Source organism: Micromonospora sp. NPDC049679, from assembly GCF_040659735.1.
GTDB lineage: Bacteria > Actinomycetota > Actinomycetes > Mycobacteriales > Micromonosporaceae > Micromonospora_I.
Map to the genome: position 1 here is coordinate 56,605 of NZ_JBFANZ010000022.1, position 50,499 is coordinate 107,103.

Consider the following 50,499-nt stretch of genomic DNA (forward strand, 5'->3'; position numbering starts at 1 on the left):
TACAGCGGGCGGGGTTGCGCCACAGCGACGGCCGCCGCGCCGACGCCTGGGCCGGTTCGCTGCTCCCCGGCGATCTGGTCGACGGGGAGCGGCGACCGGCGCCGCCGGGTTCGGTGCAGGCCCGGCGGGCGGCGGTGTTCGGACACGAGCAGCCGGTGCTCTTCGCGAGCACCCGGCACGGCGAGATCCGGCTGCGCGCTCCCGAGGAGCGGGACGTCGACGCGGTGGTCACCGCCTGCCAGGACCCGGAGACGCTGCGCTGGACGACGGTCCCCGACCCGTACGGTCGCGGGGACGCGGAATTCTTCGTCGGGCCGCACACCCGGGGACGGTGGGAGCGCGGAGACGGCGCGGTCTTCGCGGTGGCGGACTCCACCGACCGGTACGTGGGCTCGATGGAACTGCGGATCTCCCTCGGCGACCCGGCGGTGGCCGACGTCGGCTTCATGGTGACGCCGGCGGCACGCGGTCTCGGGTACGCCCCGGCCGCCCTCGCCGCGCTCTGCGCGTTTGGCTTCACCAGTCTCGGACTGGCCCGTATCGAGTGGCGCGCCAACGTGGGCAACACCGCTTCCCGACGGGTGGCCGAGAAGGCGGGCTTCGTGATGGAGGGCACCACGCGCGGCGGGGTCGCGCACCGCGACGAGCGGATCGACGCGTGGGTTGCCGCCCTGCTGCCCCGGGACGCGATAAATCCTGGGCCGCGATAGATCCTTCAGCCGGGATGAATCCCGGGGCGCGATAGCTCCGGCACCCCGCTGAGCCACGGACCGGCCAGGCCCGGCGTCGCCTGCTGCGGGCCTGGCACGGTCGCGGCTCTCAAGGGCAGAATTCCTCCCGGTACGGCGGTCAGCGGGGTGACGCGCCGCCCGGCAGGTCGGAATCACAGCGTTGGTAGCGGGTACCGGAAAGGGCGGGCCTACGCCGTCGGAGCCGCTGCGCGGCCGGCTGCCGCCCCGCCCCGGTCACGGATGTCCGCCCACGCTCGCGCCGGAGGGCGCGCCGGGGCCGGACCCTGCCCAACCCGTCCGTTTCACAAGGCGAGGGAGATGATCCCGTAGTCGTAGCCCTTACGTCGGTAGACGACGCTGGCGCGGCCGGTCTCCTTGTCGTGGAACAGATAGAAGTCGTGACCGACGAGCTCCATCTGGAACAACGCGTCGTCGACGGTCATCGGCTCTGCCGGGTGTTCCTTCTCCCGGACGATGTGCCATGGCTGGTCCTCATGCTGTTCGAGCACGCCGTGCTCAAGCACGGCGACAGAGCCACCGTCACTGCTCGCGGCCACGTTCTCCGGCACCAGCGCCGGCTCGTCGAAGCCGACGGTCGGGAGGCCGGCCGTCGCCTCGGCGACGGAGACGGGCGCGTGCCGTCCGCGGTGGATGCGGCGCCGGTCGGCGGCGCGGCGCAGCCGGGTGTCCAATTTGTTGATCGCGGTGTCGAGTGCGGCGTAGAAGTCCTTCGCGCACGCCTCAGCGCGGATGACGGGCCCGCGGGAGACACAGGTGATCTCGACGCGCTGGCAATGGTCGGACTGACGCGGATTGCGCTCGTGAAAAAGTTCGACGTCCACGCGGATGATCTTGTGGTCGTAACGCTCTATCTTGGTGAGTTTCTCGGCGACATGAACTCTGTAGTGGTCGGGCACCTCAACGTTGCGGCCCTTGACGACGATATCCACGCATGACCTCCAGATGATCGGACGGTCTCCTGCAGAAACAAAACCCGGCCGGCCGGCCGTTGGGCTGGCGATGTCGACCGGTGCTACCGAACGGCCCGCCTCCTTTCCGCTGTGGGGCGGCGGTGTTGATCACCGGTCATACCCCCATGAAGACGACGCTAACCTCTGTTCGGCCATGAGTCACCAGTCCTGAGCAAGACCGTTTCGAGGAGATTCGCCCATCCGGCTCGAAGAGGCGAAAAGGGCAACTCGTTTGGGTTAACGGACGTCTCTCCGCCGCGTCGCCGCAAGTAACGCGGCGCGATCGACCCGTACCCCGACATCCCGGAGCAGGTCACTGACCGCGGCGAGGGTCGCACCCGTGGTGACGATGTCGTCGAGGACGATCACCAGCCGTCCCGCCGCCACCCGGCGCAGCCCGGCCATCCGCGTCGCGCGTACCCGGAACGACGCCGCGGCCGCCGCCGCCCGGCCCGCGCTGTCCAAAGTCGCCGAATCCGCACGCGGCAGCGCGCGGAGCGGCCGGGCGAGCGCCACCGGCCATCCGGCGCGGCGCAGAGGCCCGGCCGCGTGCCGGGCCAGTCGCCAGAGGTGGTCACCGTGCCGGGCCCGCGCGGCCTTCGCCGTCGCCGGCACGGGAACGAGGAGCACGCCGCGCGGCACGCCGCCCGCCGCCGCTGCGACCACATCCGCCAGCAGTGTCCCGAGTGGCCGCGCCAGACCGTGCCGGCCCCGCTCCTTGTAGGCGAGCAGCACCTCGCGGAGCGCCCCGTCGTACTCGCCGAGGGCCACGCAGCCGGGCAGCCCCGCCGGGGCGGGCGTCGGGCGTGCCGCGCGGGGCCGCAGCGCCTCCAGCTCCGTCACACAGGCATCGCACGCGCCCTGCCGCAGCGGAACCCCGCGTTCCCGGCACCCCGCGCACTCCGCCGGCAGCAGCAGGTCGGTCAGGCCGGCCCACACCTCTCCCACCGACATCCCGATCGCGCCCTCAGTAGAGGAAGAAGGGGGCGGACGCGCCGCTCGACCGCGCGGTCGGGCCGGGAGTGGCGGCGGCGCCCACTCCGATGATCTCCTCCGCCCTGATCTCCTCGCCGGGTCCGAAGAGGTCGTACGCGATGCCGTTGGCCACGTACATCCGCGCCCCGACCGCGCCGCCACCCACTGGGCTCCCGGGGTAGGCGGCGAGGTGACCGACGCTGGCGGTGCCGAGGTCGCGCAGTGGCCGTGTCTCGATCACCCCGTCGACCGTGATGTCGTAGAGCACCCAGCGGTTCTCGCTGTTGCGCCCGGCGACGACGACGGTGTTCTCGGTCGCCCAGTCGGCGGTCGTCAGGTTGCGCAGCGAGGTGGGGAGCGGCCGCGCGGGCTCCGCCTCGACCAGGTCACCACGGGTCAGGGCGGCCACGTAGAGCCGGCCGCCGGCGACGACGACGATCCGGTGGCCGTCCGGTGCGACACCGACCGCGGTGACCGCACCGGTGGCCCCCGGCAGGGCCACCGGTGTCAGCGCGGCGCTCCCCGGCTGGAACTGGTAGAGCCTGCCGTCCGCCGGCACCAGGCCGATGGTGCCGGGCCCCTTCAGCCAGACGGGACGGCCGACCGCGGCGAAGGTGCCGTTGAGCGGCCGGAACGACGCGACGCCCTGCGCGGTGCCCGAGCCGACCACGATCTGCCGGCGCTGGCCCTGCTGCACGACGAGCGCCACCGACGTGACGTCACCGTCCCGGGTCAGACCCGCCGACACGATGTTGCGGTTGACGGCGGCGGTGAGCAGCGGAACCGGGTCGCCGGCGCGCCCGGAGCTGTGCAGCCGGCGCACCTGCCCCTGGTAGACGCAGAACCGTTCGGGCGTCTGCGCCAACTCGTGCGCCGGGTTGGCGACGAGCAGGTCCGCCCCACGGAAGGTCTTCGGGTTCTGCCCCTCGATGGTCAGCTCGATGCTCTTGCCGAAGTCCGGCCAGAGCGACCACATCAGCTGGGCGGCGAGGCGTTCCAGCTGGCGGGGGTCGCCGGAGGGGGCGGCGTCGGCGGTAAGGCTGATCTTGAGGACGTCGCTGGTGTCCGGCACGTTGCGGACCCCCTTCGTACCCGCCGGCATCGCCTGCACGACCTTGTTGATCCAGGTCGACGGGCCGGCGAGCAACGCCTGGAGCAGCTCGTTGCGGCGCCGCTCCAGTGGCACCGCGAGCGGCAGGTAACGCAGATCGGGCACGAGCAGCCGCTGCTCGAGATCCCAGAAGTAGATGGTCCGCTGCAGGTAGAACGTGCTCAACGCGTCCTCGCTGAGCAACAGGATCGGCGGCGGGTTGAGTACGAACCTGCCGGTCTCCCCCTCGACCGAGCCCACCGTGAACGTGTATTCGGCCGCCGCGACCTCCGGCGGTTCCACCGCGCCGTTCGGTTTGAGCACACCGAGCTGCTGCACCCGGAGCGTCACCTCGTCGGCGCCGGCCCCCGCCCCCGTGATCTGCGGCCGCTCCCGCAGCCGCACCACGTTGAGGGCCACCTCGGGCTTCGGCACCTTCACCTGCTCGCGGTTCTGCGGCGCGACGAAGTTCCGGATCTGCTCGACGGCGCGCGCCCCCGTCTCCCCGGCGGCGGCCTTGAGGAAGTTGAGCACGAACATCTCGGTTTCCTGCGCCGCCAGCCGGGTCGGCGGCCGTTGGCCGGAATCCCAACCCGAGGCCAGTCCCGGCGGCGGGCCCTGACCGTCGACGGCGACCGCGGTCTGGTCCGGGATGCCGCAACCGGCCAGCACGACGACCAGCGCCGCCGCCCCGACCGCGGCGATCAACCGCCGGCTCATCGGCTCCCCCCGGTGGTGAGCGGGGCGGCCGGACCCGGCTCCCCGTCCACTGCCGCGCCCGCCCGGGCGGCCGAGTCGGACGGCACCAACCGCAGCGGCGACGACGTCAACCGGTCCCCCGCCCGCACCGGCAGCGTGAGCCGGAACTGCGCGCCGTCACCCGGCGCGCCCCACGCCTCCAGCCAACCGCCATGCAACCGGGCGTCCTCCAAACTGATCGACAACCCCAGGCCGCTGCCACCGGTCTGCCGCGCGCGGGACGGATCGGAGCGCCAGAAGCGGTTGAAGACCAGCTTCTCCTCGCCGGGCTTGAGCCCCACCCCGTGGTCGCGCACCGTGACCGCGACCGCGGCATCGTCCATACCGAGCGTGACCTCGACCGGGCGGTGCTCCCCGTGCTCGATCGCGTTGCCGAGCAGGTTGCGCAGAATCCGCTCCACCCGCCGCGGATCGATCTCCGCGATCACCGGCGTCTCCGGCACGTGCACCTCCACGTCGACCCCGAGGCGGCGGGCGACGCTGTCGAGCCGGTCGACGGTCCGCCGGACCACCGGCACCAGATCGGTCGGCTCGGAGTCGAGCACGGCGAAGCCCGCGTCGAACCGGCTGATCTCCAACAGATCGGTCAGCAGGCTCTCGAACCGGTCGAGCTCCGCCTGGAGCAGCTCCGCGCTCCGCGCGACCGCCGGGGTGAACTCCTCGCGCTCGGAGAAGATCAGGTCGGCCGCCATCCGGACCGTGGTGAGCGGCGTGCGCAACTCGTGGGAGACGTCCGAGGTGAAACGTCGCTGCAGCCGGGACATCTCCTCGAGGCGCACGATCTGGCGCTGGAGGTTGGTCGCCATCCGGTTGAACGAGGCCGCGAGCAGCGCGAGGTCGTCCTCGCCGCTGACCGCCATGCGCTGGTCGAGCAGGCCGGCGGAGAGCCGCTGCGCGGTGCGGGCCGCCACCCGTACGGGCCGGACCACCATGCGGGTGACCAGCGCGGAGAGCAGGCCGAGCAGAATGACCAGGGCGAAGCCGGTGACCAGCACCGTGGTCCGGATCTGGCTCGCGGCCTGGTCCTGAATGGTGAGCGGGGCGAAGTAGTAGAGCTCCACCTGGCCGAACTTGGTCGGCACCGGCGAGCCGTAGACCAGGTATTTGGCCCGCCCCTCGCCCAGATCGCCGGTGCGGATCTGGTGCGCCTGGTTGCCGGCCGCGACGCTCCTGGCCAGTTCGCCGCTGATCATGTGCCGCGCGTCGACCCGGGGCGAGGTCTCGGTGTCGATGTTCGGGTACTGGCTGGCGGTGAGGGCCACCACCATCCCACCCACCTCGTCGGGGTCGCCGCCGGCGAGGCTGAGCACCGTACGTTGAAAGGTGGCCTGGAGCTGCGGGTCACGTGGGTGGGCGTGGATGCTCATCTGCTCGGCGGCGGAGTCCCGACCGCTCTGCAGGCGCCGTCGTACGTCGGTCTCCGCCTTGTCGAGCAGGATGTTGCTGCTCTGCGTCGCCACCATGTAGGCGAATCCGCCGACCAGCAGACTCGACGCGACCAGGGTGATGGTGACCACCCGGACCTGCAACGACCGCCGCCACGCCCGGTGCAGACCGATGGCGAGCACCGAGGCGCGGTGCAGCGCGGCACGCCACACCTCACGCGCGACGGCGCGCACGCGGGCGGAGAGTGCGGAGGCGGAGGTCAGGGGGCGGGTCACAGTGCGCCCACGCTATCCGGTGCCGGCCTTGTAACCCACGCCCCGCACGGTCAGGATGATCTCCGGCCGCTCCGGGTCCGGCTCGATCTTGGCGCGCAGCCGCTGGACGTGGACGTTGACCAGTCGGGTGTCGGCGGCGTGCCGGTAACCCCAGACCTGCTCCAGGAGCACCTCACGGGTGAAAACCTGGCGCGGCTTGCGGGCGAGCGCCACGAGCAGGTCGAACTCCAGCGGCGTGAGCTTGACCTCCTCGTCGTCCCGGCTGACCGTGTGCGCCGGCACGTCGATGGTGATCTGGTTGCTCGGCGGGCCGATGGTGAGCAGTTCCGGCGCGACGTCCTCGCCCCGACGCAGCCGGGCCCGCATCCGGGCCACCAACTCCTTGGGCTTGAACGGCTTGACCACGTAGTCGTCCGCTCCCGACTCCAGGCCGAGGACGACGTCGACCGTGTCGCTCTTCGCGGTGAGCATCACGATCGGGATCCCGGACTCCGTGCGGATCGCCCGACACACGTCGATACCGCTCATGCCGGGCAGCATGAGGTCGAGCAGCACGATATCGGGCCGACTCTCCCGGAACGCCGCCAGCGCGCGCTCGCCGTCGGCGACGAAGGACGGCAGGAAGCCCTCGCTCCGCAGCACGATGCCGAGCATTTCGGCCAACGCGGGATCGTCATCGACGACCAGTACCCGAGCTCTCATGCGACCAATATTCCATCCCGTCTCGCATTCGTGGGATCGCCACCACCCCGACCCGCCGCCGCGTTCACCAGCGCGTACGACAATTCGGACGATCATCGTGGTTCCGACCGGCCGTGGACCACCGCGGCCCACGCCGCCCATCGACGGGTTCGTCCAGGGCAGCACCAGCGTGCCACGATGGCCGCTGATCTGCTCACCCGCAGGTTCCAAACAGGAGTACGCGTGGACCACCCCGGCCCGTCCAGCGCGCTCCCGCTGCGCCCGCTCACCGTCGGTGAGCTGCTCCTCGCGGCCGCGCTGACGGCTGCCGCGGTGGTTCTGGTTCCCGGCGTGGGTGCCCCGCCGCCTGCCCCGCTGGCCCCGCCTTCGGTGGCCCGAGCTGCGGTGGCCCGACCCCCCACACCGGAGCGCGGAGGGCTAGACGAAGAGGGCGCGGCCCCAGAAGTCGCCGGGCTCGCGTACGCCGGCGGGGCAGGCGAAGAGCCCGCTGGAGACGTGTCGGAGGTACTCGTTCATCACGTCGTGGCGGGCGAGCTGCGTCTGCACCGGCACGAACTGCTTGCGCGGGTCGCGCTGGTAGGCGATGAAAAACAGACCGGCGTTGAGCCGGCCGAGGCCGTCGGAGCCGTCGACGAAGTTGTAGCCGCGGCGCAGCAGCCGGGCACCGTTGTTGGCGTCTGGATGGGCGAGCCGGACATGGGCCAGCTTGGGGATCAGCGGTTCGCCATCATCGCCCTTCGCGTTCAGGTCGATCGGGTCGAACTCACCGGTCCGACCCAACGGGGCGCCGCTTCCCTTGGTCCGGCCGACGATCTCCTCCTGCTCCCCCAGCGAAGTGCGGTCCCAGGTCTCGATCAGCATCCGGATCTTGCGGGCCACCAGGTACGACCCACCGTCCATCCAGGACTGCCCGTCGGCGGACTGCGCCCAAAGGTGGTCGCGGAGCAGATCGGTGTCCTCGGCCTTCAGGTTGGCCGTGCCGTCCTTGAAGCCGAAGAGGTTGCGCGGGGTGGCCTGGACGCGCGACGTCGAGGAGGTACGGCCGAAGCCGAGCTGGGACCAGCGCACGCTCACCACGCCCATGCCGATGCGGGCGAGGTTGCGGATCGCGTGCACCGCGATCTGCGGGTCGTTGGCGCAGGCCTGCACGCAGAGGTCACCGCCGGAGATCTCGGCCTGCAGCGCGTCGCGGGGGAAGCGTGGCAGCTCCTCCAGGGCGGCGGGGCGGCGTGCGGCGATCCCGAACCGGTCACGCCCGTCGGCGTCGCGGAAGAGCGACGGTCCGAAGCCGATCGTCAACGTCAGGCCCGATGGCGGGAGGCCGAGCGCCTCACCCGTGTCGTCCGGCGGGGCCTCGGGGATGCCGCCGACCGCGCCGATGACGCCGGCATCCTTGCCGGCGGTCATCCGGGCGGCCGCCTCGGTCCACTCGCGCAGCATGGTGACCAGCCGCTCGCGATCTTTGGTGACCACGTCGAAGGCGACGAAGTGCAGCCGGTCCTGGGCGGGGGTGACGATGCCGGCCTGGTGCTCGCCGTAGAACGGGACGGCGCCGGTCAGGTGGGTGTCCCCGGCCGACGCGGGATCGACCGCACCGCGTACCAGGGCCCCGGCCCCGGCCGCGGCCCCGGCGACCCCGACACCGGCGAGCGTCATCGCCTGCCGCCGCGACAACCTACCCATTCCCCTACCCCTCTCTCCGTTGATCAAGGGCATACGCGCCATCCGGGTGTCCGGAATGTCGCGCGTATGCCCTTGATCAACGCGAAAACCCGGCTACTTGGCGACGACGGCCGCGACCTTGCTGATCGGCTCGGCGAGCGCGTTGATCACGTCCGAGAGCTCCTTCAGCTCGTCCTTCGATAGCTGCGTGTGCAGCTTCCAGCCGTCGCCCGCGCGGTGCTTGCCGAGCGTGGTCTCGACGGTGGCGAACGCGCCGTCCAGCTGCTTCACCAGATCCGGCGAGCGCTCCTCGAGCGCCGGGCGCAGCGCCGCGATGGCCGCCTTGGAACCCTCGACGTTGGCGCTGAAGTCCCACAGGTCGGTGTGCGAGTAGCGGTCCTCCTCGCCCGTGATCTTGCCGCTGGCCACCTCGTCGAGGAGTTCCTTCGCGCCGTTGGCAAGCTGCAACGGAGAGAGCTTCTCGGCGTTGGCCTTGGCCACGACCTCCTTGACGTCGGTCATCAGCCGCTCCGCCAGCGGGCCGTCCTTGGAGATGTCGCCCGTGGTCCACAGATCCTTCTCGATCCGGTGGAAACCGGTGAACTCCATCCCCTCCTCGATTACCTCCTCGCGTCCGTCGATCTTCGGATCGAGGTCACCGAAGATCTCCGCGACCGGCTCGATGCGCTCCCAGTAGGTGCGGGCGACCGGGTAGAGCGCCTTCGCCTTCGCCACGTCGCCGGCCTTGACCGCGTCGACGAACTCCTGCGTCTTCTCCAGCAGCGCGCCGGTCTGGCTCTTGACGTACCGCTGGTAGCTCTCGGTCGCCGCGGCCAGCGCGGCGTCGTCGGTGAGCGGCGCCGACGAGCCGCTCACCCTCAGCGCGGTGCGGATGCCCTTGCCGCTCATCCCCGGCTTGCAGGCCGTCTCGTACGTCCCCGCGGGAAGCTCGACGTGCAGGTCGCGGCTGAGCCCCGGTGCGATGTTCTCCACCTCGCCCATGATCCGGTCGCCGGCGGCGTACACGTAGAACTCGGTGACCTTGGCACCCTTGTTGGTCACCTTGAAGGCGACCGCGCCGGCGCCGACATCGGTCCTGCCCACCTCGCAGGCGGTGTCGGTGGCGTTGACCGAGATCGGCCCGCCGGCAGCCGAGCCGCTGTCGCTGCCGTCTTCGGAGCACGCGGCAAGCCCAGTGGTCACGAGGGCGCCGGCCGCGGCGAGCGCCATGAGGCGGGTGGTGCGCATCAGCGGATCTCCTTGGAAATTCAGGCGTTGCGCGGCGCGGCCGCGGAGTCGACGGGGGTGGCGGACGGCGTGGTCGCGGGATCGCTGGACGGCGCCGGTGCGGCGGCGCGACGCGCGGGCATCAGGAAGAACACGAGTACGGGCACCGCGTACGCCAGCCAGGCGACGACCTCCAGCACGCTCGGCGCCGGCGTGATGTTGAACATCCCGGCGAGCAGCGCCGCGTACCAGGTGTTGGGGTCGAGCGTGCCGGTGATGTCGAACGCGAGATTGTTCAGGCCCGGGAGCAGGCCAGCCTCCTGGAAGTCGTGCACGCCGTACTTGAGGATGCCGGCGGCGACGAGGACCAGCAGCGCGCCGGTCCAGGTAAAGAACTTGGTGAGGTTGATCCGCACGGCGCTGGCGTAGAGCAGGAAGCCGAGCACCACGGAGGTGAGGATGCCGGCGACGATCGCCAGCATCGGCCCGGTGTCGTCATTCGCGCCCTGCACGGCGGCGAAGAAGAGCAGGGCGGTCTCCAGCCCTTCCCGGACGACGGCGAGGAGTGCGAAGAGCGTGACCGCGACCGGTCCGACGGCGATCGCCCTGTCGAGACCCTGGCGCAGCTCGCCGCCGATCGAGCGGGCGGCCCGGCGCATCCAGAAGACCATCCAGGTGACGAAGACGACCGCGGCGACCGAGGTGACGGCCTCGAAGAGTTCCCGGTCGCGGTAGTCGGCGAGCAGCGTGGTGCGGGTGTAGGTCAGCAGGGCGCCGAACCCGACGGAGAGCACGACGGCCACGCCGACGCCGAGGGCGACCCAGGGCAGCCGGTTGCGCCGCTCAGATTTGACGAGAAAGGCGACGAGGATGCTGACCACGAGCGTGGCCTCAAGACCTTCGCGCAGGCCGATCAGAAATGTGGCGACGAGTGGGTTGTCGCTCATACCGAACTCCGGAAGTTGGTTAGCTACCCCTAACTTAGGGCAGGCACACCTTCCCCCGATACCGGTTCCCAAGTCAAGTCAGGGATCTGTAACCCCCGGAACAACCGGCGGCCCTCCCCCGCTCGCCGAGGTGTGACACGATCGCGGCGATGAAGCCCTTCGTGCCGTGGCTGATCGTGCTGGCCGTGATCATCACGCTGAACGCGCTCAAACTCCGACCGCTGGCGACGGCGATCGCGGTCGCCTGGCTCGCCTACTGCGTCTGGACCTGGGTCCGGCCGCGGCGCGGACAACCCTGACGCCGGTGCGCGCGGTCGGCGTCAGCCGTCACCGGAGAAAGACGACCGGGCCGACCGATTTCTCGGCCGGCCCGGTGCGCGGATCAATCAGTAGCGGTAGTTCTCCGGCTTGAACGGGCCCTCGACCGGCACGCCCAGGTAGCCGGCCTGCTCCTTGGTCAGCTGGGTCAGCTTGACGCCGAGCGCGTCCAGGTGCAGCCGGGCCACCTTCTCGTCGAGGTGCTTCGCCAGCGTGTAGACCCCGATCGGGTACTCGTCGGTCTTCGTGAAGAGCTCGATCTGCGCGAGGGTCTGGTTGGCGAACGAGTTGGACATGACGAAGCTGGGGTGTCCGGTGGCGTTGCCGAGGTTCAGCAGCCGGCCCTCCGACAGCACGATGATCGAGTGCCCGTCGTCGAACTTCCACTCGTCGACCTGCGGCTTGATGTTGATCCGCCGGACGTCCGAGCGCTTCGTCAGCCCGGCCATGTCGATCTCGTTGTCGAAGTGGCCGATGTTGCCGACGATCGCCTGGTGCTTCATCCGCGCCATGTGCTCGTTGGTGATGACGTTGAAGCAGCCCGTCGCGGTCACGAAGATGTCCGCGCTCTCGACGACGTCATCGATGGTCGCGACCTGGTAGCCGTCCATCGCCGCCTGCAGCGCGCAGATCGGGTCGACCTCGGTGACGATGACGCGCGCGCCCTGACCCCGCAGCGACTCGGCGCAGCCCTTGCCCACATCGCCGTAGCCGAAGACCACCGCGACCTTGCCGCCGATGAGGACGTCGGTGGCGCGGTTGAGGCCGTCGATGAGCGAGTGGCGGCAGCCGTACTTGTTGTCGAACTTGCTCTTCGTCACCGAGTCGTTGACATTGATCGCCGGGAAACGCAGCGTGCCGGCCTGCTGCATCTCGTAGAGCCGGTGCACGCCGGTGGTCGTCTCCTCGGTCACGCCCTTGATGCCGGCCGCGAGCCGGGTGAACCGGCCGTTGTCCTCGCGGAGCGAGCGGTGCAGCAGCTGCAGGATGACGCCGTACTCCTCGGAGTCGGCGCTCTCCACCGGCGGCACCGCGCCGGCAGCCTCGAACTCGGCGCCCTTGTGCACGAGCACCGTGGCGTCACCGCCGTCATCGAGGATCATGTTGGGACCCTGCCCGTCCGGCCAGGACAGCGCCTGCTCGGTGCACCACCAGTATTCCTCGAGCGTCTCGCCCTTCCAGGCGTAGACCGGCACGCCGGCCGGCGCCTCGGGGGTGCCCTCCGAGCCGACGACGATGGCCGCGGCGGCATGGTCCTGGGTGGAGAAGATGTTGCACGAGGCCCAGCGGACCTCGGCGCCGAGCGCGCAGAGCGTCTCGATGAGGACCGCGGTCTGGATCGTCATGTGCAGCGAACCGGTGATGCGCGCCCCACGCAGCGGCTGCGTCGCGGCGAACTCGCGACGGATCGCCATCAGGCCGGGCATCTCGTGCTCGGCGAGGTCGATCTCCTTCCGCCCGAACGTCGCGAGCGACAGGTCGGCCACCTTGTAGTCGCCTTCGGCGACGGTGCGGGGACGGCCCTGGGTCGACGCGCGGCCTGCGGGCGCCGGAAGGGTGCTGCTGGTCATCAAGAAAGCTCCTGTCGGACGGAAATCCTGCGCAACCAGTCACCTTACGCCGCCACGGCGGGGCGGCAGCCGACGACGGCACAGCAAGGCAGGAGAAGACGACGCGGCGACCGCGGAATAGCGCACGGGGCGGCAGGTGGCGAGCGCTTCCGCTCAACCCCCGACCGCCCCGCGCATCCCCCCGGTTTGGATCTCCCGCGCGTCCGTCACGATCGTCATCGTGATAACGCTGCGCGCCAAAAGAATCACACTGCGCAATGGCAATGTCAAGTGTTTCCAGAAATTTCCGAAATGGGTGTCCAGACCAGCGTGAAATCCCCGAGATCGGGCGTCAGCGGAGACCGACGGACGCGACGTACGCCTCCCCGTCGCCCGAGATCGTCAACGGCGTCTCCGACGGAACCCCCACCGCGGCGCACCCCGCGGGGATCGTCACGGCACGCGTGCCGTCGTCCACCGAAATGGCGCCGCTCAGGCAGAACACCAACCGCGGACCGGCCACCGACAACCGCACCCGCGGCACCGCGGCGTCCAGTCGCAGCTGGTGCAGCGCGAAGTCCTCGACGGGCACCGGCCAGGTCCGCACCCCCGGCGACACCTGCACCGACCGGACCACCGGGTCGGGCATCACCTCGAAGCGGAGCACCCGCAGCAGCTCGGGCACATCCACGCGCTTCGGAGTGAGACCACCACGCAGCACGTTGTCGCTGGCCGCCATGATCTCCACGCCGGCTCCGTGCACGTAGGCGTGCAGGTTGCCCGCGGGCATCCAGATCGCCTCGCCGGGGTTCAGGACCACGTGGTTGAGCAGCAACGCCACCAGCACGCCGGAATCGCCCGGATACTCCTTGGCCAACCGGCGGGCGAGCGTCGCCTGGGTGGCGAACCGGGCGGGCGGCTCGGCCGCCACGACGGCGGCGACCAGAGCGGCCCGATCCTCCGCCGGGGAGGTCAACAGCGCGTGCACCGCGGTGCGCAGCCCCGCCACACCCGTACGCAGAACCGCGATGACCGGATCGAGCGCGGGAACCCCGAACGCCTCGAAGGCGGCGGCGGAGAGCCGCGGATCCTGGAAGCCGCAGAGCGCCTCGAAGGGCGTCACCGCGACCAGCAACTCCGGCTTGTGGTGCGGATCCGCGTAGTTGCGCTGCCCGTCCCCACCGCCCGCCGTCTCGACGGCGTACCCCTGACGTGCCTGCTCGGCGTCGGGATGCGCCTGCAAGGACAGCGGCGTCTGCGCCGCCAGAACCTTCAACAGGTAGGGCAGTCGCGGTCCGAACCGGGCCACCACGTCCGCACCGAGCCACTCCCGCGGCGCCGCGTCGATCAACTCCGCCAGGCTCACCGGGTCACCGTCGCGCTGCACCATGGAGGACGACCCGGGGTGGGCGCCCATCCACAGCTCGGCCTCCGGGCCGTCGCTCGGCACCGGGCGCCCCTGCAACTGCGCGATGACGGACCGCGAACCCCAGGCATAGGTGCGGATCGGGCAGGTCAACAGCTCCACGGTCAGCCCACGTGCGGGGCGGTGCCGCCCTGGGCCGGGCCGGCACCGTTGGCCGATGCCTCCGCCCCGGTCAGATCCCCGGCGCCGGTCGCCCGGACACCGGTGGCGTCGGCCTCGCCCGCGGCGCGCCGCGCACTGTAGATGTCCGGCTCCAGGTAGATCACCCGCGCGATCGGCACCGCCTGACGGATCCGCACCTCGGTCTCGTTGATGTTGCGGGCGATGTCCTCGCCGGTGTCGGAGCGCCGCACGGCGATCTTCGCCGCCACCAGCAACTCCTCGGGACCGAGGTGCAGGGTCCGCATGTGGATGATCCGCTCGACCTCCGGCCCGTCCGTGATCGCCTTCTCGATCGCCCGTACGTGCTCGGGAGTCCCGGCCTCGCCGAGCAGCAGGCTCTTGGTCTCGACGGCCAGGATGATCGCGATGACCACCAGCAGAACGCCGATGCACGCCGTGCCGGCCGCGTCCCACTTGCCGTTACCGGTGATCAGCGTCAGGCTGACGCCGAACAGGGCGAGCACCAGACCGACCAGCGCGCCCAGGTCCTCGAGCAGCACCACGGGGAGCTCGGGGGCCTTGGCGCGGCGGACGAAGTTCTTCCACGACGTGTTGCCACGGATGCGGTTGGACTCCACGATCGCGGTCCGGAACGAGTAGCTCTCCATCGCGATCGCGATGACCAGCACGACCACCGGCACCCACTGGTACTCGGTGATCCCGCCCCCTTCGTGCCACTTGTGGTACGCCTCGTAGAGCGCGAAGAGGCCACCGACGCTGAACAGCACGATGGAGACGATGAACGCGTAGATGTAACGCTCACGGCCGTACCCGAAGGGGTGTTGCGGAGTGGCCTGACGCTGCGCCCGGCGGCCGCCGAGCAGCAGCAGCGCCTGGTTGCCCGAGTCGGCCACCGAGTGGATCGACTCGGCGAGCATCGACGAGGATCCGGTCAACGCCCAGGCGATGAACTTGGTGACGGCGATGCCCAGATTGGCCATCAGCGCGGCGACGATCGCCTTGGTTCCCCCACCTGCGCTCACTGGTTCGACAACTCCTTCATTTCGGTGACGGCCGGCACTGCCATCGGGTCAAGTCCGTGGGCCAGGGCAAGGTAGATCGAGGCGAAGTCGGGTATGGCGATGAGCGAGGCGAGCCGCTCCAGGGTGGAGCCGCCCTCGGCGGTGACCACGTCGCAGCGCACCCCACGCCGCTCGGCGAGGGTCTGCAACGCGTCGGCTCGCCGCTCCTCGACCGCGAGCGGCTCGTCGGTGTCGTCGTCGGCGTTGAGGCCGCCGTCGCGCAGCAGCACGACCCGCAGCCGCGTGGCGTCCACCTCGTCCTCCGGGTCGGCGAAGATGTCCCGCGACGACTCGACCAGGCCGCCGAAGACGCCGTCCAGCAGGCCCACCCGCCCACGGCCGGCCTCACCGAGCGCGCCGGCGACCACCGGGTAGCGCGCGTTGGCCGACAGGGTGTCGCCGAAACGGCGCGCCGCGACCGTGGCCACCGGCGACGACCCCCAGACGATCGGCACCGAGCCGGCCAGCCCCAGCGCAAGCGACTTGGCCGGGTTGACGAAGGACTCGGCCGTCGGGCGGCAGCGGTCGGCGTCCGCGTCCAGCCGCGCCGCGGTTTCCGCGAGGTCCGCCTCATTGACCTTGACCAACCCGAGGCTCCGGGCGGCGAGCAGCACCGGCACCGTCAGGCCCCAGAGGCTCGCCCGGGCCGGCGCACGACGGGGCACCGGGATGAACGGCGCCCGGGCTCCCTCCGCGACGGACTGCAACTGCGAGTCCGGAGCGCCGATCGCGACCAGGCGCGCGCCGCGCCGCGCCGCCGCCTCGGCCGCGCCGAGCGCCTCCGGGCTACGGCCCGAGGCGCTGACCGCGATCACCACGTCGGCCGCGCCGACCCAGCCCGGCACGCCCGCGCTACGGTGCGCGATGACCGGTACGGGGCAGCGCGGACCGGCGACCGTCGCGAGTACGTCGCCCGTGCGTCCCGCCGTGCCGATGCCGGCGATCACCACCGCGCGCGGACGCCCCTCGTCGGCGAGGACCGAAAGGTTGGCCTCGGCGGCCAACGCCGCCGACTCGCGGACCTGAGCGCCGGCCGAAGCGGTGAACCGCAGCATGCCGCCGGGATCGTTCTCGTACAACGCCTCCGCGTCGTCCAGCAACGCCTCATCGGGGGTGCGTCGGCCACGCACCCCCGCTGTGCCATCGACGGGCGTTCCCATCACTCGCTCTCCCGCACGGCCGCGCCGCCCGCCCCGTCGGGACCGGTCGGACCGCCCGGCCCGCCCCGCGCCTCGTCGAGAAGGAGGACCGGGATGTCATCGCGGACCTCGAAGATCCGGCCACACTCCGTGCAGGTCAGCGTCTGCCCGGCGGCGTCGTAGTCCAGGGGGGCGTGATGCGTGTCGGGACACGCGAGGATCTCGAGCAACTGCGGGTCCAGGGCCACGGTGCGGCTCCTTCCACGGTCGTGCGGGCGGGGGCGGGGCGGGTCGGCGGCGGCCACCCGGCAGGAGATCTTAGCTGCGGACCAGGGCGAGCACCTCGTCACGCAGCGCGATCATGCGTTCCTCGGTCGGCGCCTCGACGTTCAGTCGCAGCAGCGGCTCGGTGTTGGAGGCACGCAGGTTGACCCATGCGCCGTCATCGAATCGTACGGTCAGACCGTCCAACTCGTCCGTGTCGGCATTCACGTACGCCTGTTTCACCTCGACCAACTTCGCCGTCTGGTCATCGACCGTCGAGTTGATCTCACCGGAGGAGACGTAACGCTCGAACTCGTGCGCGAGCTGCGACAGCGGACGGCTCTGCTCCCCCAGCGCCGCCAACACGTGCATCGCGGCAAGCATGCCGGTGTCGGCGAACCAGAAGTCACGGAAGTAGTAGTGCGCGGAGTGCTCGCCGCCGAAGACGGCGTTGGTACGCGCCATCTCGCCCTTGATGAACGAGTGCCCGACCCGGCTGCGCACCGGCTCTCCACCGTTCTCACGGACGATCTCCGGCACGGCGCTCGACGTGATCAGGTTGTGGATGATGGTCGCGCCCGGGTACTTCGCGAGCTCCCGGGCCGCGACCAGCGCGGTGACGGCGGACGGCGAGACCGGCTCCCCGCGCTCGTCGATCACGAAACAGCGGTCGGCGTCGCCGTCGAACGCCAGGCCGAGGTCCGCCCCCTGCTCGCGGACCGCGTTCTGCAGATCCACCACGTTGGCCGGGTTGAGCGGGTTGGCCTCGTGGTTCGGGAACGAGCCGTCCAGCTCGAAGTACATCGGGATGATCTCCAGCGGCAACGGCGGCAGGACCGCGTCACCGAGCACCGCCGGAACCGTGTAGCCGCCCATGCCGTTGCCGGCGTCGACGACCACCTTCAGCGGTCGGATGTCGGACAGATCCACCAGCGTGCGCAGGTGGGCCGCGTAGTCGGCGAGCAGATCGCGCCGCTCGATCGGCTTCTCGGCGCGCTCCTTCTCCGCCTCACCCGAGTCGAGCAGTTCCTGCGCGTAGTCGCGGATCTGCGTCAGACCCGTGTCCTGCCCGACCGGAGCGGCCCCGGCCCGGCACATCTTGATGCCGTTGTACTCCGCCGGGTTGTGGCTCGCCGTGAACATCGCACCGGGCAGGTCCAGCGCGCCGGCCGCGTAGTAGAGCATGTCGGTCGACGCGAGCCCGGCGTGCAGGACGGTCGCACCGGACGCCGTGGCGCCCTCGGCGAACGCCTGCGCGAGCCCCGGCGACGACTCGCGCATGTCGTGCGCGACCACGATCCGGTCGGCCTTGTCGCCGTACTCCTTCAACGTCCGGACGAACGCCGCACCAAGGGCGCGCGCCACCGTCTCGTTCAGCTGGTCCGGGACGGTGCCGCGGACGTCGTACGCCTTGACGATCCGGGACAGGTCAGACAATGTCTCGCTCCTCAACCGTTCGCTAGCCAACGGCCTGAGCGTATCGGAGCCGGCGCGGTGCGCCCCGGCGACCGCTCAGTCGGGCAGCTTCGGCAGGATCATCGTCTGCGCCTGGTCGTACGGCGGCACCGGCGGCGGCCCGGGCGCAACAGGCCGTGACCCGGCGACGGACCCCGGCAGGATCAGCGTCGGGCTCTCGCCACCCCCACCGAACGGCGACGGCGGCGGTGTCACGACGTACGGATAGCCGCCGGAGCCGGGGTCATCGCGGTCGCCGCGTCCACGTCGCAGGAGCAGCACGAGCAGGCCGATCCCGATGCCGACCATGGCGACGCCGACGAGCATCACGGCCGTACCCAGCCCGAAGCCGCCGTCGTTCCGCTGCGCGGCGACGGGCACCGAAGCCTGCGTCGGGGTCTGCTGCGGCGCAGCGGCCGCCTCGGTCGGCTCGGCCGTCGCTGTCGCCGACGGCGTGGGGGTGGGCGACGGCGACGCGCTCGGCGACGGCGACGGCCCCCGCACGCGGCGGTTGTCGCCGACCTGACCGATCAACGCGCCGCTGGCCGCGTACGCCGCTGCCCCCATGGACGCGGTCCCGCCCGGCGCGCCATCGAGAAACGCGATCCGATACCGCATCGCGATGCTCTTGCGCTCGCAGAGCCGGTCCTTCTCGGGCGCGGTGCGCCCGGTCACCACCAGGCCGTCGCCACGGCCGGTCAGCGCCACCTGTTGCCAGTCGCCGTCCTGCGCGACCTCCACCCTCAGCCGATCCGCGGTCAGCCCGGGCAGGCGGACCAAGAGCCCGGTGCGAACGTCCACGCAGCCGTCCGAACGCCGGGTCACCACCACGGTCACCGAGCCGGCGGCTCCCCCGGCGGTGAAGCTGCTCGGCAGCCGGAGCTGCACGCGGTCGTCGGCCGCCCGGGCCGGCGCCGCGCCGAGCGCCAGGAAGGCAACCAGCACGGTGAACACCGCCGCGAGGCGGGCAGCCCCACGCCGCACCGACACCTGCACCTGGCCTCCCGTCCCATCACGCACGGCGGACAGGCTACCCCCCGCCGATGCGCACCCCGCCCAGGTGCGGCGCCGGTCACGCCGTCGATGATCGCGGAGAGTTCTGGTGGCCATGGCGACCGGAACTCTCCGCGATCATGACGTCAGGAGCCCGCCAGCGCCGCCCGACACAACTGATCGGCCTGCCGCGTGCTCTCCGGCAGCCGGTAACGCGGAGACAACGCCAGCACCCGCGCACACGCGTTATCCAGGTCCATCCGATGCCCCACCGACACGAAGACCGGCTTCACCCCGTCCCGCGTACGCAGCACCCGGCCGATCGTCTCCGTCCCGTCGCGCAGCGGCGACCACCCCCCACGATGCTCGGCGGGCGGTTCCCAGGTGCCGACCAACGGCGTCTTTCCCACCCCCATCGACGGCAGCCCGGTCAGCACGCCCAGGTGGCAGGCGAGCCCGAAGCGGCGCGGATGGGCGCGCCCATGGCCGTCGCAGACCAGCAGATCCGGGGCGACAGTGAGCTTGTCGAGCGCGGCAAGCAGGGCCGGCAGCTCACGGAACGCGAAAAGGCCGGGCACGTAGTCGAAAGCGGGCCGGCCCGTCGCGACGGCCGAATCGACAACCGCGAGCGTCCGGGCGTCCAACACCACCACGGCCGCCGCGAGACGGTTGTCGTCTTCGGCGTACGCCACGTCGAGGCCGGCGACCGTGTCCGGCGCGGTGGGGCCCGGCCCGGTCAGGTCGACCAGCGGCCGGAGCCGATCCTGTACGGCCAACGCCGCCTCGACCGTGCTCGGCCAGTCCCGATCGGTGTTCACGCCGCTATCGTGGCGGGTCGCCGCACGGATGCGCGGCCGGGTCCCCCCTGCTTGCTGCATCCTATGTGCGTGTTCGGATCGCTACCGTCACAGGTTGTCGGCCAAGTGCCGGATCAGAGTGCCGTCCTCAGACCATTTCAGCACCTCTACCGGCCAGCCTTCGTCAGAATAGTGGTGCTCCTCCGCCATCTGGCCCGACAAGTACCACGCGTGGTGCACCCCAACAGCGCGCCCATTCGCCCACTCCCCCCGGTACTGCAATTTCCCGCCCGGGAAGTAGTGCAACTCCGACCCATGCTTCAGCCCGTCACGGTAGCCAATTACCGCGATGAGCTCGCCGTTGGCATCGTATTCGGCAACCTCGCCCGTGACCAGCCTCTCGTCCACGATGGCGCGTTGCGAATCGTCCCAGTCGAGATCGTCAATGTTGATACGTGTTTCACTCATTCAGGAACTGACCTTCGTCGGGCGGGTGATCAAGAAACTTCCCAGCATTGCACGGAACGTCACGGATGATGCCCGTACAGTTCGCACAGCAGGGCGCCGGCTTACCAGTCCCGCGGTTGAACCACGGAAAATAATTGTCGATGCGCAATTCGCTCAAGACGGACGGGTCGATCGGCAACCCCGCCGCCTGCCGCTCCCAGAGTAACTCATTCACCGCATAGATTTCAGAATGCCGACCCGGATCACTTGGATGGAGACCCTTGCCCTCATTGTGCTCCGCACACCACGCCAGGTAAGCATCAATTCGTTCCCGCACGACCGGGTGCAACTGTCCTTTCATGACCACAAGGTTGTTATGCCCCTCGGAAACGATCCCGGTACGGCGGTCGACGGCAACCGACACGCAGGGCTGGATTTTTCCCTTCGAAATGTCCGACACCGCTGGATCCGCCGCCAGTTCACGCCACAGGGTCACCCGCTGGCCCAGCAGTGCGGCAACGAAATCAGGTACGTCAACCCACTTGCCCGCGACCTGGACCGTCTCGATCAGACCATCTTCTCCGCGCTGCACCGGCAGGTCGGCACCGCCGAGCGTCGGCAGCGGCCGATACGAGGCAAGCTGCGATCGCGGCAGGTCAACAAGGACCCGCCGCGCTGCTTCAGCCTGACCAGCCTCGTCCTGCGGGGTGTGGGGTGGCGGGCCGGACGGCTGCGGCTGAGTCGGCGGAGCGCCGGGAGACGACGACATCCCGGCGAGCGATGGGCCGGACGACCGGCCACCACCCGTCAGCCCGGATTCTGACTCTGCGCGCGGTGAGTTCTCCGGCACCGAACCAGCAGGAGCTGTGGTTGCCCCAGCGACGCTGGGCCCGTCGAGCAGGTGCAGCCGGTTGATGTAGGTCGCGTTGTTGGCCAGCGTCGGCGCGGGCGCCGGGGTGGCCGCGCTCACCGGCACCGACGGCGTCGTGGTCGGCGGCGCGTCCGCGGCGACGGGGCCTGGCGGCATCGGAGCCGGGGTCGGTGTGGGTGGCGGGATCGGCGGGCGGGCGCTGTACATGCCCTGCGGCCGTCCATCGAGCGGCATCGGATCGCCGTTGCCGTCGAGGACGAGCGCGTCGATGGACACGATGTTCTGCTTGTTGGGCGCTCCCCAGTGGGCGTAGAACGGATTGTTCTCGGAGATGCGGCCCTGCTGCGGGTCGACGTAGAGGATGGTGCCGTTCTGGTTGATCGCGACCCAGGCGTGCGACCCTCCGCCTTCCCAGTTGTTCACGATGAACGCGTACGAGCCGTGCCCGCCCGCGAGCAACTGGTTGTGCAGAGCGGTATACCCCTGGTAGACCGCCTGTTGCGCCGTCGCCGGGTCGAGATGCCGCACGTCGGGCGAGAACTGCTGGAACCGTCCTCCGGTGAGGTCCTCGACGCGCCCCGGGCCGTCGTGTTCGCCGTCGAGCGGTCGACTGACGTCGCCCACCTCGTAGCCGTCGAAGGTGCGCGGCGCCGAGACGCGGGGTCGGCCATGGAGCCAGGTCTCGTAGAACGACAGCGAGCAGTCCAGGCAGTTGATGCCCCGCGTCGGGTCCATGGTCGGGCCGCCGTCGTTCGCCAGCCCGAACCACTGCCCCTGGCGCGGATCCGCCGTGCGTACGACGTTGCCGTCGGCGTCGCGCGGCATCGCCCGTTCGAGATCGGCCTGGTGCAGCGCCAGCGGCGGACGCAGCCCACCGCGTTGCCCGTACGGTCGGGTGGCGTCCACGGACGGCGGGTGGTCCGTGCCGGTCAGCGCGGAGACGTTGCCGGTCTCGACGCCGCCCTCGGCGAGGGTTCCGACGTCATCGTTGATGCGCTGGAAGTCGGCATCGCTGTCGATGAGGATCCGCTCCGGGACCTTGGTCCCCGCGAGGACCGCCTCGGCCTCGTCGGCCCGCGCATTCGCGAACTTCTCCCAGGCAACCGCGGCGTCGTGGTACTGCTGGGCCCTCGCCCGGTCACCCGCGCGGGTCAGCTCGATCCCGGTGGCCGCGTAGTCGCTCGCCTGCCGGCGAGCGTCGTCGGCCTCCGTGCGCAGGCGCCCCGCTTCTTTGTCGCGTCGGTTCTGTTCGTGCGTGACGCGTGCGTGTTGCGCGTAGCCGCGGTAGCCGCGTCGTTCGGGCCCCTCGTCGCGCACGTCCTGTCGGTGCGCGGGGCCGTTGGTCGGGGGCATCACGATGGGCACCGGGCCGCTGGTGTTGTTGGCGGACGGCGTGTTGCCGGAGGTGTCCACCGGGTGGCGCGGAGGGCTCTGGCCGCTGCGGGGGGATGGTGCGGTGCCGCCGGTGGATGGCTGGGTGTCGACGGCCGGCGCTCGGCCGTTCGTGGTCGGCGATGTGGCCGTCGTGGCCGAGGTCGACGCCGATGTGGAGGTCGACGGGGACCCGGCGTGCGTGGGTGACGTCGACGGGGCCGAGTTGGTCGAGGGCGACGCGATCGAGGGCGGGGATGCGGTCGACGGGGCGCCGGCCGTGGACGGTGACGTCGAGGTGGTGGGTGAGCCGGTCGACGGCGACGGTGCGGCGCCGGTCGACGGCGAGGGTGCGGCGCCGGTCGACGGCGAGGGTGCCGTGGACGGCGGGACGCCCGTTGACGAAACGCCGGTTGACGCGGAGACGGAGGTCATCGGCGAGACGGACGGCGCGGCGGTCGAGGACGCGAGCGACGTGCCGACGGAGCCCGTTGTCGGCGGCGGAGCCACGGTCACCGGTGGAGCGCTGGCCGATACCGGAGCCGCGCTGACGGGGGCCGTCACGGGCGCGGGAGAACTCACGGCGACAGCCGGGCCGCTGCCCGAGCTCACCCCGGCCTGGACCGTGCCGCCGCCGCTCTGCGCCGTGACGGAGGCGCCACCGCCCGCCGCGCCCGCCGTGACGGACGTGGACGCGGACACCGGATCCGCGGTCACCGTGCCGGCGAGGCTGACGTCCGAGCCGCCGGAGTGGGTCGGCCCGGCGTACGTGGAGGTGCTCGGCGCGCCGCTCGACACCGGGTCGGGACCGTACGACGGGCTCGACGAGCCCGAATAGGACGACCCGGAGTGCGCTGGCCCGGCCGAGGAGGACGAGGAGGACGACGCCGAGACCGGCGGGCCCGAGGAGACCGATGGCCCGGACGAGACCGGCGTGGAGTCGATGCTCGGTGGCGGGCCGGACAGATCCACCGGGCCGGACAGGTTCGTCGGCAGGGACGGGGTGTCGGCCAGACCGGACAGCTGCCCCTGGAGTCGGGCGTTGAGCGCGTCCGTCGACTGGCTCACTCCCGAACTGCTCGCGCCGGACGTGGCCGCGCGCCCGAGCTCCTCGAGGCCGGGCAGGCGACCTCCGGTGGCGAGGCTGGCCGCGGACTCGCCGAGCACCTCGCCGCCCATCTCCCGGGCGAAGTTCTCGCCGATGCGACCGGCCCGGCTGGTGGCGTGCCCGCCGAGTCCGGCGAGGGAGGCCCCGGCACCGCCGGCGAATCCCCCGGCGGCGGACATGCCCACCGACGCGAGGTCGATGCCGTCGCGGCGGCCGGTCGTGTTCTGGTAGATCTGGGTGCCGAGGTCGGTGCCGACCTCCTCGCCGGCTTCCTTGAGCCCTTCGAGGCCGGCCTTCTTCGCGAAGGACTTCAGGCCCCGCTCGGTGACCTCCTTCGCCGCCTTCTCCGTCGCTTCCTTGATGCCCTTGCGCAGCGTCTTCTTCGCGAGTTGGCCGATCAGCCGTCGGAAGATCTGCTGGACGATGGTGCGGGTGGCGGTCATCGCCGCGGCGGCGGCGGGGGACGCCGCGCCCGCGGTGAGGACCACCGCGACGGCCAGGGCGAGCAGCTCGACGACGAGGATCCCGATCTGGATCCACACCTCGATTTTGGCACCCTCGATGTCGCAGCCGCATTCCTGAACGAGCTGGCCGAGGTCGTGGCTGACGGTCAGCAGCAGGATCAGCGCCGCCTCGTCCCCGTCGGCGACCTTCCGCCACGCCGCGTCGAACGCGTGGCCGACCGCGCCGGTGTTGCCGTACCCGCTGAGCACCTCGCCCGCGGCGGTGAAGGCGTCATCGCGCGGACCGGCCAGTGCGGACGCCACGGAGAACCACTGGTCCGCGAGGTCCCAGACCTCTTTCTCGTTGCCCTCTGGCCACTCGACCCCGATGACCCATTCGAGGCCCTCGTAGACCCAGCCCGGCAGTTCCCACGGGGAATAGTCGAGCGGGTGCGGGATCGGACTCGGCAGGATCGTCACGCGGTAACGCCTCCCCCTCGGTGGCGACGGGTCCGGAAAGGACTGGACAGCGGAGTCAGACCGCGGTCTTTCCGACCCGGGTGGCCGCGGCCGCGTCCGTCTCCACACTGGCGTTGACCGACTGCACCACGTTGGCGCCGAGCCCTTCGACGTAGCCGCCGACGCTCCGCCACGACTTCAGGATCATCGTTTCGAACTCGCGGTAGGTCTTCTCGAAGGCGGCGCCGATGTCGTCCTTGCCCCAGGGGCGGTCGGCGCTCGCGGCCGCGATCTGGGCGCCGAGTCCGTCCCGCTGGTTGGTGATGGCCCTGCCGGCGTGGGCCAGGTCGGCGCCGCCCCGGTGCGCGCGGGCCGGATCGAGCCAGAGCAGGTCGTCAGTCATCGCGTTCCGCCTCCTCGCGCATGGCCGCGTCGGTGCGCCGCAGCAGCGAACCGAAGTTGCCGTCCTTCAGGTAGTCGGCGGCGCCCGAGCCGGCCGGCAGATAACCACCGACCAACTCCTGCACCGCCGCCGTGGCCCGGTCCGTCGCCTGCTGGATGGTCGATGTGATCTTGGCGGCGAGTGCGTCCACGTTGTGGTCACGATAGATCCGCGGGTCCAGCTCCAACGCGACCAGTTGGCCGCGGGGTCCGACGGTCGCCGTCACGTGGCCGTCCTCGGACCTGGCGCTCACCCGCAGCTTCGCCAACCGCTGCTGCAGATCATCCAGTCCGGAGCGGAGCCGCTCGTACTGCCCATAGACCTCGTCGAAGCGCGCGCGCAGAGCGCGGTTGGCATCGCGGTCAGCGGCCTGCGCCACCGGCGTCTCCCCCGTCTTGTGCGGCCAGCGCCTTGCGGCGGCCGGCAACCATTGACCCGTCGGTACGGCCAGACGATACCGGCCGACGCACCACACGGCCGTCCGGTAGTTTCGGGACCGCGTCCGGGCCAGCACCGGCGGCAGGGGAGGCACCGCTTCATGATCATGCGCGACGAGGCCGAGCGCATCGCGGCCGTCTGGGCGTATCGGGAGTCGCTGCGCCGCGGGCACGAGTACACGCCCCAACTCGACGAGTTCGATCTCGGTTACGTCGTGTGGTCCGCTCCGCCGCCGAACGTGCTCGCCGCCCCCGGTGACGGGCCACGCACCGTCATCGACCGGGAGACCGGGGAGCTCACCTACTGGCCGTCGGTCCCCGCACCGGTCATCCACGAGATGTACCGCGAACACCGGGCGCGGCGACCCGCACCCGTCCGCACCGCCGACCCCGCCGTCGACCTCCGCCGCAACACCACCCGGCTGTCGACCCCCAGCATCGCCGCGCATCTGACCCTGCGGGGTCAGGTGCACCGCGCCCACGGCGCGAAGGGCGATCAGGAGCTGCGCCACCATCCCCTGGTCCGCGGGTACCTCGACCGACTGCCCCCCGGGCACCTCGTGCGCGGCGGAGACCGGCACGCCGAGCTGATCGTCCTGTCGGACGTGCTCCACCAGTACGACCAGCAGCGCGCCGCGGCCGGGGCACCGCCGCTGACCCTGGAAACCGCGCGCGAGCTGCTCGCCGGGGCCCAGCTGGAGGTCTTCCGGGTACGGGAGCCCGGCGACCCGATCGGCGGACCCGCCAAGCACGCCTGCGAATCGTGCATCATCGCGCTGGTCCACTTCGGCGCGCTCGACTGGCCGGAACTCGCCTGGGCCGAGGAGTACGAGCCAGAGCCGCAGACCCCGCCCGACGCGCACCGCTTCCCACCCGCGGTCGCCCACGCACTCACCGCCGGAGGCTGGCGGCTGCCGGACCTGAGCAACCAGATCTCGGTCACCAGAATCGTCGGCGAGGTCACGTCCGTGGTCGGGCTCGCCCACCGGCACGAGCCGTTCCCCGCGGCCGAGCAGACCATCCACGCCTTCCCCCGCCTGGTTTGCAGCCGCCAGGGCCCCGGTGAGCAGGTGCGGGTCCGGCCGTTCCTGATCAGGCCGAGCGCCGCCGCGCACAGCGCCGACACGCTGGCCGACTTCGCCGCGGTGCTCGGCGCACGGCTCTTTCCCATCGGCACGGAGGAGGACGACAGCCTCCTCGCGGTCGACGAACACGGCCGGGTCTTCGCGCTCGATCAGGCCGGCGAGTGGTTCCTCGGCGTAACCATCGACGAAGCCCTCACCAATCTCCTGCTCGGCCGCGCCGTACCCAGGGTGAAAGACGACGGCACCTGGTGATGCTCAGTCGCGACGAGATCGAGCAGATCGCCGCGGTGTGGGCGCGCCGGGAGTCGCTGCACCGCGGATATGAGTGCACGCCGGTGCTCGGGGAGTTCGACGTCGGCTACACCGTGTACGCGACTCCGTTGCCGCAGGAACGGGGTGTTCCCGGCGACGGCAGCACGACCATCATCGACAAGTCCACGGGTGACATCTATGTCACCAACGGGACGCCGCCACCGATCGTGGTGGAGAACTTCCGGAAGGGCGTGAAGGGCTCGCCGCTGCCGCTTCGCACCGGGCCCCGACGGTCGGCCGTCGTCGCCACGGTGAATCCGCCCCTCACGCCGAGCCCCGTCCTCCGACGGCTGCCCACTCCCGGCGTCACGGCGCAGCTGACCGTGTCGGGCCGGGTGCATCGCGCGGCAGGCGCGAAGGGCGAGGAGAACCTCGTCTACCACCCGCTGGTCCGCGACTATCTCGAGAGGTTGCCGCCGGGGCACCTGGTGCGGGGCGGCGATCGGCACGCCGAGTTGATCGTCATCTCGGACGCGCTCTACGCGCACGACGCCGAGTTGAGGGCGGTCGGCGAAGCGCCACCGGCGCTGACCGTTCCACCCGACCTGCTGAACCGGGCGCAGTTCGAGCTGTTCCGCGTCCGCGAGCCGGGCGACCCGATGGCCGGCACGTCCGCGCACCCCTGCGAATCCTGCAGCTACGCGCTGGTCCACTTCGGCGTACTGCGGTCGCCGGAACCCACCACACCTCAGCAGTCGCCGCCGGCGCCCGGCGACCTCACGCCCGGCGACGCGATCGCACGGGTGGTCGCGGTCGCCGGCGCCACCCACCGCCACGAGGCCTTCCCCGCGGCGGAGCGGGCCCTCGCCGCCTACCCCGATTTCGTCAGCGACCGGCGCGGAGTGGGCGGGGCGGTGTGCATCCGGCCCCTCGCCATCACGCCGACCGCCGTCGCGCACACCGCCGACACCCTCGCCGATTTCGGCACCGTGCTCGGCGCCCGGCTCTTCCCCATCGGCACGGAGGAAGACGACAGCGTGCTCGCCGTCGACGAGCACGGCCGGGTCTTCGCCCTCGACCAGGCCGGAGAGTGGTTCCTCGGGGCCGACATCGACGAAGCGCTGACCAACCTGCTCCTCGGCCGTACGGTGCCGAGAGTCAGGAACGACGGGACCTGGTAGTCACAGGTTCAGGCCGGTCAGGACCATGACGCGGGGCTCGGTGTAGTCGTCCATCGCGCTGCGTACGCCCTCGCGACCGACGCCGCTCCCCTTCACTCCGCCGTACGGCATCTGGTCGGCCCGGTACGACGGAACGTCGCCCACGATCACGCCGCCGACCTGCAGCGCGCGGTGCGCGGTGAACGCGGTGTCCAGCCTGTGCGTGAAGACCCCGGCCTGCAGCCCGTACGCCGAGTCGTTGACCGCGTCGAACGCGGCGGCGTCGCTGGCGGCCTGTTCGACGACCAGCACCGGCCCGAACACCTCCTCGGTCAGCACCTTCGCCCCGGCCGGCACCCCGGTCAGCACGGTGGGCGGATAGCAGGCGCCCTCGCGGCGGCCGCTCACGACGAGGCTCGCCCCGGCGGTCACGGCGTCGTCGACCCACTCCTCGACCCGGCGGGCGGCGTCTTCGTTGATCAGCGGCCCGACGTCCGTGGTGTCGTCCGCCGGGTCGCCCTGGCGCAACGCCTCGACCGCTCCGGCCAGCCGGGGCAGGAACGCGTCGTAGAGCCACTCGTGCACGTAGACCCGCTGCACCGCGATGCAGCTCTGTCCGGCCTGGTAGTTGGAGAAGGTGGCGATCCGCTGCGCCGCCCACGTCAGGTCCTCGTCGCCGTTCCAGTCCTCGCAGATGACCGCGGCGGCGTTGCCGCCGAGTTCGAGTGTGACGTGCTTGTCGGGCACCGCCCGGCGGATCTGCGCGCCGACCGGACCGGAACCGGTGAACGACACGACCGGTAGACGGGGGTCGCGGACCAACTCGGCGGTCCGGTCGTTGGGGAGCGGCAGCACGGAGAAGACGCCCTTCGGCAGGCCGGTCTCGGCGATCAGTTCGCCGAGCAGCAGCGCCGAGAGCGGGGTCGCGGGCGCGGGCTTGAGCACGATCGGCGCGCCGACCGCCAGCGCCGGGGCGACCTTGTGTGCGACCAGGTTGAGCGGGAAGTTGAACGGTGCGATGCCGAGCACCGGGCCACGGGGCACCCGGCGTACGAGGGCGAGGCGGCCGGTCGCGGCGGGGTCGGTGTCGAGCCGCTGCAGCTCGCCGGAGAAGCGCCGCGCCTCCTCGGCGGCCCAGCGGAAGGTGGAGACGGCGCGGGCGACCTCGGCGCGCGCCCATTTCAGCGGTTTGCCGTTCTCGCCGGTGATCAGCCGGGCGATCTCGTCGGTCCGCTCGGCGAGGCGGCGCGAGACGTGGTCGAGCGCCGCCGCGCGGACGTGGGCGGGGAGCGCGGCGGCCTCGGCGCCGACCGCGACGGCGGCGGCGACCGCCGTCTCGACCTGGTCGGGGGTGGCATTACTGGTGCGCCCCACCACCCGCCCGTCGTACGGGTGCCGGATCGTCACCGTGTCGTCGCTGGCGGCGGGTTGGCCGGCTACGTAGAACGAGACAGGGTCCACGTCTGGCAGCCTAGACGAGGCACTCCCTCACGGAAACAGTTGCTTAATGCCCTTGTCTGCCGCGAATTCAGTCGAGAAGATGGCGGGAAGGTTGCGATTACCTCTGCAAGCCTCGACCTAGGCCACCCTGCGGGAGATCCGACATGAGTGACAAGCACGTGCTGCGCAATTTCGTCAACGGGGCGTACGTCGACCCGGTGGACGGGGCATACAGCGACCTGATCGACCCATGCACCGGCGAGGTGTTCGCGCAGGCCCCGATCTCGGGTGCCGCGGACATCGACGCCGCGATGACGGCGGCGGCGACGGCCTTCGAGGGGTGGCGGGACGCGACGCCGGCCGAACGGCAGAGGGCGCTGCTCAAGCTCGCCGACGCGGTCGAGACGCGCGCCGCGGACCTGGTCGACGCGGAGGTACGCAACACCGGCAAGCCGCGTCAGCTCACCGCCGACGAGGAGTTGCCGCCCGCCGTCGACCACTTCCGGTTCTTCGCGGGCGCGGCCCGGCTGCTGGAAGGCAAGTCGGCCGGCGAGTACATGGCCGGGCACACCTCCTACGTGCGCCGCGAGCCGATCGGCGTCTGCGCCCAGGTCACCCCCTGGAACTACCCGTTGATGATGGCGGTCTGGAAGATTGCCCCGGCGCTCGCCGCGGGCAACGCCGTCGTGCTCAAGCCCTCGGACACCACCCCGGTGTCGACGCTGCTGCTCGCGGAGATCGCCGCCGAGTTTCTCCCGCCGGGCGTGCTCAACGTCGTCTGCGGCGACCGGGACACCGGCCGTAACCTGGTCTCCCACCCGACCCCGCAACTCGTGTCGATCACCGGCTCGACCCGCGCGGGCATGGAGGTGGCCTCGGCCGCCGCGACGGATCTCAAGCGGACCCACCTGGAACTCGGCGGCAAGGCGCCCGTGCTGGTCTTCGACGACGCGGACATCGCCGCGGCCGCCGAGGCGATCGCGGTGGGCGGCTACTTCAACGCCGGCCAGGACTGCACCGCGGCGACCCGGGTGCTCGCCGGTCCGGGCGTCTACGACGACTTCGTCGCGGCGCTCGCGGAGCAGGCGCGAAACACCAGGACCGGCACGCCGGACGACGCGGACGTGCTCTACGGACCGCTCAACAACGCCAACCAGCTCGCCCGGGTCGCCGGGTTCGTCGACCGGCTCCCGGACCACGCCGCCATCCAGGCCGGTGGCGGGCGGGTCGGCGACCGCGGCTACTTCTACGCCCCCACCGTCGTGTCCGGGGTCCGGCAGCAGGACGAGATCATCCAGGACGAGGTGTTCGGACCGGTCATCACGGTGCAGCGCTTCGACGACGAGGACGCGGCGGTGCGCTGGGCGAACGGCGTCGAGTACGGCCTCTCCGCGTCGGTCTGGACGAAGGACCACGGTCGGGCGATGCGGATGACCCGGCGCCTCGACTTCGGCTGCGTCTGGGTCAACACGCACATCCCGTTCGTGTCGGAGATGCCGCACGGTGGCTTCAAGCACTCGGGGCACGGCAAGGATCTGTCGATGTACAGCCTCGAGGACTACACGCGGATCAAGCACGTGATGCACGCGATCGAGGTCTGAGCATGTCGCTGTCGGAAGATCTGCAGAAGCGGCGGTTCGCCGCCGTCGACGGGCTGCCGCTGGCCGCGGTGACCGGGCCCGCCGCCTAGCCCGTTGATCTTGCAGCTGTGGTGCCAGAATCATCGCTATTCACGGTCTATGCGAGGCACCACAACTGCAAGATCGCGCAAAATGGAGTAATCAGGACTGGTGTCCAATCCGTGGCTCGCCCTGCGTATCGGCGCCGACCCGGCCGAGCGGATCGGCCAGGTCGGCCGCGCCCATGAGGCGTTCGTCGCGGCGGGACGCGTGCCCGCACAGGTCCGGGACGTGGTCGCCGACTCCTGGCGCCGCTCGGCCGGCGCGCTCGTCAACCCGGACACGACCGCGCCGATCGACCTCAGCGACGACGCGCTGGAGGCGTACCGGGCCGGGCATCCGCTCGTCCGGGCGCTCCCCGTCTTCCGCGAACTGCTCGGCGGCATCGCGGAGGACGGCGAACACCTGATGGCGGTCTGCGACGCGCACGGCCGGCTGCTCTGGGTCGAGGGGCACGCCAACGTGCTGCGCAAGGCCGAGCGGATGAACTTCGTGGCCGGCGCCCGGTGGGACGAAGGGCACGCCGGGACGAACGCGCCGGGGACCGCGCTCGCCGTCGACCACTCCGTGCAGATCTTCGCCACCGAACACTTCAGCCGCCAGGTCCAGCCCTGGACCTGCGCCGCCGCCCCGATCCACGACCCGACGACCGGGCGGCTGCTCGGCGCGATCGACGTGACCGGCGGGGACCATCTCGCCAACCCGCACAGTCTCGCGCTGGTCCAGGCGACCGCCCGCGCCGCCGAGTCCTATCTCGCCAGCGTGGCGGCCGCCACCCCGGCGCCGGCCATCGTCTCGGCCCTCGGCCGCGACGAGGCCGTGCTGACCGTCAACGGTCAGCGGATCCGGCTCGGCCGCCGCCACAGCGAGCTGCTCGTCCTGCTGCTCTGCCATCCGGAGGGGCGCAGCGGCGAACAGCTCGGCCTCGACCTCTACGGCGACGACCTGCTGCATCCCGTCACGCTGCGGGCCGAGCTCTCCCGACTGCGCCGCATCCTCGACCCGACGCTGCTCGACTCCCGCCCCTACCGGCTGCGCGTTCCGCTCGACGCCGACTTCCACGCCGTCACGCGACTCCTGGAGCAGGGACGGGTGGCGGCGGCACTGGAGGCGTACCCGGGTCCGCTCCTGCCCGGGTCGGACGCGCCGGGAGTGGCCCGGCTCCGTCGCCTGGTCGACGGCCAGCTCCGGGCCGCGGTGCTGGCGCAAGGCGACCCCGCGTTGCTCGACGGTTGGATCCGCGCGCCGTGGGGCGCCGACGACCTGGAGGTGTGGGAGGCACTGGCCCGCGTGTTGCCCCCGGGCTCGCCGCGCCGCCCCCTCGCGCTGCACCGGGCCCGCCAGCTCGCCACGGAGTACGCGATGCCGCACGACGCAACGTGGATGCAACGTCGCGGTTACTAGCCTCCGCGCATCACCGCACGACGTCGGGAGGCACAGCCATGACCCTGTACGACGCGCCCACCTCATACGAGTCCCGCTACGACCACTGGATCGGCGGCGAGTACGTCAAGCCGGTCCGTGGCCAGTACTTCGAGAACCCCACGCCGGTCACCGGACAGCCGTTCACCGAGATCGCCCGCGGCACCGCGGAGGACGTCGATCTGGCGCTCGACGCCGCGCACGGCGCCGCCGACGCCTGGGGACGCACCTCCGTAGCCGAGCGGGCCAACATCCTCAACAAGATCGCGGATCGGATGGAGGCGAACCTCGAACTCCTCGCCGTCGCCGAGACCTGGGAGAACGGCAAGCCGGTCCGGGAGACGCTGGCCGCGGACATCCCGCTCGCCATCGACCATTTCCGCTACTTCGCCGGCGCCATCCGCGCCCAGGAGGGGAGCCTCGGCGAGATCGACGACGACACCGTCGCCTACCACTTCCATGAGCCGCTCGGCGTGGTCGGGCAGATCATCCCGTGGAACTTCCCGCTGCTCATGGCGACCTGGAAGCTGGCCCCCGCGCTGGCCGCCGGCAACGCGGTCGTGCTCAAGCCGGCCGAACAGACTCCGGCCTCCATCCACCTGTGGATGAGCCTCATCGCCGACCTGCTCCCGGCCGGCGTCGTCAACATCGTGAACGGTTTCGGCGTCGAGGCCGGCAAGCCGCTGGCGAGGAGTCCGCGGGTGGCGAAGGTGGCGTTCACCGGCGAGACCACCACCGGGCGGCTGATCATGCAGTACGCCAGCGAGAACATCAAACCCGTCACGCTGGAACTGGGCGGCAAGAGCCCCAACATCTTCTTCGAAGACGTCAGCTCGCACCGGGACGACTTCTTCGACAAGGCGCTCGAGGGCTTCGCCATGTTCGCCCTCAACCAGGGCGAGGTCTGCACCTGCCCGTCGCGGGCGCTGGTGCAGCAGGGCCACTACGACTACTTCATGGCCGCCGCGACCGCACGGGTCGAGGCGATCAAACAGGGACACCCGCTCGACACCGACACGATGATCGGCGCGCAGGCCTCCAACGACCAGCTCGAAAAGATCCTGTCCTACCTCGACATCGGCCGGCAGGAGGGGGCGAAGGTGCGGACCGGCGGTGAGCGGGCCGACCTCGGTGGGGATTTGTCGGGTGGCTACTACGTGCAGCCCACGATCTTCGAGGGCGACAACTCGATGCGGGTCTTCCAGGAGGAGATCTTCGGCCCGGTCGTGTCGGTCGCCGCCTTCACCGACTTCACCGACGCCATCAAGATCGCCAACGACACCCTCTACGGCCTCGGCGCCGGCGTCTGGACCCGCGACATGAACACCGCCTACCGCGCGGGCCGCAACATCCAGGCCGGTCGGGTCTGGACCAACTGTTACCACGCCTACCCGGCGCACGCGGCGTTCGGCGGCTACAAGCAGTCCGGCATCGGCCGGGAGAACCACAAGATGATGCTGGAGCACTACCAACAGACCAAGAACCTCCTGGTCAGCTACTCCCCCAAGAAGCTCGGCTTCTTCTAGGCCCGACGATGGTCTCCCGAGTCGATCTCACCCCCGCGGCGGCCGAGCTGATCCGGTCGCTGCGGGGCACCCACGGCCCGCTGATGTTTCACCAGTCGGGCGGATGCTGCGACGGCAGCGCGCCGATGTGCTACCCGGCGGGCGAGTTCCGCACCGGCTCGTCCGACGTGCTGCTCGCGTCGCTCTCCATCGAGGGGGTCGCCGAGCCGGTGACGTTCTGGATGTCCGCGTCACAGTTCGCGCTCTGGCGCCACACTCACCTGACCGTGGACGTGGTGCCCGGACGGGGCAGCGGATTCTCGCTGGAAGCGCCAGAGGGGGTGCGTTTCCTGATCCGCTCCCGCGTCTTCACCGACGAGGAGCGTGCCGCCCTACCCTGAGTCCCCGCCCACCCACCCGCCCCTTTGCGTCGATCCTGCAGTTATGGTCCTCTTTATGTCCCAGTTCGGGGCAAATATTCGGACCACAACTGCAAGATCGCGGACTAGGGACGCAACACTGCTCGCATCGTGTCGACGATGTATCCGGGGCGGCGGTAGAGGTCACGGTCGGTGAAGTGGCGCATGATCCAGCCGTTGGCCGCAAGCCAGTTGGAGCGCTCTCGGTCATGCCGCAGCCGGTCGCGGTCGAGGTGCGTGCCGCCGTCGTACTCCACACCGATGCGGCGTTCCCGATATCCCAGGTCGATCCGATACAGCCGGACCCCGTACCGGTCGGCGACCCAGACCTGGGGCTCGGGCGGCGGCAGCTTGCCGTCGATGAGCACCAACCGCAGTTGGCTCTCCTGGCGACACTCGGCCCGGCCATCCGCCAGGGGCACCAGCTCGCGTGCCTGCCGTACACCGCGCAACCCCTGATGTCGCACGACCTCCGCGAGAAGATCGTCGATATCGCACATTCCGGCGCGAAGAACCGCGTCCAGCACCGGAAGCGCGTCCAACCGACGCACGGTGCGCGCCAGATCTACCGCGCAGCGGGCCGCCGGCACACACGGTATGCCGCCCACGAGCACGGGTTCGACAATAGGCAGAACTTCATGGTGCACGACGATTCCCGGGATACGAGGACGCGCGACGCCGGGCGGCACCACGACGTGAATCGCATGCGCACGCAGTACCCCGAACCCCAGGCGCTGCGCGGCGCTCTCCCGACCGAGCATCGCCTCCGCCGGTAGTCGCAGAAACAATGCGCGCAGGTGCTCGTCGTCGGCGGGCACCCCCACCACGGGCGGACCTTCGGCGTAGACCCCGCGCGTCACGCGGCGGAGCTCAGACCGCTCCACCCGCCCGCGCAGGACCCGCCTACTAGGCGCGTGCCGTCCTCGTAGCAGCTCCATGTCGCCGAAGCATCCGCGCGGCCCTGATGCGACTCCACCCACACCAGCCCGTCCTGTGGACAGCGAACCCGACTGTGGAGAACGACCTGATCATGCTCGAACGTGCTACCTCTGCGCGATCTTGCACATCCGGCCCTCGCAAAGGCGGTCTATCCATCACGAAAGGAAGGCCACAACTGCAAGATCGACGCGAACGGAGGGCCGAGCGGGGTCAGCGGGCGTCGAGCAGGGGTTGGGTCGGGTCCCAGCGGGTGCCGTCGGCCGCGTCGCGGCGGCGTCGGGCGATCGCGCTGAGGGCCTCGAGCACGACCCGGTTACCCAGGTAGGCGGTGATCTCGGCGTGGTCGTACGGCGGAGACACCTCCACGATGTCCACTCCCACCACGGGCAGCTCGTAACAGCAGCGCCGTACGGCGTCGAGCAGTTGCCGGGCGGTCAGCCCGCCCGGCTCCGGGGTGCCGGTGCCGGGCGCCATGCCGGGATCGACCACGTCGACGTCGACGGAGAGGAAGACCCCGTCGCACTCGTCCACGGCGATCGCGAACGCATCCGTGAGGCAATGGTCCAGGCCGCGCGCCACGATCTCGGTCATCTCGTACGACCGCATCCGCTGTGCGGCCATCCATGTCAACGTGTCGGGGCCCGGCCAGTAGCCGCGCAACCCGATCTGCAGGAACCGGTCGCCCCGCACGGCGCCCGAGTCGATGAGCCGGCGCATCGGCTGCCCGTGGCCGTAGAGCGAACCGAACTCGACGTCGCCGGTGTCGGCATGCGCGTCGAAGTGCACCAGGGACACCCGCCCGAAGCCCAGGTGCCGGGCCACCCCGGTCGCGTCGGGGAGGGCGATGGTGTGGTCGCCGCCGAGGATGATCGGGATCGCGCCGGCGCTCGCGACGGCGTGCACCGCTGACTCCAGCGCGCCGAGCGAGCGTTCGATGTCGCCGGCGAACATCTCGACGTCGCCGGCATCGTAGACGGTCAGATCCTGGAGCGCGTCGACCCGCAGCGCGAGGGAGGGTCGGGATCCATCGTGCGGCAGGTAGCAGGCCTGACGCATGGCGGCCGGCCCGAAGCGGGTGCCGGGACGGTGTGACGTGCCACCGTCGAAGGGCGCCCCGACGATGACGACGTCCGCGTCGGCGTACGTCTCGGGCTGCGCCACGGTGCAGCGTTCGACGCCGAGGAACGTCACGTCGGGCCCGTACATCGGTCCGTAGCGCACGGCGCCTCCGAGTTGCTTCCGTCGATCAAGGGCTTTCGCGTCGATCAAGGACGTATTCACATGATTGGAGATCAAACCACGAGAATATGCCCTTGATCGACGAGTAGAGGCGTCGCGAGGCGGCGCGGGGAGGGACGGCGGGGGGCTACTGGTCGCGGAGGCCCCACGGGGAGCCGTACGCGGTGAGCAGGTCGAGGAAGGGCTTCGGCGGCAGCGCCTCCGGGCCGAGCACTCCGGTCCCCGACCACGCGCCGGAGGCGAGCAGCTCCAGCGCCACCACCGGGTTGATCGCCGTCTGCCAGACCACCGCCTGGTGGCCGTACTCCCGCATCGACCACTCGTTGTCGACCACGTGATAGAGGTAGACCTCGCGCGGCGCGCCGTCCCTGCCGGTCCCGGTCACCCAGGTGCCGGCGCAGGTCTTGCCCCGCATCTTGTCGCCGAGCGTCGCCGGATCGGGCAGGCAGGCGGCCACCACGTCGCGCGGCGACACCGACGCTCCCCCGACCTGCACCGGCTTCGTCGAGTCCAGCCCGAGCTTGTGCAGCGTCTTGAGCACCTCGATGAACTCGTTGCCGAGGCCGTACTTGAACGTCACGCGACGTGCCGGCACCCAGCGCGGAATCAGCAGCACCTCCTCGTGCTCCACGTTGACACACTCGACCGGGCCGATCCCCTCCGGAAAGTCGAAGACCTCCGGCTCGCTGAACGGCGGCGTGGTGAACCAGCCGCGATCGGCTTCCCAGATCACCGGCGGGTTGAGGCACTCCTCGATGGTGGTCCAGATGGAGAACGACGGCGCGAAGTCGTAGCCGTCGACCACCAGGTTGGCCCCGTCGCGGACGCCGACCTCGTCGATGGAGGAGAAGAGCTCGTCGGCGGCGTAGCGGGCGAAGATGTCGGAGAGGCCGGGCTCGACGCCGATGCCGACCAGCGCCAACCGGCCGGCGTCGGCCCACGACTCGGCGCCCGCGAACTGCTCGTCGCCGAGCTTGACCCCGCACTCGGAATGCGGCGCGTCGGGGTGGGGGCGGGAGAGCGACATCGCCATGTCGAGATAGTCGGCCCCGGCGGCGAGCGCCCCGGAGAAGATCGGCATGACGAAGCGCGGGTCGACGGCGTTGAAAACGTGGGTGATGCGGTGTTCCCGGCAGAGCGCGGTCACCGCCTCGGCGGAGGAGGCGTCGACCTTGGCGGCCACGAACCGGTCGTCGAACGGAGCCACGGCCCGCGACGCCCGGCCGAGATCGTAGTCGGCCACCACCATCGTCTCGAAGAAGGATCGTCGGGCCGCGATGGCGACGGCGGCGGAGCCGACGCCGCCGGCGCCGACCAGAAGGATGCGCATGGAAAACCTTTCCGGGTACGGAATCCGGGTACGGCGGTCAGGCGGCGACGCCGCGCCGCCGTCGGACCGAGCTGGCCAGCACGAGCAGCAGCGAGATCACGAACATGGCGGTGCCGATCACGTTCACCTGGGGCGGGATTCCGCGCTGCGCGGCGCCCCACACGTACATCGGGAAGGTGACGTTCGAGCTGCCAGCGTTGAAGTTGGTGATGATGAAGTCGTCGAAGGAGAGGGAGAAGGAGAGCAGCGCCGCCGCGAGGATGCCCGGGAAGACCAACGGAAGGGTGATCCGGCGGAAGGTCTGCCACTCACTGGCGTACAGGTCCATCGCCGCCTCTTCCAGACGGCTGTCCAGGCCGGCGAGGCGGGCCTTCACGGTGACCACCACGAAGGAGACGCAGAACATGACGTGGGCGATCACGACGGTCCAGAAGCCGAGCGGGATCCCCGCGCCGACGAAGAGCGCGAGCAGCGAGGAGCCCATGACGACCTCGGGGGTGGCCATCGGCAGGAAGATCAGCAGGTTGGTGGCGGCCCGGCCGCGGAAGCGGTGTCGCACCATGGCGAAGGCCATCAGCGTGCCGAGCAGGGTGGCGATGAGCGTGGAGATCAGTCCGATCTGGACGCTGAGCCAGACCGACGAGCACATCGCCCCGGGCCCGCAGGGGTTGAGCCAGTTGTCGAGGGTGAACTCGTGGAAGTCGTACGAGAGCCGGTTCGACGGCCGGTTGAAGGAGAGCGCGGCGACCACCGCGATCGGCAGGAAGAGGTAGCCGAGCACGAGCAGCGCGAGGGCGAACACCCAGCGCTCGGCGACCCAGCGCCCGACGCGCGCCATTCAGAGCACCTCCTCGGTGCCGGCCCGGCGCACGTACACGAACACGATCGCCAGGACCACGGCCATGAACAGGAAGGAGAGCGACGCTGCCTGCGGATAGTCGAGCCGCACCAGGAACGCCGAGTCGATGACGTTGCCGATCATGTATTCGTTCGGGGTGCCGAGCAGTTCGGCGTTGATGTAGTCGCCGGACGCCGGGATGAACAAGAGCAGCGTTCCCGCGACCAGGCCCGGCATCGACAACGGCAGGGTCACCTTGCGGAAGGCGCGGACCGGGCTGGCGTAGAGGTCGCTCGCCGCCTCCAGCAGCCGCATGTCGAGCCGCTCGAGGCTGGCGTAGAGCGGCAGCACCATGAAGGGCAGGAAGTTGTAGGTAAGGCCGAGCACCACCGCGATCGGGGTGGCGAGCAGCCGGCCGTCGGGAGCGAGTAGATGCAGATCCCGCAGCATGCCCACCAGCCAGCCGGTGTCCGACAGGATCGTCTTCCAGGCGAGCGTGCGGACCAGGAAGCTGGTGAACATCGGCGCGATGACGCAGACCAGCATGAGGTTCTTCCACCGGCCGGCCTTCTGCGCGATGGCGTAGGCCAGCGGGTAGCCGAGCAGCACGGCGAGGATCGTCGCGATGCCGGCGTAGACGAAGGACCGCAGGAACTGCGGCCAGTACGCGGCCAGGGCGTCCGGGTAGTTGCTGAACGACCAGGTCATCGCGTAACCCAGGTCGAGCGAGCCGGCCGGGTCGTAGAGGCTGGTCGCGGCGAGTTGGAAGGCCGGCACCGCGAAGAAGAGCGTCAGCCACAGCGCGCCGGGCAACAGCAGCAGGTAGGGCAGGAGCCGGCGGGGCGGGCGCCCGGCGACCGGCGCCTTGACCGTGTCCTGCGGCGACCCGACCGGGGCGCCGAGATGGGAAAGGGTGCTCATGACGTGGCTGCCAGCGCGTCCGGCTCGTTGGGCACCGGCGCGGTACGGTCGCCGGCCCCCGCCTCGCGGTGGAGCAGGAAGGCGTGGGCCGGGTTCCAGTGCGCGACGACGGACGTTCCGGTCGGCACCTGCCCGTCGGCGCCGCTGTTCGGCGCGAAGACCGCGAGCTCGGTGCCCCAGGCGGTGCGGACCAGGTACTGCGTGCTGACCCCGACGTACGAGGAGTCGGTGACCACGCCGTCGACCGCCTGATGGCCCGCGGGCACCCGGTCGCGGTCCGCCGCGAGGGCCAGCTTCTCCGGGCGTACGCCGAGGTAGACCTCGCCGTGGTTGAGCCGCGCGCGGGCGGCGGGCACCGAGAACCGCGACCCGTACGCGTCGACGAGCACGTCGGCGCCGTTGTTGCCGACGGCCGAGCCGGCCAGCAGGTTCGACTGGCCGAGGAAGTTCGCCACGAAGGCGGTCGCCGGGAATTCGTAGATGTCGGCGGGCGCGCCGAGCTGCTCGATCTTGCCCGCGTTCATCACCGCGACGGTGTCGGCCATGGTCATGGCCTCCTCCTGGTCGTGGGTGACGTGCACGAAGGTGATGCCGACCTCGGTCTGGATCCGCTTGAGCTCGATCTGCATCTGCCGGCGCAGCTTGAGGTCGAGGGCGCCGAGCGGCTCGTCGAGGAGCAGCACCTGCGGGTGGTTGATCAGTGCCCGGGCGAGCGCCACCCGCTGCTGCTGGCCGCCGGAGAGCTGGTTGGGCCGGCGCTTGCCGTACCCCTCCAGCTGCACCAGCGACAGCATCCGCGCGACCTGCGCCGCGATGTCCCGTACGCCGCGCCGGCGCAGGCCGAACGCGACGTTCTCGAAGATGTCGAGGTGCGGGAAGAGCGCGTAGCTCTGGAACACGGTGTTGACCGGCCGCTTGTACGGCCGCAGCCGGCTGATGTCCTCCCCGCCGAGGAGCAGCTGTCCCGACGTGGGCTGCTCCAGGCCGGCGACCATGCGCAGGGTGGTGGTCTTGCCGCAGCCGGAGGCGCCCAGCAGCGCGAAGAACGACCCTTGCGGGATGGTGAGGCTGAGATCGTCCACCGCGGTGAAGATCCCGAACCGCTTGGTTACGTTTGCCAGGCGCAGATCGCCCGCCGGCCCGTTGTTTGGCATCGTCGACTAGGCCCCGATCACCTGCTGGAATTTCTGCTCGTACGACCGTTCTTGTGCTTCGGTGAGCGCCATGAAGACCTTCGTCCGGGCCAGCATCGCGTCGTCCGGGAAGATCAGCGGGTTGGCCGCGAGCGCCGGGTCGATCTTCTCGGCTTCCGCCTTGGCGCCCTCGACCGGACAGATGTAGTTGACCGACGCGGCGACCTCGGCCGCCACCTTCGGGTCGTAGTAGTAGTCCATGAGCTTCTCGACGTTGCTCTTGTGGCTGGACTTGTTCGGCACGAGCATGTTGTCCGAGAAGAGCATCGCGCCGGCCTCGGGCACGACGAACTGCACCTTCGGGTTGTCGCCGGCGAGCTGGACGACATCGCCGGACCAGGCGATGCAGGCGACGATGTCGCCCTTGGCCAGCTCCGGGGCGTAGTCGTTGCCGGTGAACCGGCGGATCTGACCGCGCGCGACCGCCTTGCGCAGCTTCTCCAACGCGTCGTCGAACTGCGCGTCGGTGAATTTGGCCGGGTCGTGCCCGTTCGACTGCAGCAGCAGCCCCATGGTGTCGCGCATCTCGCTCAGCGCCGTCACCTTGCCCTTGAGGTCGGGGCGGGTGAGCAGGTCGTCGATGCTGCGCACCTCCGTGGTCGCGGTGCCGTTGTAGGCGATGCCGGCGAGTCCGGACTGCCACGGGACGCTGTACTCGTCGTTGGTGTCGAAGGAGCGGGCGCGCAGCGACAGCAGCCGCTTGCTCTCGACGTTCGGAAGGTTCTTCTTGTCGAGCTTCTGCAGCCAGCCCAGCCGGATCATGCGCGCCGCCATCCAGTCGGTCAGGACGATGAGGTCCCGCCCGGTGGACTGGCAGCCGGCGAGCTGGTTGCGCACCTTGCCGAAGAACTCGTTGTTGTCGTTGACGTCTTCGTTGTAGGTGACCTGGATGCCGGTCTTCTCCTGGAAGGCCACGAGGCTGGGGTGCTTGGCCTCATCCTTGTCATCGACGTCGATGTACTGTGGCCAGTTGGAGAAGTTGATGGTCTTCTCTCCGGCGGAGAGGTCGTCGCTGACGCAGCTTCCCTCGGCCTTCTTCGCGCCTTCGGTGCCGCAGGCGGTCAGCGCGGCGCCGGTGCCGAGCAGCGCCCCGGAGGCGAGGACGCCACGCATGACGGAGCGCCGCGACACGCGCGACACCGTGAGAAGAGCCGCTGCTTCCGGTGAGGACGGTGGGTCAAGTCGCTTGCGCATGGCGGCTCCTGAGGGGGCGATCGACGTGTCGGCAGTGCAGTCGGTCGGCGTAGGCCAGCATCAGATCAGACGTCAGATCTTGACATGCTGTAACGGCCATCACAAGGGATTCCGTTGCGGATATCGCGGACGGCTACGAAATACGCCAGAATCGGCGCGACCGTCGGCGGCGCCGATCGGCTCGACGACGCGTGGGGCATCAACCAGAGGCGGACGGGGAGACGAATGGGCACTCGGCACAACGACGACCGGCGCGGCAACGGTCGCCGGGTCACGCTCCGGGAGGGGACGAACCCCCTCCTCGACGACGTCGCCAAACAGATCATCGAGCAGCTGCAGGAGGACGGTCGGCGCCCGTACGCGGCGATCGGGAAGGCGGTCGGACTCTCCGAGGCGGCGGTACGGCAGCGGGTGCAGCGCCTGCTCGACACCGGCGTCATGCAGATCGTGGCGGTGACCGATCCGCTGCAGCTCGGCTTCCCGCGGCAGGCGATGATCGGACTGCGCACCTCGGGCGATCTGGAGAAGGTGGCGGATCGCCTCGCCGAACTGGTCGAGGTCGATTACGTGGTGATCACCGCCGGCTCGTTCGACCTGCTCACCGAGGTGGTCTGCCGCAACGACGACCACCTGCTGGAGATCCTGCAGCGGCTGCGCGCGGTGGAGGGCGTGATCTCGACGGAGGCGTTCGTCTATCTCAAGCTGCGGAAACAGACCTATCAGTGGGGCACCGCGTAATCCGTTGCACTGTGGCGCTAGCACCACTGATTTCGTCGCGAGATAGGGCTGTCGCTGCCGGTAACACTTGCGCGAGCCGGGATGGGTGTGCGATAACCGTGATCAGAGCGGCCGGCCGCAACCCGAAAACCGGCCCGACAACGCGATGGGGCTGACATGGCCAACGCCACCGACCACCTGTGGATGCACTTCACCCGGATGTCCAGTTACCGCGACGGCGAGGTGCCCACCATCGTCCGCGGCGAGGGCGCGTACATCTGGGACTCACAGGGCCGCCGCTACCTCGACGGGCTGGCCGGGCTCTTCGTGGTGAACGCGGGGCACGGCCGCACGGAGCTGGCCGAGGCCGCCGCGAAGCAGGCCGCGGAGCTGGCCTACTTCCCGCTCTGGTCGTACGCCCACCCGACGGCGATCGAGCTGGCCGACCGGATCGCCGGGCTGGCACCGGGAGACCTCAATCGCGTCTTCTTCACGACGGGCGGCTCGGAGGCGGTCGAATCGGCGTGGAAGCTGGCCCGCGCGTACTTCAAGCGCACGGGTAAGCACACCAAGCACAAGGTGGTGAGCCGCTACATCGCCTACCACGGCACCTCGATGGGCGCCCTGTCGATCACCGGCCTGCCGGGCATCAAGAGCGACTTCGAGCCGCTCGTGCCGGGGGGCATCAAGGTGCCGAACACCAACTTCTACCGGGCCCCGGAGCACGGCGACTCGCCGGAGGCGTTCGGCCGGTGGGCGGCGGACGAGATCGGCCGCGCGATCGAGCGGGAAGGACCGGAAACCGTCGCCGCGGTCTTCCTGGAGCCGGTGCAGAACTCGGGCGGCTGCTTCCCGCCGCCGCCCGGCTACTTCGAGCGCGTGCGGGAGATCTGCGACGCGTACGACGTGCTGCTCGTCTCCGACGAGGTGATCTGCTCGTGGGGCCGGCTCGGTGAATACTTCGGCGCCCAGCGCTACGGCTACCAGCCCGACATCATCACCACGGCCAAGGGCATCACGTCCGGCTACTCCCCGCTCGGCGCGATGATCGCCTCGGACCGGCTGATCGAGCCGTTCCTCAACGACACCGAGATGTTCGCCCACGGCATCACCTTCGGCGGGCACCCGGTCTCCTGCGCGGTGGCGCTCGCCAACCTCGACGTCTTCGCCCGTGAGGACCTGGTCGGGCACGTCCGGGCCAACGAGGGCGCGTTCCGGGCCACGCTGGAGAAGCTCAACGACCTGCCGATCGTCGGCGACGTACGTGGCGACGGGTACTTCTACGGCATCGAGCTGGTCAAGGACAAGGCGACCAAGGAGACGTTCGACGAGGCGGAGTCGGAGCGGCTGCTGCGCGGTTTCCTCTCCTCGGCGCTGTTCCAGGCGGGGCTCTACTGCCGCGCGGACGACCGGGGCGACCCGGTCATCCAGCTCGCTCCGCCGCTGATCGCCGACCAGCGTCAGTTCGACGAGATCGAGCAGATCCTGCGCACGGTGCTGACCGAGGCGTGGCAGCGCCTCTGACCGTCCCACGGTGTTGATCATGGGCACACGCGCGACATTCCGGGCAGCCCCATGGCGCGTATGCCCATGATCAACGTGACGAGGGGTCGGCGATGAGCTACCGGAACGTCTCCTTCTGGATGTCCACGGCAGACGACGACCTCTCGCCGCGACCACCTCTCGCCGGCGACGTCGAGGTTGACGTCGCGATCGTGGGCGGCGGCTACACGGGGCTCTGGACCGCCTACTACCTGGCGACCGCCGACCCCACCCTGCGCATCGCCGTGCTCGAGAAGGAGATCGCCGGGTACGGGGCCTCCGGCCGCAACGGTGGCTGGTGCTCCGCGCTGCTACCCACCTCGGTACCGGCGCTCGCCCGTCGACACGGACGCGACGCCGCCGTGGCGATGCAGCGCGCCATGCAGTCGACCGTGGACGAAGTGGGTCGGGTCGCCGCCGCCGAGGAGATCGACTGCCACTGGGACAAGGGCGGCACCGTCGTGCTGGCCCGCACCGCGGCGCAGCTGCAACGGGCCCGCGCGGAGGTCGAGGAGGCGCGGGCGTACGGCTTCGGCGACGACGACCTGGCGCTGCTCGGCCCGGCCGAGGCCGCGGCGCGCTGCGGGGCCGACGGCGTGCACGGCGGGACCTACACGCCGCACTGCGCCGCCATCCACCCCGCCCGGCTCGTCCGGGGACTGGCCCGCGCGGTGGAACATCGCGGGGTGGCGATCTACGAGCGGACCGCGGTCACCGCGCTGCGCCCCGGAATCGTCACCACCTCCGCCGGTACGGTCCGCGCCCCGATCGTGGTCCGGGCCACCGAGGGGTACACCCCGTCGCTGCCCGGCGCCCGGCGCGCCGTGGCACCGGTCTACTCCCTGATGATCGCCACCGAGCCACTCCCGGACGCGGTGTGGCAGCAGATCGGGCTGACCGGGCGGGAGACCTTCTCCGACTACCGGCACCTGATCATCTACGGCCAGCGCACCGTGGACGGTCGACTGGCCTTCGGCGGGCGCGGCGCGCCGTACCACTTCCGCTCCCGGATCCGCCCCGAGTACGACCGCGAGCCGCGGGTCTTCGCCTCGCTGCGGCAGACCCTGGCCGACCTCTTCCCCGCGCTCGGCCCCGACGTGGCGGTGAGCCACAGCTGGGGTGGGCCGCTCGGCGTGGCGCGGGACTGGACCGCCTCGGTGGGGCTGGACCGGGGCACCGGGCTGGCGTGGGCGGGCGGCTACGTCGGCGACGGGGTGGGCACGAGCAATCTCGCCGGACGTACCCTGGCCCATCTCATCCGCGGCGTGGAGAGCGACCTGACGGCGCTCCCCTGGGTGGGGCACCGGTCACCGCGCTGGGAGCCGGAGCCGCTGCGGTGGCTCGGGGTGAACGCCGGGCTGCGGGTGATGACCTCGGCCGACGCCGCGGAGGCGCGGACCGGGCGGCCGGCCCGGCGGGCCGCCGCCTTCAACCGGCTGCTCGGCCACTGACACCCGAGATCCCGACGATCCCGCGGTGGGCCGGTCGCGTCAGTGGGTCGGCGGAATGACGCGGAGGTGGCCGCGCCGGCCGGTCTGCTGTCCCGGTTGCGAGTCATCGTTCAACCCGTCCGGGCGCGGCGGAGCCGGCCGTGCCGCTTCCCGGACCGCGTCGGCGAGCGCGACCAGGTCGTCGGTGGTCGGCGGCGGGGGCGAGAACTCGCCCTCGTGCCGGACCACCTCCCACCCGCGCGGGGCGGTCAGGTTGCGGGCATGCGGCTCGCACAGGTCGTAGGTATGTGGCTCGGCAAATGCCGCAAGTGGCCCCACAACCGCCGTCGACTCGTTGTAGACATAGGTCAACGTGGCGACGGCCTGACGGGGGCAGCCGTTTCGGGAGCAGCGCCGTGGTGACCTCACGGCGGGCACGTTATCGCTCAGACGGCCTCCCGCGCTCCGCTTGGCGTCGCGACACGCCGGCAACGGTGATCCGCCGCCTTCCCGGCGGCTCCGCGGGACTACTCTGGGCTGGTGAGCGAGGCGCTGACCACCGGTCCTGACCACCGCCGCCCCACCCCGGGGCGGCGGACGCGCCGGGATCGGCACGGGCGCGGCCTGCGCGGCCGCCTCGTGCCGGCGACCGTGCCGCTCGCCCGCACGAAGGCCGAGATCTTCGACGACCTGGTGCTGGACACGGTCGAGACGCTCGAACGGCGGTTCGCCAAGGAACTGGCCGGGGTGGAGTTCGCGGTCGAGGATGTCCCGCCCGACCTCAACGTCTACGACTCCGACGTGCTGGAGGACGGCGAGGTGCCGCTGGCACGGCTGCTGCCCGGGCGACCGGGCCGGCAGGAGGTGCCGCCGCGCATCGTGCTCTACCGGCGGCCGCTGGAGTTCCGCGCGATGGACCGCGAGGACCTGGCGGACCTGGTGCACGACGTGATCATCGAACAGGTGGCGAACCTGCTCGGCGTCGATCCCGACGAGCTGGCCTAGGAGCGCGTCACGCGGTCATGCACAGCCGGGCGGACCCCACCACCCGGCTGACGATCGACCACCGTCGCGTCCCCCGGCGCCTGCGCGGCGTGCCGCCGTCAGGCGACCTGACGCTTGAGCTTGCGCCGCTCGCGCTCGGACAGTCCACCCCAGATGCCGAACCGTTCGTCGTGCCCCAGCGCGTATTCGAGGCATTCCGCCTTCACGTCGCAGCGGGAGCAGATCCGCTTCGCCTCACGGGTCGAGCCGCCCTTCTCAGGAAAGAATGCCTCCGGGTCGGTCTGCGAGCACAGCGCCCGCTCCTGCCACTCCGGTGCGTTTCCGAGCAGGTCGGCCACTTCGAGTCGGCCGTCCATCAGAGTGCCTCCTTATCGCGCGCCGGCGTCAACGCCGGCGCAACCCCCCACGCGGAAGGCGTGTCCAATTCGTCCGTACGGTCAGCGTTTCATACGTCCCGTTCGAACGACCCCACGGAAATTACACGCGTGTAATGCGTGCGTCGTCAAGCGGAACCTGATAAATGGGGTTGCTTTTCTGGGTGCCTTCCCGGACGGATCTCCGATCGGCCTTTCAGTCCCGCAACCTCCCCTACCGAGTCAGACCCCAAACTGGTAACGGCTTCCTCGGCGAGTCGCGCGAAAAGTTGTTGGTGGCGCGCCGTAAGTATGAGGTCACGCTCCGCGATCATGGTGACACAGGTAGGTCCGACCGGTTGAACGAACGCCAAGGACCGGCACGGGCGTTCGCAACGACACCGGCCCTCGCCGGCATTTTCCAACCGATCGGAGGAGCCGCGCGCGGTCCGATCAGCGGCGACTCACTCCGATCGACCGACCGCTCCGGGGCGTCGCAGCGGCCAGGTGAACTCGGCCGGCGCCCCACCCACGACCGTCACCACGCCCGCCGGAGTGTCCGCGGCCCACCAGACCGGGTAGCAGCCGGCACCTGGATCGGGATAGACGGCTTTGTGGAACACGCCGTCCTGCACGAGTCGCTCCCGTATGGCGGAATGGCTGCCCGTCGACCCGGCGCCGGTCTCCGAGGGGCCTCAGTGCTGTGCTCGTGCATCGCCGCCTCGGAGGCGGGGGCGTTACGGCGGTCCAGCCCGGTGCCCCCCGGTCGCGAGAGGACTCCTGCCGGCGCATCCGTGCGGCTGCCTCGTAGCCGGGTATCCATTCATGAGAAAGCGTCGATGGATGGTTCAGTGCGCGTGGCCGTACGCGGTGGTGCGCTGCCGCGCCGTGCGGCCCGCGGCCGCCGCGATGGCCTCCAACTGCGCGACGGTACGGGCGGAGCCGTTGTCGGAGCCCGCCATCCGCGAAATGGTCTCCTCCATCAGCGTGCCGCCGAGGTCGTTGCAGCCACCCCGCAGCATCGCCGCTGTACCCTCGTCCCCGAGCTTGACCCAGGAGCACTGGATGTTGTCGATGCGACCGTGCAGCAGCAACCGCGCCATCGCGTGCACCACCCGGTTCTCCCGCCAGGTCGGCCCCGGCCGGGCGATGCCGGCCAGGTAGATCGGGGCGTTGGTGTGCACGAACGGCAACCCGACGAACTCGGTGAAGCCACCGGTGCGGTCCTGGAGGCCGGCGAGCACCCGGAAGTGCCCGAGCCACTGGCGCGGGTGGTCGACGTGGCCGTACATCATCGTCGAGCTGGAGCGCACGCCCAGCTCGTGAGCGGTGCTCACCACCTCGACCCAGGTGGCCGCCGGCAGCTTCCCCTTGGTCAGCACCCAGCGCACGTCGTCATCGAGGATCTCGGCGGCGGTGCCCGGGATGGTGTCGAGCCCGGCGTCGCGGAGCATCGTCAACCAGTCGCGCACCGGAACGCCGGCCTTGCCCGCCGCCGTCACGATCTCCATCGGCGAGAAGGCGTGCACGTGCATCCCGGGCACCCGCTCCTTCACCGCCCGCACGATGTCGGCGTACGCCGTCACCGGCAGCTTCGGGTCGATGCCGCCCTGCATGCAGACCTCGGTCGCGCCCGCCTGCCACGCCTCCTCGGCCCGCTCCGCCACCTGCTCGACGGAGAGCCGGAAGGCGTCCGCGTCCCGCTCCCGCTGCGCGAAGGCGCAGAACCGGCAGCCCACGTAGCAGACGTTGGTGAAGTTGATGTTGCGGTTGACGACGTAGGTGACGTCGTCGCCGACGACGTCGCGCCGCACGTCGTCGGCGATCCGGCAGAGTTCGTCGAGCGCCGCGCCGTCCGCCTCGAACAGCGCCAGCGCCGCCGCCTCGTGCCGCGGCTCGAGCAGGGCGGCGGGGTCCTCGGCCGCGAGCCGGAGCCCGGCGAGCACGTCCGAGGGGAGCGTCTCGGTCGAGGGGGCGCCGGTCAGATGCGCGGCCACCTCCGACCAGTCGCCGTAGACGGAGTCGAAGTCGCCGCGGCGGTCGTCGGTGCGCCCGGTCGTGTCGATCGTGACATGCAGGTCGGTCCGGCCGCCGGGAACGAACGAATCATCCGGCTCCTGCCAGGCCCGCCCCACCGGGCGCGCCTCCTCCACGGCGAGGCCGGTCGACGGATCGGCCAGGGCGGTCACATGGGGCAGCAGCCGCGGGTCGAGCCAGTGGTCCTGGTGCGGACGGACGTACTCGGGATAGATCGTCAGCCGCTCCCGCAGCACGAACCCGGCGGCGGCCGACCGGGCCGCGAGCTCGTCGATCTGCGGCCAGGGCCGCTCCGGGTTGACGTGGTCCGGCGTCACCGGCGACACGCCACCCCAGTCGTCGATGCCCGCGCGCAGCAGCCGGTCGTACTCGGAGTCGATCAGGTTCGGCGGCGCCTGGATCCGGGCCTTCGGGCCCAGCACGATCCGGGCCACCGCGATCGTCGCGGCCAGTTCGTGCAGCTCCGCGTCGGGCATGCCGCGCATCGCGGTGTCCGGCTTGGCCCGGAAGTTCTGCACGATGACTTCCTGAATGTGCCCGTATTCGCGGGCCACCCGGCGGATCGCGAAAAGGGAGTCGGCCCGTTCGGGCAGGGTCTCACCGATGCCGATCAGGATGCCGGTGGTGAACGGCACGCCGACCCGACCCGCGTCCTCGAGCACCCGCAGGCGCACCGCCGGCTCCTTGTCCGGCGAGCCGTAGTGCGGTCCGCCCGGCTCCGACCAGAGCCGGGTCGCGGTCGTCTCCAGCATCATGCCCATGCTCGGCGCCACCGGCTTGAGCCGCTGCAGCTCGGCCCAGGACAACACGCCCGGGTTGAGGTGCGGCAGCAGCCCGGTCTCCTCCAGCACCGCGATCGCGCTGGCCCGCACGTAGTCCAGAGTGGAGTCGTATCCCCGCTCGTCCAGCCACTGCCGGGCGGCCGGCCAGCGCTCCTCCGGCCGGTCACCGAGGGTGAACAGCGCCTCCTTGCAGCCCTGGGCGGCGCCGGCCCGCGCGATGGCCAGCACCTCGTCCCGGTCGAGGAAGGGGGCCGGCAGCCGGTGCGGCACGGTCGCGAAGGTGCAGTAGTGGCAGCGGTCGCGGCAGAGCCGGGTCAGCGGGATGAAGACCTTTTTCGAGTACGTCACCACGCCCGGCCGCCCCGCCTCGCGCAGCCCCGCGTCGCGCACCGCCCCCGCGATGCTCAGCAGTTCGTCGAGGTGCTCACCACGGGCGGCGAGCAGGACGGCGGCCTCCTCGACGTCCAGCCCGCGGCCGTCGGCGGCACGTCGCAACGCGCGGCGCAGACTACCCGCGATGTGATCGTCGATGTGGTCGCGGATCTCGCGGCGGCCCATCCGGTCGAGGCCGTCGGCATCGGGGCCGCG

At 70.7% G+C, this 50,499-nt stretch carries 44 protein-coding genes (1 of these 44 only partly in view); 12 read left to right on the top strand and 32 right to left on the bottom strand.

Annotated features, from left to right (window positions below):
* Nucleotides 1–710, top strand: the 3' portion of a protein-coding gene (locus AB0J06_RS16400; protein WP_357429185.1) for a GNAT family N-acetyltransferase. The gene continues 472 nt to the left of window position 1, outside the view; only the last 710 of its 1,182 coding nucleotides appear in the window; its start codon lies off the left edge, out of view; the stop codon is at nucleotides 708–710.
* Nucleotides 711–1,033: 323 nt separating this feature from the next.
* On the opposite strand, the gene raiA is transcribed toward AB0J06_RS16400, so the two are convergent.
* From raiA to efeU, 8 genes are all read right to left on the bottom strand, one after another.
* Nucleotides 1,034–1,681 (bottom strand): ribosome-associated translation inhibitor RaiA, encoded by a 648-nt coding sequence (raiA, locus tag AB0J06_RS16405; RefSeq protein ID WP_357429187.1) that lies wholly within the window; start codon nucleotides 1,679–1,681, stop codon nucleotides 1,034–1,036.
* A gap of 258 nt (nucleotides 1,682–1,939) precedes the next feature.
* Nucleotides 1,940–2,656, bottom strand: coding sequence for a ComF family protein (locus AB0J06_RS16410; protein ID WP_357429188.1), 717 nt, complete (start codon nucleotides 2,654–2,656; stop codon nucleotides 1,940–1,942).
* Nucleotides 2,657–2,669: 13 nt separating this feature from the next.
* Nucleotides 2,670–4,487, bottom strand: coding sequence for an LpqB family beta-propeller domain-containing protein (locus AB0J06_RS16415; RefSeq protein WP_357429190.1), 1,818 nt, complete (start codon nucleotides 4,485–4,487; stop codon nucleotides 2,670–2,672).
* Nucleotides 4,484–6,124 (bottom strand): MtrAB system histidine kinase MtrB, encoded by a 1,641-nt coding sequence (mtrB, locus tag AB0J06_RS16420; protein ID WP_357429268.1) that lies wholly within the window; start codon nucleotides 6,122–6,124, stop codon nucleotides 4,484–4,486. Before mtrB ends, AB0J06_RS16415 begins: the two co-directional genes overlap by 4 nt.
* A gap of 75 nt (nucleotides 6,125–6,199) precedes the next feature.
* A complete protein-coding gene (gene mtrA, locus AB0J06_RS16425) occupies nucleotides 6,200–6,889 on the bottom strand; it encodes an MtrAB system response regulator MtrA (protein WP_357429193.1) in 690 nt (229 codons plus the stop codon).
* A gap of 417 nt (nucleotides 6,890–7,306) precedes the next feature.
* Nucleotides 7,307–8,572, bottom strand: coding sequence for an iron uptake transporter deferrochelatase/peroxidase subunit (gene efeB, locus AB0J06_RS16430; RefSeq protein WP_357429195.1), 1,266 nt, complete (start codon nucleotides 8,570–8,572; stop codon nucleotides 7,307–7,309).
* A gap of 93 nt (nucleotides 8,573–8,665) precedes the next feature.
* Entirely contained in the window at nucleotides 8,666–9,799 is a 1,134-nt protein-coding gene (efeO, locus tag AB0J06_RS16435; protein WP_357429197.1) for an iron uptake system protein EfeO, read from the bottom strand.
* A gap of 20 nt (nucleotides 9,800–9,819) precedes the next feature.
* Entirely contained in the window at nucleotides 9,820–10,725 is a 906-nt protein-coding gene (gene efeU, locus AB0J06_RS16440) for an iron uptake transporter permease EfeU (protein WP_357429200.1), read from the bottom strand.
* A 149-nt stretch (nucleotides 10,726–10,874) separates the two neighbouring features.
* On the opposite strand from efeU, the gene AB0J06_RS16445 reads away from it, so the two are divergent.
* On the top strand, nucleotides 10,875–11,024 hold the full coding sequence (locus tag AB0J06_RS16445; protein ID WP_357429201.1) for a hypothetical protein: 150 nt from the start codon (nucleotides 10,875–10,877) through the stop codon (nucleotides 11,022–11,024).
* A gap of 87 nt (nucleotides 11,025–11,111) precedes the next feature.
* On the opposite strand, the gene ahcY is transcribed toward AB0J06_RS16445, so the two are convergent.
* The 12 genes from ahcY to AB0J06_RS16505 all read right to left on the bottom strand — a co-directional run bounded on the left by ahcY (nucleotide 11,112) and on the right by AB0J06_RS16505 (nucleotide 25,371).
* Nucleotides 11,112–12,614, bottom strand: a complete 1,503-nt coding sequence (gene ahcY / locus AB0J06_RS16450) for an adenosylhomocysteinase (protein ID WP_357429203.1) — start codon at nucleotides 12,612–12,614, stop codon at nucleotides 11,112–11,114.
* Nucleotides 12,615–12,945: 331 nt separating this feature from the next.
* Nucleotides 12,946–14,121 carry a mannose-6-phosphate isomerase, class I gene (manA, locus tag AB0J06_RS16455; protein ID WP_357429205.1) on the bottom strand — a complete coding sequence of 392 codons (1,176 nt, stop codon included), beginning with the start codon at nucleotides 14,119–14,121 and terminating at the stop codon, nucleotides 12,946–12,948.
* 2 nt (nucleotides 14,122–14,123) lie between these two features.
* Nucleotides 14,124–15,164 (bottom strand): cation diffusion facilitator family transporter, encoded by a 1,041-nt coding sequence (locus tag AB0J06_RS16460; protein ID WP_357429207.1) that lies wholly within the window; start codon nucleotides 15,162–15,164, stop codon nucleotides 14,124–14,126.
* Complete coding sequence (locus tag AB0J06_RS16465; protein ID WP_357429209.1) at nucleotides 15,161–16,363, bottom strand: SIS domain-containing protein; 1,203 nt, start codon at nucleotides 16,361–16,363, stop codon at nucleotides 15,161–15,163. The genes AB0J06_RS16460 and AB0J06_RS16465 overlap by 4 nt, the downstream gene beginning before the upstream one ends.
* The gene (locus tag AB0J06_RS16470) at nucleotides 16,363–16,590 is read right to left on the bottom strand and encodes a Trm112 family protein (RefSeq protein WP_357429211.1); all 228 of its coding nucleotides are present in this window, start codon (nucleotides 16,588–16,590) and stop codon (nucleotides 16,363–16,365) included. The genes AB0J06_RS16465 and AB0J06_RS16470 overlap by 1 nt, the downstream gene beginning before the upstream one ends.
* A gap of 70 nt (nucleotides 16,591–16,660) precedes the next feature.
* Nucleotides 16,661–18,043, bottom strand: a complete 1,383-nt coding sequence (locus AB0J06_RS16475; RefSeq protein ID WP_357429213.1) for a phosphomannomutase/phosphoglucomutase — start codon at nucleotides 18,041–18,043, stop codon at nucleotides 16,661–16,663.
* 75 nt (nucleotides 18,044–18,118) lie between these two features.
* Complete coding sequence (locus AB0J06_RS16480; RefSeq protein ID WP_357429215.1) at nucleotides 18,119–19,081, bottom strand: hypothetical protein; 963 nt, start codon at nucleotides 19,079–19,081, stop codon at nucleotides 18,119–18,121.
* Nucleotides 19,082–19,200: 119 nt separating this feature from the next.
* Nucleotides 19,201–19,872: an endonuclease V gene (locus AB0J06_RS16485; protein ID WP_357429217.1), complete on the bottom strand. Its 672-nt coding sequence runs from the start codon at nucleotides 19,870–19,872 to the stop codon at nucleotides 19,201–19,203.
* Nucleotides 19,873–19,959: 87 nt separating this feature from the next.
* Nucleotides 19,960–20,319 carry a hypothetical protein gene (locus AB0J06_RS16490; protein WP_357429219.1) on the bottom strand — a complete coding sequence of 120 codons (360 nt, stop codon included), beginning with the start codon at nucleotides 20,317–20,319 and terminating at the stop codon, nucleotides 19,960–19,962.
* On the bottom strand, nucleotides 20,312–24,571 hold the full coding sequence (locus tag AB0J06_RS16495; RefSeq protein WP_357429221.1) for a toxin glutamine deamidase domain-containing protein: 4,260 nt from the start codon (nucleotides 24,569–24,571) through the stop codon (nucleotides 20,312–20,314). Before AB0J06_RS16495 ends, AB0J06_RS16490 begins: the two co-directional genes overlap by 8 nt.
* A gap of 55 nt (nucleotides 24,572–24,626) precedes the next feature.
* The gene (locus AB0J06_RS16500; protein WP_357429223.1) at nucleotides 24,627–24,953 is read right to left on the bottom strand and encodes a hypothetical protein; all 327 of its coding nucleotides are present in this window, start codon (nucleotides 24,951–24,953) and stop codon (nucleotides 24,627–24,629) included.
* Nucleotides 24,946–25,371, bottom strand: a complete 426-nt coding sequence (locus AB0J06_RS16505; protein ID WP_357429225.1) for a YbaB/EbfC family nucleoid-associated protein — start codon at nucleotides 25,369–25,371, stop codon at nucleotides 24,946–24,948. Before AB0J06_RS16505 ends, AB0J06_RS16500 begins: the two co-directional genes overlap by 8 nt.
* Before the next feature lie 159 nt (nucleotides 25,372–25,530).
* On the opposite strand from AB0J06_RS16505, the gene AB0J06_RS16510 reads away from it, so the two are divergent.
* Nucleotides 25,531–26,766, top strand: a complete 1,236-nt coding sequence (locus AB0J06_RS16510; RefSeq protein ID WP_357429227.1) for an SUKH-3 domain-containing protein — start codon at nucleotides 25,531–25,533, stop codon at nucleotides 26,764–26,766.
* Nucleotides 26,766–27,947 carry an SUKH-3 domain-containing protein gene (locus tag AB0J06_RS16515; protein WP_357429270.1) on the top strand — a complete coding sequence of 394 codons (1,182 nt, stop codon included), beginning with the start codon at nucleotides 26,766–26,768 and terminating at the stop codon, nucleotides 27,945–27,947. Before AB0J06_RS16510 ends, AB0J06_RS16515 begins: the two co-directional genes overlap by 1 nt.
* On the opposite strand, the gene AB0J06_RS16520 is transcribed toward AB0J06_RS16515, so the two are convergent.
* Nucleotides 27,948–29,387, bottom strand: coding sequence for an aldehyde dehydrogenase family protein (locus AB0J06_RS16520; protein WP_357429229.1), 1,440 nt, complete (start codon nucleotides 29,385–29,387; stop codon nucleotides 27,948–27,950).
* A 143-nt stretch (nucleotides 29,388–29,530) separates the two neighbouring features.
* Between AB0J06_RS16520 and AB0J06_RS16525 the strand changes: the two genes are divergently transcribed.
* The 4 genes from AB0J06_RS16525 (at nucleotide 29,531) to AB0J06_RS16540 (ending at nucleotide 34,373) form a co-directional block, all read left to right on the top strand.
* A complete protein-coding gene (locus tag AB0J06_RS16525; RefSeq protein ID WP_357429231.1) occupies nucleotides 29,531–30,967 on the top strand; it encodes a gamma-aminobutyraldehyde dehydrogenase in 1,437 nt (478 codons plus the stop codon).
* A 189-nt stretch (nucleotides 30,968–31,156) separates the two neighbouring features.
* On the top strand, nucleotides 31,157–32,449 hold the full coding sequence (locus tag AB0J06_RS16530) for a GAF domain-containing protein (RefSeq protein WP_357429233.1): 1,293 nt from the start codon (nucleotides 31,157–31,159) through the stop codon (nucleotides 32,447–32,449).
* A gap of 38 nt (nucleotides 32,450–32,487) precedes the next feature.
* Entirely contained in the window at nucleotides 32,488–33,993 is a 1,506-nt protein-coding gene (gene adh / locus AB0J06_RS16535; RefSeq protein ID WP_357429235.1) for an aldehyde dehydrogenase, read from the top strand.
* A gap of 8 nt (nucleotides 33,994–34,001) precedes the next feature.
* The gene (locus tag AB0J06_RS16540; protein WP_357429237.1) at nucleotides 34,002–34,373 is read left to right on the top strand and encodes a DUF779 domain-containing protein; all 372 of its coding nucleotides are present in this window, start codon (nucleotides 34,002–34,004) and stop codon (nucleotides 34,371–34,373) included.
* Nucleotides 34,374–34,477: 104 nt separating this feature from the next.
* Here AB0J06_RS16540 and AB0J06_RS16545 read toward each other — a convergent pair whose 3' ends face one another.
* From AB0J06_RS16545 to AB0J06_RS16575, 7 genes are all read right to left on the bottom strand, one after another.
* The gene (locus AB0J06_RS16545) at nucleotides 34,478–35,209 is read right to left on the bottom strand and encodes a DUF559 domain-containing protein (RefSeq protein ID WP_357429239.1); all 732 of its coding nucleotides are present in this window, start codon (nucleotides 35,207–35,209) and stop codon (nucleotides 34,478–34,480) included.
* A 331-nt stretch (nucleotides 35,210–35,540) separates the two neighbouring features.
* Complete coding sequence (gene speB, locus AB0J06_RS16550) at nucleotides 35,541–36,536, bottom strand: agmatinase (RefSeq protein WP_357429272.1); 996 nt, start codon at nucleotides 36,534–36,536, stop codon at nucleotides 35,541–35,543.
* Between the two features lie 160 nt (nucleotides 36,537–36,696).
* Entirely contained in the window at nucleotides 36,697–37,899 is a 1,203-nt protein-coding gene (locus tag AB0J06_RS16555; protein ID WP_357429241.1) for a saccharopine dehydrogenase C-terminal domain-containing protein, read from the bottom strand.
* 37 nt (nucleotides 37,900–37,936) lie between these two features.
* On the bottom strand, nucleotides 37,937–38,737 hold the full coding sequence (locus AB0J06_RS16560; protein WP_357429243.1) for an ABC transporter permease: 801 nt from the start codon (nucleotides 38,735–38,737) through the stop codon (nucleotides 37,937–37,939).
* Entirely contained in the window at nucleotides 38,738–39,658 is a 921-nt protein-coding gene (locus AB0J06_RS16565; RefSeq protein ID WP_357429245.1) for an ABC transporter permease, read from the bottom strand.
* Nucleotides 39,655–40,812 (bottom strand): ABC transporter ATP-binding protein, encoded by a 1,158-nt coding sequence (locus AB0J06_RS16570; protein ID WP_357429247.1) that lies wholly within the window; start codon nucleotides 40,810–40,812, stop codon nucleotides 39,655–39,657. The genes AB0J06_RS16565 and AB0J06_RS16570 overlap by 4 nt, the downstream gene beginning before the upstream one ends.
* A gap of 6 nt (nucleotides 40,813–40,818) precedes the next feature.
* Complete coding sequence (locus AB0J06_RS16575; protein WP_357429249.1) at nucleotides 40,819–41,982, bottom strand: spermidine/putrescine ABC transporter substrate-binding protein; 1,164 nt, start codon at nucleotides 41,980–41,982, stop codon at nucleotides 40,819–40,821.
* A 288-nt stretch (nucleotides 41,983–42,270) separates the two neighbouring features.
* Between AB0J06_RS16575 and AB0J06_RS16580 the strand changes: the two genes are divergently transcribed.
* From AB0J06_RS16580 to AB0J06_RS16590, 3 genes are all read left to right on the top strand, one after another.
* Nucleotides 42,271–42,783, top strand: coding sequence for an Lrp/AsnC family transcriptional regulator (locus AB0J06_RS16580; RefSeq protein ID WP_357429251.1), 513 nt, complete (start codon nucleotides 42,271–42,273; stop codon nucleotides 42,781–42,783).
* A 156-nt stretch (nucleotides 42,784–42,939) separates the two neighbouring features.
* Nucleotides 42,940–44,286, top strand: coding sequence for an aspartate aminotransferase family protein (locus AB0J06_RS16585; protein WP_357429253.1), 1,347 nt, complete (start codon nucleotides 42,940–42,942; stop codon nucleotides 44,284–44,286).
* 92 nt (nucleotides 44,287–44,378) lie between these two features.
* Nucleotides 44,379–45,755: an FAD-dependent oxidoreductase gene (locus tag AB0J06_RS16590; protein WP_357429255.1), complete on the top strand. Its 1,377-nt coding sequence runs from the start codon at nucleotides 44,379–44,381 to the stop codon at nucleotides 45,753–45,755.
* A 39-nt stretch (nucleotides 45,756–45,794) separates the two neighbouring features.
* On the opposite strand, the gene AB0J06_RS16595 is transcribed toward AB0J06_RS16590, so the two are convergent.
* Complete coding sequence (locus AB0J06_RS16595; protein WP_357429258.1) at nucleotides 45,795–46,163, bottom strand: DUF3499 domain-containing protein; 369 nt, start codon at nucleotides 46,161–46,163, stop codon at nucleotides 45,795–45,797.
* A 123-nt stretch (nucleotides 46,164–46,286) separates the two neighbouring features.
* Between AB0J06_RS16595 and AB0J06_RS16600 the strand changes: the two genes are divergently transcribed.
* On the top strand, nucleotides 46,287–46,739 hold the full coding sequence (locus AB0J06_RS16600; RefSeq protein WP_357429274.1) for a metallopeptidase family protein: 453 nt from the start codon (nucleotides 46,287–46,289) through the stop codon (nucleotides 46,737–46,739).
* 98 nt (nucleotides 46,740–46,837) lie between these two features.
* On the opposite strand, the gene AB0J06_RS16605 is transcribed toward AB0J06_RS16600, so the two are convergent.
* The 3 genes from AB0J06_RS16605 to AB0J06_RS16615 all read right to left on the bottom strand — a co-directional run bounded on the left by AB0J06_RS16605 (nucleotide 46,838) and on the right by AB0J06_RS16615 (nucleotide 50,469).
* On the bottom strand, nucleotides 46,838–47,095 hold the full coding sequence (locus AB0J06_RS16605) for a WhiB family transcriptional regulator (protein ID WP_357429260.1): 258 nt from the start codon (nucleotides 47,093–47,095) through the stop codon (nucleotides 46,838–46,840).
* Nucleotides 47,096–47,556: 461 nt separating this feature from the next.
* Nucleotides 47,557–47,727, bottom strand: a complete 171-nt coding sequence (locus AB0J06_RS16610) for a hypothetical protein (protein ID WP_357429262.1) — start codon at nucleotides 47,725–47,727, stop codon at nucleotides 47,557–47,559.
* Nucleotides 47,728–47,940: 213 nt separating this feature from the next.
* Entirely contained in the window at nucleotides 47,941–50,469 is a 2,529-nt protein-coding gene (locus AB0J06_RS16615) for a bifunctional FO biosynthesis protein CofGH (RefSeq protein ID WP_357429276.1), read from the bottom strand.
* Nucleotides 50,470–50,499 lie beyond the last annotated feature (30 nt).

Excerpts from the sequence above, each read along its gene's own strand:
- AB0J06_RS16410 (WP_357429188.1), bottom strand. The coding sequence starts at position 2,656 with ATGTCGGTGGGAGAGGTGTGGGCCGGCCTGACCGACCTGCTGCTGCCG.
- AB0J06_RS16415 (WP_357429190.1), bottom strand. The coding sequence starts at position 4,487 with ATGAGCCGGCGGTTGATCGCCGCGGTCGGGGCGGCGGCGCTGGTCGTC.
- mtrA (WP_357429193.1), bottom strand. The coding sequence starts at position 6,889 with ATGAGAGCTCGGGTACTGGTCGTCGATGACGATCCCGCGTTGGCCGAA.
- efeB (WP_357429195.1), bottom strand. The coding sequence starts at position 8,572 with ATGGGTAGGTTGTCGCGGCGGCAGGCGATGACGCTCGCCGGTGTCGGG.
- efeO (WP_357429197.1), bottom strand. The coding sequence starts at position 9,799 with ATGCGCACCACCCGCCTCATGGCGCTCGCCGCGGCCGGCGCCCTCGTG.
- efeU (WP_357429200.1), bottom strand. The coding sequence starts at position 10,725 with ATGAGCGACAACCCACTCGTCGCCACATTTCTGATCGGCCTGCGCGAA.
- AB0J06_RS16445 (WP_357429201.1), top strand. The coding sequence starts at position 10,875 with ATGAAGCCCTTCGTGCCGTGGCTGATCGTGCTGGCCGTGATCATCACG.
- ahcY (WP_357429203.1), bottom strand. The coding sequence starts at position 12,614 with ATGACCAGCAGCACCCTTCCGGCGCCCGCAGGCCGCGCGTCGACCCAG.
- AB0J06_RS16465 (WP_357429209.1), bottom strand. The coding sequence starts at position 16,363 with ATGGGAACGCCCGTCGATGGCACAGCGGGGGTGCGTGGCCGACGCACC.
- AB0J06_RS16490 (WP_357429219.1), bottom strand. The coding sequence starts at position 20,319 with ATGAGTGAAACACGTATCAACATTGACGATCTCGACTGGGACGATTCG.
- AB0J06_RS16500 (WP_357429223.1), bottom strand. The coding sequence starts at position 24,953 with ATGACTGACGACCTGCTCTGGCTCGATCCGGCCCGCGCGCACCGGGGC.
- AB0J06_RS16510 (WP_357429227.1), top strand. The coding sequence starts at position 25,531 with ATGATCATGCGCGACGAGGCCGAGCGCATCGCGGCCGTCTGGGCGTAT.
- AB0J06_RS16515 (WP_357429270.1), top strand. The coding sequence starts at position 26,766 with ATGCTCAGTCGCGACGAGATCGAGCAGATCGCCGCGGTGTGGGCGCGC.
- AB0J06_RS16525 (WP_357429231.1), top strand. The coding sequence starts at position 29,531 with ATGAGTGACAAGCACGTGCTGCGCAATTTCGTCAACGGGGCGTACGTC.
- adh (WP_357429235.1), top strand. The coding sequence starts at position 32,488 with ATGACCCTGTACGACGCGCCCACCTCATACGAGTCCCGCTACGACCAC.
- AB0J06_RS16540 (WP_357429237.1), top strand. The coding sequence starts at position 34,002 with ATGGTCTCCCGAGTCGATCTCACCCCCGCGGCGGCCGAGCTGATCCGG.
- speB (WP_357429272.1), bottom strand. The coding sequence starts at position 36,536 with ATGTACGGGCCCGACGTGACGTTCCTCGGCGTCGAACGCTGCACCGTG.
- AB0J06_RS16555 (WP_357429241.1), bottom strand. The coding sequence starts at position 37,899 with ATGCGCATCCTTCTGGTCGGCGCCGGCGGCGTCGGCTCCGCCGCCGTC.
- AB0J06_RS16560 (WP_357429243.1), bottom strand. The coding sequence starts at position 38,737 with ATGGCGCGCGTCGGGCGCTGGGTCGCCGAGCGCTGGGTGTTCGCCCTC.
- AB0J06_RS16565 (WP_357429245.1), bottom strand. The coding sequence starts at position 39,658 with ATGAGCACCCTTTCCCATCTCGGCGCCCCGGTCGGGTCGCCGCAGGAC.
- AB0J06_RS16570 (WP_357429247.1), bottom strand. The coding sequence starts at position 40,812 with ATGCCAAACAACGGGCCGGCGGGCGATCTGCGCCTGGCAAACGTAACC.
- AB0J06_RS16580 (WP_357429251.1), top strand. The coding sequence starts at position 42,271 with ATGGGCACTCGGCACAACGACGACCGGCGCGGCAACGGTCGCCGGGTC.
- AB0J06_RS16585 (WP_357429253.1), top strand. The coding sequence starts at position 42,940 with ATGGCCAACGCCACCGACCACCTGTGGATGCACTTCACCCGGATGTCC.
- AB0J06_RS16590 (WP_357429255.1), top strand. The coding sequence starts at position 44,379 with ATGAGCTACCGGAACGTCTCCTTCTGGATGTCCACGGCAGACGACGAC.
- AB0J06_RS16605 (WP_357429260.1), bottom strand. The coding sequence starts at position 47,095 with ATGGACGGCCGACTCGAAGTGGCCGACCTGCTCGGAAACGCACCGGAG.
- AB0J06_RS16615 (WP_357429276.1), bottom strand. The coding sequence starts at position 50,469 with ATGGGCCGCCGCGAGATCCGCGACCACATCGACGATCACATCGCGGGT.